Source organism: Armatimonadota bacterium (assembly GCA_013359125.1).
GTDB lineage: Bacteria > Armatimonadota > Fimbriimonadia > Fimbriimonadales > GBS-DC > JABWCR01.
Genome location: JABWCR010000005.1, coordinates 1 through 56,719 on the forward strand (window position 1 = coordinate 1; position 56,719 = coordinate 56,719).

Below are 56,719 nucleotides of genomic sequence, written 5' to 3' on the forward strand. Positions count from 1 at the left end.
GAGGAGGGGAACGAAGTCAAACAGGCATTCCTCACAAACGGCCTTTTCAAAAAATGTAGCACAATTTTAGGTACGGATCAGACCCTCAAAACCCGCTCGGGAGGGCGAGCGTCCCCGCGAGCCAGCTCCTAGAGCCAGTCCCCAAATGCATGGGGCAAACTAATTCGCAATTCTTAATTCGTAATTGATTTAACGGTTCATCCCCACATGCGTGGGGCGTAGTAGTCGCCCGCCCGCTTGGGCGAATCGTCCGACGGTTCATCCCCACATGCGTGGGGCGTAGCCGTAAGCTACCACGGTCGCGCAGTCACCTATCGGTTCATCCCCACATGCGTGGGGCGTAGGGCCTCTAACCACCCCAGATCATCGTATGACTCGGTTCATCCCCACATGCGTGGGGCGTAGCTTGACGGCCTGATCGAAGGCCTGATCGACGGCGGTTCATCCCCACATGCGTGGGGCGTAGCGAAACCACCGGCGGCCGTACAGTCGCCGGACCGGTTCATCCCCACATGCGTGGGGCGTAGGCAGACGAAGAGTTTGAGCGCAGATTGTCGGCCGGTTCATCCCCACATGCGTGGGGCAGGCGCCGCCGCCCATTCTTTCCATAGAAGCGGGCGAGGTTCATCCCCACGTGTGTGGGGCAGGCGCGAACCCGGAACTTAGAGGGTTTGACGCCAGGGGTTCATCCCCACGTGTGTGGGGCAGGCTAGCGGCGGCCGCCCTGGGAAACGTTCGTCCAGGGTTCATCCCCACGTGTGTGGGGCAGGCGCAGTATACGCGCGTCAATGTCCAGAAGAGGAAGGTTCATCCCCACGTGTGTGGGGCAGGCTCGAGCCCCGCCCGCATCGGCTTCATCCCGCGGGGTTCATCCCCACGTGTGTGGGGCAGGCGTAGTCTATATGGGCGACGATGGCGCATGGTGTGGTTCATCCCCACGTGTGTGGGGCAGGCGCGGGCTGGTGGCAGGAGACCCTTTGCGGGATCGGTTCATCCCCACGTGTGTGGGGCAGGCGCCCTTCCCAATTCCCACGCCTTGCAATTCTTAGGTTCATCCCCACGTGTGTGGGGCAGGCTTCGTTTCAAGAGCCATCTATCCATCTTTGCCCGGTTCATCCCCACGTGTGTGGGGCAGGCTGAGGCATATGCCGACAAGATGAACACGATACAGGTTCATCCCCACGTGTGTGGGGCAGGCTACGGCTGGGGGTTAGGCGGCCGCCGGACTGGGGGTTCATCCCCACGTGTGTGGGGCAGGCTAAATACGACGGGCGTTTAGCCTGTTGGGTTCTGGGTTCATCCCCACGTGTGTGGGGCAGGCTCTAAAAGTTACCAGGTTGCTACGCATTTTACCAGGTTTTTCATCCGTTTGTCAAGGAGCTTTGTGCAATCCGCCAGACGCTCTGTCGGCGTCTCGGTCTCGAACCCCGCAGTCTTTACAGCGTCCGAGGCGTCCATTATACCCCGTTGTCAAGCCCCGAGCCGATGTGCTCAAAATTGTGCTACAAATTCGAAAAATCCCGTTGGCGCATGGCGTAGAAAGCCTCCACACCCGCCGTTTGGTGCGGAGGGATCCAAGGGGCGGAAAGGGGGCGTTCCGAGGGGCGGAAAGGGGCCAGGCGGAAGCCTGGCGTTCCAAGGGGGCGTTCCGAGGGGCTTTGCCAGGCGGAAGCCTGGCGTTCCAAGGGGGCGTTCCGAGGGGGGCGTTCCACGCTACCGCTTGGCTTTGGTCTTAAAGCGCATGAGGGTGATGCCGTCGTAGTCGACGGGCTCTCGATCCGGATCGCCGCAGACGCGGATGGCGAAGCCTTGTTCGGTGTCGGCGGTGTAGACGAGGGCGGCGCTGCCCTCGCCGGCTTCTTCGGTTACGATGTCCCACAGGCCGTCGCGCACACGGGCCGAGAGCGCGCCGACAAAGACTCCGGCCGACACCTCGATCATCCATCGAGAGAGCTGGCCGCGCAGGGAGGGCTTGACGGCAGTCATAACGAGCACGACCATGCTACTCTTCTTGCTCGCCTAAGAGCTCGTCCAAGTCTGCCACGATCTTTTGGAGAAAGCGGCTTTCTTTAAAGGCGTCGCGCATGGCATGGCGCACGCGGCGCTCCAGTAGATGTTCGCCTTGGGCGGCCTGTTCGAACGCGACGGGCACGGAAAGATCGAGCTTATAGAGGTCTGCCATATCGTACGCCAGGCTCAGTTGGTTGCCGGTGTGGACAAAGCCGAGACCGGGGCTGTAGCCCAGGGCGAGGATGGCGGCGCAACAGACCCCATAGAGGCAGGCATTGGCGGCGGAGAGGGCGCGATTGACGGGGCTGGCATCGTGCCAGTCGGCTTGGTCGTAGTCTCGGCCTTCCCATTCGATGCCGTATTGGTCGGCCAGTTTGCGGTAGGCGGCTCGGACTCGGGCGCCTTCCATGCCGCGGATCTGGTCGATGGAATGCTCGGGGCTGATGGGTTGTTTGAACCGCTTTTCGTACATTTTGCGGGCGACGGCGGTTCGTTGTTCGGGATCTGTGGCGAGTTTGGCTTGTCGGACCAGGTTGGCGCTGCTGCGGGGGCCGCCAAAGCCGTAGGCGTATGTGCGGACGCCTTCTTCTCCGACCCATGCGACGAGGCAGTCTTCTTTGACCAGTTGGGACATGGCGGCGTGGGTGAGGTTGGCGCCCGGGCCGAGCATGAGGAGGGCGACCCCGGCGATGGGGGCTTGGGTTTTGCCGTCGTCGGTGAAGGCGGCGACGGAATGGAGGTCGCGCTCGATAACGGCGCGCTCGACGTAGAGCACGCTGAGCTTTTCTTTAAAGACCGGCAAGAGTTGTCTGCCTATCGCCATGTCGCTGGTCGCTCCTATCGGCATTATTGGCAGGGCGGCGCCCGATCTTGAGGTTAAGGGATTGGGGCGAGGCTGAGGAGGCCGAACCCGTAGGACTTTTGGGGCCCGACGCCGTTGGCGACGGCTTGGAGGAGGGCTTCTTTGTCGGTTACGGTCAGGATGCCGTCGAATTGGACGGCGTGGAGTTCCTTTGGGCTGCCGTCGGATTTATACTCCTTGACCTTGGTGTCGAACCAGACGCGGTCGGTGAGGCTGACTTGTTCGATTTTGAATCCGTGCTGGTCGCCTTTGCGGTTTAGCCAGTCTCGCTGTTCGGGTTCTTCGGATAGGGCGAAGCGGCGGTTTTTGTGTTGGGGGTGCTTTCTGGGCGTTTTCCAGGAGGGTTTGGCCAGGAGTCGGAAGCGGAGCTTGTCGCCGGGGTTGCAGGGGGGGAGCTGCAGGGGTACGGGGCCGGAGACTTTGACGAAGGGGGGTAGTTTGGACCAGTCGGGCGGGGTTTTGGACTGGACGCAGATGTAGCCATGGTCGCCGTCGATGTCGAAGCGATAGAGGACTCGGGCTTTGGTGGCGGTTTGTTTGTCGGGGAAGCCTTTGTAGACGAGTTTGTGGAGCTCGTAGAAGTTTTGCCATCCGTCGGCGGCGATTTCGGTCGTGATGGGCGCGCTGATGGCTGTGATGTAGAGTTCTTGGTTCATGTTTAGGTCCAGAGTTTGGGGAGGTTGGGGACGCGGAAGTCGGGCAGGCTCGCGTCCAGAGTTCGAAGACGCTGTTCGATGGAGGCGACAAACCGCTCGACTTTGTCTTTCTTTGCGGGAGTCCAACCATGCGCCAATATCGAGAGGTTGCGGATTTGGAGGTAGTCGTCGAAGAGGAAGCGATTGCCGTCGAAGAAGGATTGGGCTTCGGGCATTCCAAGGGCTTTAGATAGACAGAAGGCGTCGGACAGCCCCAGTTTTGAGGGCCTTGAGCCTTCTGCCGATTTAGCCAGGGCGAGGAAATTGTTTACGGCGTCCTGTGGGATTTTGCTCCAATCTATCGCGGAGGGCTTGAGGTTTCGCAGGGAGAGGAGCCATTCGCCGATGGCTTCGAGCGCGCGGTAGGCGCGGGCTCCGGCGTCGTCGTATCGGCCTGCTTTGAGCTTGCGGCGGGCGTTTTGGAGCAGGTCGGCCACGGCGCAGAGACTGGGTTTTTCGTCTTGGCTGACGCGGCGTATCTGTGCCGATAGCGTTGTCATTTCGTCGCACCATTGCGCGAGGCTTTGGTTTCGGACTTCTTGAGCGACGAGTTTGATTTCGGCCGCGGCGTCCTGTAACTTTGTCGCCGGTCTGTCGTTGTCGTAGTGGTCGAAGCGGTCCCAATCGCTTAGACTGCTGCTGACCCCGACCAGCGATCGGTAGAGGCGGTAGGGCGCAGAATGAGAGGGGGCGATTTGAGCGAAGGCGCCGGCGGCGCCCTCGAAGTCGCTTCGGTTGAACAGTTCGACCGCGGCATCGCAGGCGATCATTCCGAGGGAATCGTCGGCGCTGCCTAATTGAACGAGTCGTTCCTCACCCGGAACGGGTTTGCCTTCCTTAAAATCCACATCTACGTAGAGCAGCACGGCTTCGGTGCGACCGGCGAAGAGGGTGATTCCGGCGCTCATCCATTTTCGGCCTGCGGTGGGGTTGATGGCGATGCGTCCTTGGTCGCCGATCTGTTCTCGAAGCCAGACATAGGCTTCATGCGCTTTGGCCACGAAGTCGTTGAGTTTGGTCGGGTCGTCTTCGACCTGTCTGACGTCGTATTGCGACGGTTTGAGGCCGGTTTCTTGGACGATCTCGTCGATTTTGGGCCGCGATCCGCTGGTGCACAGGAATGCGACGCGCTCTGGCTGGAGTTGTTTGATGGAGTAGATCTCCGATCCGACGCTCATTCCTACTGAAAGCAAAAGTCCGTCAACTTTGTCCATCGCTGACCTCGGACATCATAAGCGGCCACGTTGGGGCCAGGCCGTAGTGAACGTATTTTGAATTCGAGTCGGTGTCTGGCTTGCGCAGTTCCCCGACGCTCGCCCGATCATGGCCAAGTGGAAAACTGGAACCCGTCGCCAGCATGGGGGCGAAGGCGAGCTGGCCTTGGTTGCCCAAGGCGGGGTTGTCGCGTCTTCTTATAGGCACGCCGGTCCATCGCCAATAGCCGTCGGCGGGCAGGTCGTCGGTTGGGTGGATGTGGCCCAGGGCGGCGACGCAGTGGCCGGCGTCGGGCCGGTCCAAAGGGTAGATGCCGTTGAGGTCGATGGCGCCGTAGCCGTAGCTGAGGCCGTAGCCCCAGCCTTCGAAGCAGAGGTAGTTGACGAGGGAGCGGAAGTCGTCTTCGCTCAGGTCGTCGGAGAGCATGGCGACGATGAGGATGCCGTCTTTCGGATGCCAGCCTTTTTCGGTGCGGAGGGCGGCCTCGCCGACTGTGCCGGTCTCTCGGCCGATCATGACGTGGGTTCGGTTGAGCTCGGGCACTTCTTCTTCCTTTACATCGGGCCAAGCGCCGTTCTTACAGAGTTCGAGCCAGGCGGCCCACGGCAGGGTTTTGGGCTTCTTGCCCTTATGGGGCAGTTCGGCCTGGTAGAGCGCGGGCACGGGCACGGCCTCCTTGGGGAATCCGTCGCTGACGACGAGAGGCGGGCGGTTCTCTTCGTAGGCTTGCAACCACTTTTCGATCGTCCAGCCTTTGGCGGCGCCGTTGGCAACGCCCCAGGTTAACCGTCCCCAGAGCGTGGCGTTGCGCCATGGGGTGAGATAGGGCGATGCGCAGATCAGATCGACCTGAACGCAACGCATTTAGGCGGTGGCTCCCAGTTTGGCGCTTTTTTCGCTCCATGTCAGGCCTTCGAACTTGACCTGGCCGTAGCCTCGGGTTACGGAGCCGCCCATGCCTTCGCTTTCGAGCAGGCTGAGAGCGTGCAAGAGCGCTTGCTTCATATGCCCTTCGTTGTCGCCTTCCAGCACGCGGACGGTAACTTGGAAGTTGAGCTTGGCTCCTGCGGGGATGCGGTCCATGCTTCGGGGGCCGGCCTGGCCGACCTTGCCCGTGCTGCGATCCATGGTGACCTCGGCTTTGACCTCGCTGTAGAAGATGCCCTCGCTCATGAGCGGTTTTAGGCTCTCAAGGCTTTCTGGAAGCATCGTGCAATCCCTAAAGATCAATCGCGAAGGCTCTTGGGCGTCCTGTGCGCGGCCGCAGCCAAAAAGCCAGCAAACGGCGCAGTTGTTGCATCCGCACGGACCGGTCGTCGCTCGCGGCTCGGTGAAGTTGCCAACTTGGAAGTTGCTGACTTCGAGCAAGCTGCGGAGTTTGCCTTTGAGGGACGAGCCGGGCACGTAAGGCTGGCGAGTTACAGGATGTCTGACGATGGGGTTGTCGAGGCCGCCTATCTCGAGGCTGGCGCCTCCGGCCCCGATTCTCAAGCCAGACAGCACGACCATCGTGCCGGTCAGTTCCATGTGTTTGACGAGCGCTTTCATTGTTCGCTACCTCCTTAAGTAAGCCATGACGCTTTGGAACAGTTGGTAAAAGCCTTCAAAGTTCTTGTCGTCTTTCAACACCGCCTCGCAGTGGGGATGAATGAAGCGTTTGGCCTCGTCCCACGTTCGGTCTCTCCCCGCTTGATATTGTGCAAATCGATGCAAGGAGCCAATGCCGGACGACAGAACCGCCTGCCGATCTTCGCCCATCTTGATCCTGAAGTTCATGGATGAAACCAGATCGAACGCGCGGCGCATATTGGTGCGGCTGACGCGAATGTTGTCGGCAATTTCCTTTGGCCACTTGACGAAGACGTCTTTTCTGAGATTGCCTTTCTCGTCAAAGTAGTCTGTCATGGCCTGGTAATTGACGGCGCTTTGCGGCTGTTGGCCGCCTTGGTGGGGCGGGCGACCGCCTCGGTCGTCTCTGCGTTGTTGGTTCATGGTTCCTCCTGTCGCGTCTTGGTGTTCCAGCCCGCCAGCGTGCCGACCAGCGAAGCGATGGGCCAATCGGTTTCCTCATTAGAGAGCGATTCGAAGAAATCCTGCAACGGCTTGGGCCATTGGCTCGTTTTCCACTCGTTGCGCCGCGAGCGCAAGTAGGCAAACTGGGGGATGGAGTGGTATCGCATATTCTTAAAGGGCTCTGGCGCGCCGGGCAGGAAGGGCTCGCCCAAGTGTCTTAGGAGCTGGAGCGCGCCGCGGTTGATCGATTTCTCAGCGATGGCATGCACCAAGGCATCGGTCAGTTCGGTGGCTTTGTGGAACTGGGGCCAGGGGTGCAGGCTGCCGGCAATGGATATCCGATTACGCTCTTCTTTGGCGATGTCTAACTGAACGTCGGCGCTCTCGACCGCCTTGAGGATGGGATAGTTGCGGCTATAGAAGCTGACGCCGGCCGATACGGTTCCTAAGCCAAGGGCTGCGAACTCGCGCTGGATCTGCCCTGCCGCGCGCAGAACGCCCCAAAAATGGCCGGTCAGCACCAAATCGTCTCCGCCGGAGTAGACCAGGTAGAGGCGGGGGTATTCCTTTTCCAGCATCTCCGGCACTCGCTGGCAGAAGAAGCCGGTTAGTTGTCGGCTGGTTTCTTCGTACTGCTGCTCGCCCTTGTCGAGGGCGTCCTTCATCCTATTGCCGATGCCGTCGCCGTCCAGTTTGAGCAATGCGAGGTAGGGCGCCCCTTGGCCCTCTTCGGCCAGTTTGAACAGTTCGGATACGGAATCGTCTCGGTCGAGCGGGGCGTAGAGCGGCAGACCCAAGTTGACCCTGCCGTTGGCTTTGCCGGTCAGGCCGATGTCGGGGTCGTGCTCTGTCGGCTGGATGCGCCAGGGGCCGACCTCCCAGCCGTATTGCCCTGTTTTGAAGCCCACGATTCTGGGCGGTCTTGGCAGCCTGCCGCCTTGTTCGCTTTCGAAGGCTGCTCTATCGTCTTGCGACTGTTTGGTGATTGGCTGAATGCCGACGGAGCCGAACCAATGGCCGCCGTTATCGCGCCCGGATCGCCACTTGGCGGCGTTCAGCGCTTTTAGAAGCTCTTGGAGGCTCGATCCGTCCGGAAGGCTTGCCCAGTGGAGGCCGAGCGCGCCGGAGGAGTTTTTGACGAGCCAATCGTAGAGTTCGGGCAAGTCGCGCTGTAGATTCTCGATTGCGTCCGCACTGGCCTCGGCCAACAGTTTACCGCCGCCCAGGTAGATCTCTCGCGCATTTGGGTCGGCCTCTTTGAGCTTGAGGAACGCGACCGCGGGCAACAGGCTGAGCAATGTGGATCGGTATCGCAACCGCTTGGCGGCGTTTTCTTGGGTAAAGCGGCGGTCGGCCACATCTTGCGAAACGTCGAAGACGTAGCTTTGCAGGCCGGATAGCGCGAGTCCAAACTTCATTCAAGAACCTTTGTAGACAAATTGATTATGGATGATGAGCGGCCGTGCCGCGCATTGTAACCTCATGACAGTTACTGCGATGAGAAGCATGAACGGTTGACGCTAGTATACCCCAAGGGTTATCCGGCAATATCAAGGGTTAAATGAAGGATTTCTCATCCGTTCATCCTGCGCGGGATATGCGTTCGACATGCGTCGGGACGCAGGATAAAGGGAGGGCGCCAGCAAGACAAAGGCTGATGAAAGGGGCGAGAACAGCCGACAATAGGCCTATGTCTAGGATAAAGTTGGGCGCGTTGGCGGAGGCGATCAGCGGCAAGAGCGGCAACACGATCTTTTATCGTCTGAACGATGAGTTGCACGTAAAGGATTATGCTATTCCTGCCGATCCCAGGACGCCGGGGCAGTTGGCGGCGCGCGATCGGTTGGGACGGGCGGCGGACGCTTGGCGGTCGCTGAGTTGGGAGGAGGCGCAGGCTTGGCGCGATTACGCCCAGTCGCTGGCCGTGCGGCAGACCGGCACGACCAAGGTGCAAACGCCCCGCGCGCAGACGCTTTTTTGTCGGTTGGCGATGAAGTTTTTGCAGGCCAATCCGGGCGCCGATCCGCCCCGGACTCCGCCGACCTCGCCTTTCTTGGGGGATGGTCTGGCCGTTACCGTAGTTGCGGACAACGGCATTCGGTTCGACGCCAGCGCGCCGAACACGCCGGGGGTTGTTACCGAGCTGCTGCTCCAACCGATGCGTTCGGCGGCGAGCATGCCTGTTCTTCGCTCATACCGAAGTCAGGCGTTTGTAGCGTTCCTGCCGGGTTCGATGTCGTACAGGGTGGATGCGGAACGGGGCTTGTATGCCTGCGGGTATCGGTTTGTGAGGGCTGCGACGGGTCAGGCGACGGAGATTGCGTTTGCGGGGTTGGTCGCGGTTGGGTGAGCCAACCTCTATTTAGCAATAAGCGATGAACGGCCGCTTTGGTCGGGTGTTACGATCCCAATATTCAATCGTTCGTTGGCTAGTTGCGTTCAGATAGGCGGCAACGGCGCGCAATCACCCCATTGATCGCGCGTTCGGGTCAAGAATGGCTTCGAGCTGTCTGAACAACCGGGGAAGATGGTTGACCACTACGTCCCATACGATATCATCATCGATGCCAAAGTAGTGGCGCACAACTTTGTCGCGGATTCCGGCTGCCTGCCGCCATGGAACCGCTAGGTGCAACTGACGGAACGCGGCAGGAACTCCCTTAGCGGCTTCGCCAATCACAGTTAGACAGCGAACGATGGCGTCGAAGGTTTTGGTATCTGCCGCTATGTCCTCCTTCGTCATCCCGTTTGCATACGCAATGGCGCGCCGACACGCCTCGGACATTTCTTCAATGTAGAGCAGAGGATCGCGCAACACGGATTGAATGCTCGTCTATGGTGCGGAGGAGGCGCGGTCGCAAGCCCTTTCGAGTTACAAGATCAACCCTAACGCCCAGCAGGCTCTCCAGGCGATCGTGAAGTCCAAACAATCGATCGAACGCGGCTGTGCCTTCAAATTCAACGACAACATCTACATCGTTCTCGGGCGTCCAGTCGGCGGTCGTAACCGACCCAAAGAGCGCCATAGACTTGACTCCATAGTCACTTGCCAGTTCCTTTGCCACGTTGGCCAGAGTTGTTACAATGTCCTCTCGCTTCATAGGGATAGTCTATCCCAGAATTTGCCCTAGTACACCACGAACCGCTTCAGCATCTCGTCCAGGACGGGTTTGACGCGGGGCTTTTCGCTCTCGGCGGTTACCAAGGTGAAGGTATAGGCTTTGCCCGGTTTGACCCAGATGTAGGAGTAGATGAGGCCGGCCTTGGCTCTGCCTTCCATAGTCAGCGCTTTGCCGGCAGGAAAGGTTTTGTGGGAGAAAGCAAACTGGATGCCCATGTCTGAAACCTGCCCCTTCGCGCTCTTTTCGTACTGTTCGGCTGTTACTTTTGGGTCTATCTCTTCCACCACCACGTTCACGTTAGTGAAGACGCCCGTATTGATCTTGTCGCTTTTGGGGTCGCCGGCTATGAACTTGACGCCCTCGGCCACCATTGCGGCCGCCTGCCCTGCCAGCGATCGCTTCAGCTCGTCCTGTTCTTGCGCGGCTTTTCTCATCATGGTTTCGACATCGGCGGATGTGAGGTCGATCTGAACCCAGTCGTCCGGGAGTTCGACCGCAAAGCCTTCCGACCGTCGGTCGTAGCGCGTCCACCCATCGCCCTTTTCTTCTTTGACGACTTTGGGCGGCTCTTTTTCAGGCGGCGGCTGGGTTGCAACGCTCTTTTCTTCTTTGCCGCAACCCGCGATCAGCGCGGCCGCCAAGGCCAGCCAGGCAATCCGTTTCACATTCGTAAGAATACCTAAGCGGGTAGACTTGAAGCGAAGATGATCAACGGACTGCACCACGTAACGGCCATCGCGGGCGATGCTCAGCGCAACATCGATTACTATACGGGCGCGCTGGGCCTACGGCTCGTTAAGGTTACGGTCAACTACGACGACCCGGGCGGCTACCACTTTTACTATGGCGACGAGCAGGCGAGCATCGGCACGCTGGTTACTCACTTTCCCATTGTGGGCGGTCGGCACGGTCAGCCGGGCGCGGGCCAGGCGATCGAGATGGCCTATGCCGTGCCCGACTTAAGCCGATATGCGCACTTGGGAGAGACGACCGAGCGATTTGGCCAGAAGGTTATCGCGTTTCAAGACCCGGACGGCATCGGTCTGGCATTTGTCGAGGCGCCCGGCGATTTGCGGTTGCACAGCGTTACCCTGTTGGAGCGCGAGATCAAGCCGACCGAATCGCTGCTGATCGGCGAGATGGGGGTGACGTTTGAGGCGGAAGAAGGCGGGCGCAGGCGATACCGAACGGGCGATTGTTATGTGGACTTGCTAATCGATCCGGGCGCTTGGCCGGGGCGCATGGGCGTCGGCGTTATCCATCACACTGCATTTAGGACGGAGAACGAAGCGACACAATTGGAGCATCGTTCGCGCCTACAGGCGCTGGGCGCAAACGTCTCGCCCGTGCGCGACAGGCAGTACTTCCGTTCGATCTACTTTTTTGAACCGGGCGGCGCTCTCTTTGAGATTGCGACAGAGGGCCCGGGCATCGGCATTGATGAGACGGTCGAGGAGTTGGGCAGCTCGCTGAAGCTGCCGCCGATGTACGAGGATCAGCGCGCCCAGATCGAGGCTAAACTGCCGAAAATCCGTGTGCCAAGGAAGGCATAATGGCCGAATTGAGCTACATTCACCGGTTCGTTCCGGGCGGCGATCCGCCCATATTGGCGCTGCACGGCACGGGCGGGGACGAGTTTTCGATGTCTCAAGTGTTGCGTTTGGTCGCGCCGGAATCGGCGGCGCTTTACCCTCGCGGCAAGGAGACCGAGCGCGGCGAGACGCGATACTTCAAGCGATTTGACGACGGGACTATCGACGGGGAAGATGCCCAGCGACGAGGGATCGAGTTGGCGGAGTTTGTTCGCGAGGCTGCCGCCGAATATGGCTTCGATCCTGAGAAACTGGTCGCCATCGGATACAGCAATGGGGCGAACGCGGCGGTCGCGATGGCGCTGGCGGGCACTGGCTTGCCGAAGCGGATGGCGCTGCTACGACCGATGATCCCATTCAAACCGGACCCCTTGCCTGATCTCGCAGCCTTTACTGCGCTTATCCTGGCGGGAGTGCAGGATGCGACGACTCCAATGGCTCGTGCGGAGGAACTGGCTTATCTTTTGATCGATTGTGGGGCAGACGTCCAGATGCTGACAGTGGGCTCAGGGCACGGGTTGATTACGGCCGACTTCCACGCCACCCGGAACTGGATATTGGGTTAGGAGCTGGCGCTGCTGTAATGGCGGAGCGAAAATCGCCAGAACATCCTGGAAAAGACAAAGAAGGCAATGGCCCAAACCGCGGCAAACGCAAGGAAGGCCGGGCTGGCTCGGCCCAGCAGCGCTTTGGCCGGAATAGTCGCCAAAAACGCCACAGGCAGGAAATAGGTGAAGATTCGGCGCAGCACAGCGTCGAAGATGTCGGTTGGAAAGCGCGCGGTCTGCGCGTAAACCTCCATCAGCGCCCACAGGTTCTCGACCCGCACGAACCAGATACCCAGCGTCATGAGCATGAAGTAGAACGAATAGAAGATCAGCATTCCGCACAGGATCATGAGGAAGTAGAGGCCGAACCGCTCCCAGTTGGGCAGGGTCTGCATCTTGGACAGCGCGTACGCGCCCAGGGCAAACGCGCCGATCAGGCTGCCCGTTTGGTCGAGGCTGACCCTTCGCGCGCTGAGCCAGAACTGCGAATCGGCAGGCTTGAACAGCGCGAAGTCGAGCGTGCCGGTGCGAACCATGCTGGGGATTTCGACCAGGCCGCCATGAAAGAGCGTGTAAACGACTGATTCTAAGAAGAGACAAGTGGCGGTGAGCAGAAAGGCCTCTTCGCGAGACCATCCTGCGACCTGCTTAGTGTGGTCGAACACGATTTGCAGGGTAACGACGAAGAATCCGATCCAGAGAAGGTTAGTGGCGATCTTGGCCCAGAAGTTAGCGCGGAACTCGGCTTCTCGGATGAAGCTGGCCCGCCAGAAGGCTTTGTAGAGCCGCCAATAGCGTTGCATCGGGCAGAGTCTACCTATTGGGCGGCGGTCAACTCGGGTTGGTCGGCGATCTCTATCTCCAAGCCGCCCTCGCGCAGCAGCGATTGGATCGCCTCCATTACTATCCAGCCAAATCGGTCGCGGGCTTCCTTTTCACTCATGCCTTGGGTCGCTTCGGCGTAGTCGAGCGGCTTGCCAAAGATGACCATGATTTTTGCCAAGCGGGGCTTTTTGCCGCGCGGCCACGCTTTCTCGGTGCCGATCACGCCGACGGGCATCACTTTGGCGCCGCTCATTTTGGCCAGCAGCGCCACGCCCATGTTGGGAGGTCTTAGCGCCGTGCCATTGTTGCGCCCGCCTTCGGGGAACATGAGGGTTGCTTCGCCTTTCTTTAGTTCGGCCAGCGCTGTCCGAATGGCGGCTAAATCGGCCGTGCCGCGCTGAACGGGGAAGCCGTGGACGCCTCGCAAGACCATTGCGACGAAGCGATTGCGGAACAGTTCGGCCTTTCCCATAAAACGCATGGGCCGATGCGAAGCGCACCCAACGACGGGCGGATCGAGGTAGCTAAAGTGGTTGGGCGCAACGATCAGCGGGCCCGACATGGGGATGTTTTCTAAGCCGCAAGCCTCCATTCGAAAGAGGAGGCGCAACCAGAAGCGCAAGAAATACCACGCAAAGCCATAGAACCAGTCGTCGGCTCGGAATTTTAGTCGCATCGCTTTCGCATGATGATCTCGTGCTTGCCGGGGACGATAAAGTCTTCTAAAAGGCCGATCTTTTTGTAACCGTGTCGCTCATAGAACTCGATGGCGGGATGATTGAAGTCCGAGACGAGCAGGAAGAGATTTCTTGACCGTTCGAATGCACGGCGTTCGCATTCTGCCATGAGCGCCGAGCCGATGCCCTGCCCGGGCGCCACGGCATAAAGCAGTTTGAGGTAGGGCTGCAGCACACCGTCGAAGGTCAGCACGGCACAACCGACTGCGCGTTCGCCTTCAAAGGCGCCCAAGCCGTCGCTCATCGTTTTTTCCAAGACGTCCGCTCCGATGCCCAAGGTAGTCCACGGATCGACGTTGGCCGCTTGCGCGGCCAGTTCTCTCGCCCGTTCTTCGTTCAGTTCGCCAAACGTCCAACCCATTGCTCTCTATTCTATCTTACGGTTGGGTATCTTTCTTTGCGATGACCATCTTGTTAGAATGGAAGATGCCCGAGCAAGCGGCCAAGCAAGAGTGGGATCGCGCCATGCCTGGGGTTAAGACGGCGCTTTCGATGCGGATCGCGCTCTGGCTGCTCATTTCGTCGGTCGGGCTGCTGATCTTTCGGTCGCTGTCGCCCGAGGAGTTTGCAAAGGGTCTACCGATGATCGTTATCATCGTGGCGGGCTATCCCTTTGTGCTGTTGCTGACGCTCTACATGCTGCGCGCGACTCCGGGCCGTTATGCGATGACCGATGCCGGGCTCATGTTTAGGGGATTAGGCCGTCGGCCAACGATCTATCGGTGGGAAGAAGTTTCGGGCTTTCAGTTCAACGACTATAAGCCGGATCCATCGTTGCGCGCGTTAGAGTTCGTCATTGCGGGCGGAGCGAGGGGCAAGCGCTGGGTTTTCGACCCGACGCAAGTGAGCGAGGAAGAGATTAAGAGGATAATGTCCGAGCGAGCCGGTCAGCCGGCCCGCTCGGCTACAGCGTCAGATTCCTAACTCGTCGAAAGAGCTGGGCACTCGGGCCTTTAGATGGTCGATGAGCGTTGCGCCTTCGAACTTAGGCTTTTCTTTTTCGAACGGCTTGATCTCGAGCTCTCTTTTCAACAAGCGATCAATGTGCTCTTCGAGCATCTTGTGGTCGAAGTGGAACTTTGGTCCCAAGATTCGGTAGCCTTCCAAGGCCTTGCCTAGGGCGCCATGGTCCAACATCAGACCTTCCTTCAAACTTTCGGGCCCAAAGATCTTGATGTTGTCCGGGATGGGCGATTCGATCCATTGCTTGGTGTCTGGATCGTACTTGAAGAACTTTTTGCCGTCCGGCGTTACTTCGTATCGGTAGCCGTGGAACTTCTTCATCGTGTCTGGGCTAAGCTCCCAGAGTTTCATGTGCTCTTTCCAATTGTCTGGCGTGTAGAACTGAAACTCAGAGCCGTCAAATAGCTTCCATTCCTTCGAACCAGGGTCAAATTGAAAGCCCTTGAACTTGTCCCCTAGTTTGAACTGGCTGTAAAGTTCAGGGTCTATCTGCCACAGTTTCATGTCGAACGGGATGTTATCGCCTCGCAGTTTGCGCGCGCGCTCCATGGCTTCGCGGGCCTTCTTCATGTGCTCGCGGGCTTCGGCCATGGCCTTTTCGGCCTCAGCGATCGCCTTCTCGTCGACTTTCTTCTGGCCAGCTTCGATCTGTGCGATCTGCTTCTCGATCTCGGCCTTCTGTTTTCTCAGCTCTTCCAGTCTTCGCTGCTCTGCGCTCTTGTCCTGGACCCAGGCGACTCCCCCGACGAGCGAGACAGCGGTCAGTAACAGCAACAAGCGTTTCATGCCTGATCCTCCTTCAACTGTTTCTGTTGGTGAAAAAGACGAACAAGACGTTGTGCCGGTTTCATTGTCCGGGACGGCCTACTTTTGCAGGCGCAAAGTCTGTATCCTCAAGTTCAGGATTGAGGACGGGCTTGAACTCCATATCCACGACCATCAGCGCCTTGTGGTTTTCATACTTGATCGAGACGCTCATCTTCATGCGCTGCATCAAGTTGTCGGGGCCGAGGACGATTTCAAGATCGACCGGGCGGTTGCTCTCATCGCGGGTCTTCCCGGTTAGGAGCGCGCCGCTCTCCTGTCTGGTCATCCGAAGCTCGGTGATCTTGCCCAGAAAGCGCTCGGTTTGGGTGCGACCGCCCAGTAGGAACACCATATCGGGCATCGGCTCGACGTTGAATTGGGGCAGGAACTCGAGCAGCACGGCTGAATTGGGGCTGGTCTTGACGCTCTTACGGCTGGTGTGCACCTGCTGACCGTCCCATCGCCCTTGGTTTTGCCACAGTTCGCCGTTCTCCCAGTAGACGTGTTCGACGATATTGGGCAGTTTGGCGCCTGGCTGGCTGAACTCGCTGCGCTTGATCCAGAGGCGGCCGGCGCGGTTGAAGCGATACTCCAACTGCATCGTCTTGAGCTCGGCGTCGTTCTTGGAATCTTGAATGTGCACGTAGAGTTTGGTCGTTGTCGTGCTGGTAAAGGTATTGGCCTTGGCATAGGCTTCTACGGTCTTTAGGAGCGCCTCTTTTGCATCGGCCTGGCCAGCCTGGCCCAATGCGATTGCTGCGCATGCAACGGCTGACACCACAGCGAAAAGCCTGATCATCCTCTCACCTCTCCGAGTTCTTGCGTCTTTCTACAAACCCTGATTCCCATTCGACGTCGCCGATGTGGTTCATGTGGTTTAGATACCGCGCGGCAACGAACAAGAAATCGCTCAAGCGATTCATATATTGGACGATTACGGGACGGACCGGGTTGCTATCGATTGTTGCGATTATCCTCCGCTCGGCGCGTCGGCATACGGTACGAGCGACATGGGCTTGTGCCGCCTGCGAACTTCCGCCCGGCAGAACAAAGCGCGTCAATGGCGCAAGTTCGCCTTCCATCTCGTCGATCTGCGATTCGAGCCTGGAGACAGCGGTCTCGGTAAGCGTTTCAACGTCCTTTCGAAGGTTATCGGTCGAGGCCAGTTCGGCTCCGATCTCAAAGAGCTCGCGCTGAACTTGATAGAGCCATTCGTCAAGGCGCCCAGCGCCCAAAGAAACCAAGAGCCCAATGTGGGCGTTCAGTTCGTCAACGTCGCCGTATCGCTCGACTCGCGGGTCGGCTTTGGAGGTTCTTTCGCCGCCCAACAGCCCGGTTTGGCCCTGATCGCCGCCCCGGGTGTAGATTTTCATAACTCGCAGTCTACCTGAGCGCGAGAAGGGAGTCGGGCAACAAGTCGAGCGTCAGGACGGTTGCCTTGGGATCGGCCAAAGCCACGGCTCGCTCGATCGCATTCTCCAGTTCGCGAACATTGCCCGGCCAATCGTGCGCCTTCAGCGCGCGCATTGCCTCTGTTTCGATAGACTCTAGGCAGCGGCCATTCTCGGCGCAATGCTTCGCCAAAAAATGCAGAGCCAGCGGCTCGACGTCCTCGATTCGGTCTCGAAGCGGCGGCAGTTCGATCTGCACGACCTGCAGGCGATAGTAGAGGTCGTTGCGAAAGGTCCCTTGTTTGACGGCCTCTTCCATATCGCGATTGGTGGCCGCTACAAATCGCACGTCCACCTCGATCGGCTTGTTTCCGCCGAGGCGTTCGATCTGCCGTTCCTGCAAGGCGCGAAGAAGCTTCACCTGCACCAGCGGCGGTATGTCTCCTATCTCGTCCAGGAAAAGCGTTCCGCCGTCTGCCTGTTCAAACTTCCCGATGCGGTCTGAATCGGCACCTGTATAGGCGCCCTTGAGGGCGCCAAAGAGTTCGACCTCTAAAAGAGTCTCTGGGATCGCGGCGCACGAGACGGCGACGAACGGCTTGTCGGCGCGGGCGCTCTTTTCGTGGAGCATTTTGGCAATCATTTCTTTGCCTGTGCCGCTCTCTCCGGTTATAAGCACGGTGGCGCGAGCGTCCGCCGCGCGCTCCACTATGGCCAGGGTCTTTTTGATCGCTTCGCTCTGGCCGACGAACTGAACGCTGCTCTTGGCCTTGTGTCGGCCGTTCTTAGCATTTTTCGGCTTGGGTTCCTGAAAACTGACCTTGACCAATCGTTTCAACACATCCAGGTCGAACGGTTTGGTCAAGTAGTCCAGCGCTCCATTGCGCATAGCGTCGACAGCCGAAGGGATTGCGCCGTAAGCGGTAATGATGACTGCGGGGAGGTTGGGATGCGCTTCTCGAGCCTTCTTCAGCAGGTCCAGCCCGTTCATATCGGGCATCACTACATCTGAAATCATGAGGTCGACCGGCTCTTCGGCTAACTTCTTGAGGGCCAAATGTCCGTTGGGCGCGGTCAACACGTTATAGCCCTCCTTAGAGAGGGCGGCGGTCAGTACTTTCCTAATGTTCTCTTCGTCGTCTACGACCAGTACGGTTTTCGTTTCTTGCATCCTTCGCTCATCCTCCGCTCATCCTTCCAGTCGGTTCTACCTAAAGTCAATTGTCGGAATAACTTGGGATTGTCTCAATGTCTATGACGCGCGTTGCGCCAGTGGCAAGAAGACAGTGATTTCGGCGCCATAGCCCTCGTTGCTTTCGAGCGCGATCGTTCCGCCGTGCGCTTCCACAATCTTTTTGACGACGCTCAAGCCCAGGCCTGTTCCCTGCACCTTTGTCGTAAAAAAGGGCGTAAAGATCTGTTCCTTGATCGCTTCGGGTATGCCGCAGCCCGAATCTTGGACCGAAAACCACCCAAATCCATCCTTCGCTCCTGTCGAAACGGTGATTGTTCCGCCGTTCGACATTGCCTGCGTCGCGTTTTGAATCAGGTTCTGAAGGATCTGCTCCACTCTTGCAGGATCGGCGTCGACCTCCGCCTTCTCCGCTAATCGAAGGCGGGCCTCTACGCCGTGCTCTGTCAAAAACGGCTCAAATATCCTTACCGTTCGCGATGCCAGGCGTCCTAAGTCTACCCGCCTCCGGCTCAAAGCCAGGGGCTTGGCAAACTCCAAGAATTCGTCCGCGATCGCGTTGAGACGATTGACCTCCTCTGTAATAATTTGTAGGAAATCGGCCGCTTCGTCCGACAGCGGCTCCTGCGCCAACAATTGGGCGGCGCCGCGCACCGCGGTCATCGGATTGCGCAACTCGTGAGCGATAGTGGCCGTCATCTGTCCGATCTCGGCCATGCGCGACATCAGCCCCATCTGCTCTTCCATCTTGGCTTGTTCTGATACATCCTCGAATACAACGACGGCGCCCAATGTAGCGCCGCTCTGATCGATCAGAGGGTTGATGGCAAAGTCGACGAGCGTCAGGCGGCCGCTCTGTTCGCAGCGCTGCTTGTACAAGCGGCTTGGTTCGCCCTTGTCCAACGATCGGCCGATCGCATCGGCTACGGCGGGCCCGTCGTGATTGTCCAAGCAGAGCGCTGCTCGGAAATTCATGCCCTTGGCCTGCTTGGCGGATCGACGGGCTATCTGTTCGGCCGCCCGATTCCATTCGATCACTCTTCCTTCGCGATCCAGAGTTGCAACGCCGGCCCCGATCGACCTGAGAACGTTGTCTAAAAACGCGGCCATCTGCTGGTTCTCTTTGAACCGCTGTTCCATCGCGCCAAAGAGCCGAGCGTTTTCCACTGCGGCGCCGGCCTGATTGACAAACGCGGACAAGAGGCTCAGCTGCTCCTCGCCAACCGGCTTTGCAGAGCCTGGGTGATCGGCCGCCACGACACCGATACAGCGACCTCGGACTGTAATCGGAAGGGCGACATAGTGATCGGCGCCGATCTGCCGACCAAATCCTTTCATAGGCTGCGGCATCAGGCGCGCGTTTCGCGCTATGATCGCCTTGTTCTCCTTGGCGACCAGACCGATGACGCTTTGGCCCCTTTTGAATCCTGCTGGCGGGAAGATCGATTCGTGATAGCCCCTTGCAACGACGGGCATCAGCGTTTGGCCCTTGTCCGATGACAAAAAGACGGCGCAGCGCTCGAAACCGGCGACGCTCAGTATTTGATCGGCAACGGCGTTCAGCACCGTCCCAACGTCCAGCGTGGAGTTTACGATGCGGCTCATCTCGATCAGCGTCGTCAGCTCTTTTAGGCGCAGATTCAAATCGTGGTGCAGTCGGGCATTGGAGAGCGCCAAGCCGACCTGGCTGGCAAAGACGGTGAAGAGTCGCAAATCCTCAGCGCTGTAGGGCGGTGAAGGGTGCAGCCGACGTATCGTCAGCACGCCAAAGCTGCGTCCATCGCCATCCTTTAGCGGCACGCAGATAGACCCGCTTATGTCGGGCCTTGCTTTGACCCCTTTTAATCTGGGGTCCAGCGCCGGATCAGTAATCATCATGGGTTCTCCCGAAGTCGCCACCTGTCCTGCTATGCCTTCTCCCAAGTTGACGCTGGTTTCCTCGACAATGTGCGCAGGCAAACCGTGCGTAGCGGCAATTCTGAGCCTTTCGCCCTCCATCAACATAAGGCTGCAGGCTTGTGAGTCCATCACTTGCGCGGCTCGCTCGGTGATGAGGCTGAGGAACGATTCTAGCCCGCTGCGCTCGATTGCAAGCGAGGTTTCGTAAAGCGTCGCCACCTCGACCAGGCGCTTTTCCGTCTCGATTCGCGCGCGCTCCAGCAGGGCCGTCATCGCCTCGTGCTTCAGAAGGAGCATTATGCATGTCTTCCAGGCGACCGAGACGGGATCGCCATACTGGGACGCAATGGCTATGACCGTATAGTTAGCGCACGGCCATCCATAGAGCGTTAGGCCGCCTGGAACGCCGATCTCGACCGGTTGGCCCTCGAGCGCCGCTTTGACCGCCGTCTCCTTTGGAAGCGGGGACTCGCTCCAATCGCCCTCCGACCCCATGATCATGGAGCCGCCCGCCGTGTAGATGCCCGTCCAAACGGCTCCCCATTCGTCCGCGACAGAGATCAATTGGCACAGGGCCTCGGTTCCCGGCCTGGAAGCTGCTCTCTCCAGAGCATCGCTGAGGGAGAAAGTGGAAGCCGCCGCCGCTTGCTTGGTCATGCTTTCCATTATTGGCAAGGCCGTGCCAACGATTCTACACTAACTAGTTGCCGCAGGTATAATCGAAAGCGAGGAGCCTATTGGAATGAACGCTCTCGCAACGGGTCTTTTGTCGTTTCTCGCCCTTAGTTCCCTCTTTGCCCAGCCCTTCCGATACACATTGAAGGAGGGGCAGGTTCGCTCTTACAAGGTTATGGTGTCGCTAGACGGCAATTTGCCGATGCCGGGCGGATTGGGCGGAGACGGCAACATGAAGGTCAGCTCCGAGATGTTCTTCAAGGTCAAGAAGACGCTCGAAAGCGGAGACTCCGAAACCGAGGCGGGCCTAACGCAAATCGATATTGAACTGAACGGCCAGCCGTTGACGCTCGCGCTCGACATGGTTAAGCAGTACATCCCCGACAACGAGGCGGTGGTCTCCAATCGAGGCGAGGTCAAGAAAGTCAAGGGCGGCGGACAGCTTCCGGTGCAGTTGCCCGGCTTTGACCCTCGGAACATGGTCTCGCTCTTTATGCCGACCATTCTGCCCGAAGGAGACTTGGAACCCGGGGCGGCCTGGGAGTTCAAGCACAAGTTTGGCGAGGGCGCGACCGAGTTCATAACGCCGATGAAGGCCAAGTTCGAGGCCTGGGAGACGATCGACGGCGTCCGACTGATGCGCATTGGGCACGAGTTCGAAGCCAAGACGTCTACGACGACGCTAAAGGGCACCATGACGGTCTGGCTGGACCCTGCTAAGGGACTGCTCCAGAAGTCTGACCTGAAAGGGACGTATGAGACAAAGGCCGATGCGGACGCGCAGCCGATGAAGGCTCGAACGTCTATCCTAGTAGAATTGTTGCCAGAACCGAAAAAACCATAGATTCCTAATCCAAAGGGGGCTTTACAATGAAAAGAGGCTATGCCGCAGCAATCGTCGGGCTGATCGCCGTATTGGGCACAAGTTTCGCCCAAGATACAAAGTACACCCTGCGCCGCGCCTTCAAGACCAATGAAATCCAGAAGGTCAAGATGAGCGTTGAAATGAGTGGCGAGATGAACATGGGCAATGCCGAACAAGGCATGCCGATCGAGTTCGATATCCAGTCCGTTCTGCGCAATAAGATCGCTGGCATTGATCCTGCCGGCGTGGCCACGATGATTACCAACGTCGAATCGTTCTCCATGTCTATGAACGGAATGGACATGGGGCCGGAGATGATGGGCCAGGACGATCCGACCAAGACCGTCATAACAACCTATCTGGACAACCGAATGAAGCCGCATCGAACCGAGTTGACGAACACGGGCGGCGGCATGTCTCCGATGATGGGGTCTCAGATGAACCCCGCTTCGATGATGCCGATGCTGCCCGAAGACCCGGTGGCAGTCGGCGAAAGTTGGGAAGGCGAGATGCCCAATCCGTTCGCAGCCCAGTTCCCTGGAGCGCCCGGTACGAGCCGCCCGGTCAAGACGACCAACACCCTTGTGGGCATCGGCGAACACGGCGGCAAACCCGTCTACCTCGTCAAGCAGGTTGTCAACAGCGAGATCAAGTTGGACGAGAACGCTCTGAAGTCAATGGCGCCCGAAGGCGCGCCCGACACGCCCTTTATGGGGAACATGGCGATGAAGATGAAGGGCGATATTCTGCATTATTTGGACAAGGCGACCGGTCGGATTGTGAAGAGCGAAGGCAAGACCGAAATCCACATGGACATTACTGGCGCGCCCAACGAAGAGGGCTCGACCCAGGCCGTTACCGCAATGTCGATGGCGATGACCGCCTCGCTCAAGATGACCGAAACCGAGTTCGCACTGCCGGCATCTGCGATCAAGGCTCCTACAAAACCTGCCGTCAAAGCGCCGACCAAGCCCGCTCCCAAAAAGCCAGCCGCCAAGCCCGCGCCCAAGAAGCCGGCAACGACGACCAAGAAAAAGTAAGAACTATCGATCCTTGCGTCGAGACAGCATCACGATCAGCACGGTCGCCAAGATGTTGAGCAAGATCACAAGGATCCATGACGCCGCGGCTGCCCGGCCTATCTGATTGAACGAAAAGCCGTACCGATAGGCCAGCATGGAGAGCGTTACGGTCGTATCGCCCGGGCCGCCGCCCGTCATGATGAGGGGCAGATCGAACATCTTCAGGGTGTCGATTGCGCGGAACAGCAGCACGAACATCAACGGAAAGCGCAGATAAGGCAGCACGATCTCTCGAAATCTCTGCCAGGCGCCCGCATTGTCCAATCGCGCCGCCTCTTCGATCTCGGGCGGTATTGAGGCCAAACCGGCGGTCGCCATCAAGACGACGAACGGCGTCCACTGCCAAATTTCTGCTGTCAGGATCGCATTCATTGCTAAGTCTGGATCGATGAACCAGGCCTTTTGCGTTACATGGCCGATCGGACCATGGGCATCGAAAAAGTACTTGAAGAAGAAACCGACTACCAGCGGCGACAGCATCATGGGTAAGAAGACGCAAAGCCGGATGATGCCAAACCCCGGTTTTTTTTGCCACAAGAAGAGCGCGATCGCCGTTCCTAACGCCAGTTCGACGATCAGGGCTTTTCCGGCGATTTCAAGGGTTACCCAAAGAGCGGAATAGAAACGAGGATCGGACAGTAGATCCTTGTATTGCTTGAAGCCGATCCATTGCCATTCCTGGCCCGTACGGTAGTCGGTCAGCGAGACGGCCAGCGAGAAGAACATTGGGAAGACAGAGAGCGCAAAGAGCCATAGCAGCGCGGGCAGGTAGAAAGAAAGCGCTAAACGTCGATCCCGCACCATGGTATGATTCTTTCTGCACGGGCGCCTCGGCTCCTGTCAATGCACACCGATGCCCACAGCGTTAGTAGCCGGCGGAGCAGGCTTCTTAGGCTCGCACCTGGTCGATAAACTGATCGACGAGGGCTGGCGCGTTCTAGCCATCGACAATCTGATCACGGGCGACTGGTCGAACTTGGACCATCAGCCAGATGTCGTGCGAATCGAGGCCGATGTTTCCCGGCCGCTCACTATCGACGAGGCGATCGACGGCGTCTTTCATCTCGCTTCTCCCGCCAGCCCGGTCGATTTTGCACGGATACCGTTCGAGATACTTCATGCCGGTTCTATCGCGACCGAGAGGCTGTTGGAGTTGGCGATTGCTAAGAACGCTCGCTTTTTATTCGCCTCCACCTCAGAAGTTTATGGCGACCCTCTGGTCCATCCTCAGAGCGAGACGTACTGGGGCAACGTCAACCCGATCGGCGTGCGCGCGGTGTACGACGAAGCAAAACGTTTTGGCGAGGCGACGACTATGGCCTTTGCGCGGTATAGGAGCGCCGATGTGCGAATCGTCCGTATCTTTAACACTTACGGCGAGCGGATGCGACTGGGCGACGGCCGCGTGGTGCCCAATTTCGTCGGCCAAGCGCTGAGAGGCGAGCCGCTCACGGTCTATGGCGACGGCTTGCAGACTCGAAGCTTCTGTTATGCGAAAGACCTCATCGATGGCATTTATCGACTGTTTCAAAGCGGCTGCGCCGAGCCGGTCAACATCGGTAATCCGACCGAGCACACCATCTTGGAGTTTGCCAAGGCCGTGCAGCGACTAACCGGCAGCCAATCGCCCATCGTGCATCGGGAGTTTGTAACGCCGGACGATCCCAAACAGCGGCGACCGGACATCGCGAAGGCTAAGTCGATTTTAGGGTGGGAGCCTGCAACCTCGTTAGACGATGGCCTAAAGCGCACGATAGAGGACTTTCAGAAGCGGATCAGCCGCGCGCAACCTTGAGCGCGGCTTGCACAATTCGCTCGACGCTCGGCGCAAAGGCGTCCTCCAGAGGCTCGCTCATGGGCACGGGCGTATCCAGTTCCGTAATCAGTTCTGGCTTAACGTCCAGATAATCAAATCCCGTGCGTCCGTTCTCAAAAGCGTGCTCCATTGTCTGCCGAGCAATCTCCATGGCTACGCCGCACATGGGGAAGCCCTCGCTGACGACGACCAGACGACCGGTCTTTCGGACAGAGTTCGCTATGCAGGCCGCATCGAGAGGTTTGAGAGAGCGCGGGTCGATCACCTCACAATCGATGCCTTGCTCGGCCAACTGCCGTGCAGCCGCCAGCGCAAAGTAGAGCTGCCGACTATAGGCGACCAGGGTAACGTCCTTGCCTTCCCGCTTGACATCGGCAACGCCGATGGGCAAGACATAGTCCTCGCTCGGCACCGGCCCCATCGCTCCGGAATAGAGAAGTTTATGCTCCAAGAAGACTACCGGGTTCTCTGAGCGGATGGCGGCTTTTAGAAGCCCCTTAGCATCGAACGGCGTGGCCGGCATCACGACGTAAAGACCGGGTATGTGCATCATCCATGCCTCCATCGTCCCGCTGTGGTGGGCGGCGATACAGCGCCCTACCCCGCCCTGCGACCGATAGACGACCGGCACGCTGGTCTTGCCGCCAAACATGAAACGATTGTACGCGGCGTTGTGCACAATCTGGTCGGAGGCAAGGGTAACGAAATCGACGTACTGAAACTCGACGACCGGTCTCATGCCTCTCATGGCCGCGCCGGCGCCTATGCCCGCGATAGCCAGTTCCGAGATCGGCGTGTCCATCGCTCGGCGGGCGCCAAACTCTTGAAAGAGTCCCTTTGTAGCCGCATAGGCGCCTCCGTACAGGCCAATGTCTTCGCCCATGACAAACACGCTCTCGTCCCGCGCCATCTCCTCTCGAAGCGCCTCGTTCAGCGCCTCGGTGTACAGTTTGATCGGATGAGGCGAATCGATCTGCTCTTTCTTGATCTTGGGCATCGGCGTCGGCGACAGGCGGGCAATGGCCTCTTCGATGGGCCGCACGCTCGCCTTTAGACGCGCCTCGTTCTGGATGAGCTTGGCCTGCTCTTCTTCCGGCGTCGGTGCGTAGACATAGCGTTCGATCTCGGCTACCGATGGAAACGGGCTGGCCTCGGCAAAGTCGAACGCGGCTTCGATCGCAGCTTGCGCCTGTGCTTCGACCGAGTTCATCTCCTCTTCGGAGGCCGTGTTGGCAAGCGCGCCTCTCAATCGCGCGATGCAATCCTTGCCCTTCCACTCGGCGACCTCTTCTTTGGTGCGATAGAACTGCTGGTCGCTCATGGAGTGGCCGAAGTATCGGTAGCAGAGGGCCTCTAACAGGATCGGTCCCGATCCGCTCCGTATCTCGTCGAGCGCCTGTTTGGTCGCCTCGCGCACCGCGAGCACGTCCATGCCGTCGATCCTGCGTCCGGGAATGCCATACGCCGCCGCGCGCTCGGCCACAGTTGGTACGGGGCTGCCGATAGGCGCTTCGGGAACCGAACGATCGAAGTAAGGCAAGCCCATCGCATAGAGGTTGTTTTCGCACAAAAAGAGCACGGGAAGGCGATGGATGGCGGCAAAATTGACCGATTCGTGAAAGGCGCCGTTGGCCACTGCGCCATCGCCAAAGAAGCAAAGCACGACAGCGCCAGAGCCGCGAAAGTCCTCGGCCAAAGCTGCGCCCACCGCGATGGGAATGTTGCCCCCCACAATACCCGTAGCCCCCAGGTTGCCTCGCTCCACGTCGGCGATGTGCATCGACCCGCCGCGCCCCTTGCAGTAGCCGGTCTCGCGGCCCAAAAGCTCGGCGGCCATGCGATTCCAGTGCTCCTGCCGCTCCTCATCGTTGGCCGACCACAGATTGCCGATCGCGCCGCAGTGTCCGTGTCCGCGGTGCGTGCTGGTGATGTAGTCTTTCTTGGTCAGCGCGCCGATCGCCCCCGTGGCGACCGCTTCTTGGCCGACATAGATGTGCGCGGCGCCCTTGATCTTGCCCCCGCGCACCAGTTCGTAGACCTTCTCGTCAAAGGCGCGGATTTCCCGCATGGTGCGGAGATCGTTGAGGAGCGAGGTCTTATCGAGCGCGATCTGTGTCTTCATTTCCATCCAAAAGGATACCCCTGCTATTCAGTTTGGGTCTTTTGGAGCGACGGGTTAGGTTTGTCCGGCATGTGGGCGTCGGGGCTTGTTTCTTACTCAGAATTGTGCTACATTTTTGCGAAAGGCCGCTCAGTAGCTAGCGCTCGGTCTGACAACATCCTCCACAGGACACGGTTCAGACGGTCGCGAAGGTTCTGCCGATCGAAGCGCCCTGTGGAGGGTTAAAAGTACCGCCGGCGTTCCCGTCTTTCGGCTCGCGGGGACGCTCGCCCTCCCGGTCGGTATGGAAGTCGGGCCAGGCAGGAGCCTGGCGTTCCGAAATGAACGGGAATCTTCGGAAATGTAGCACAAAACCGGATACGATTCTAACCCTGAACGCGGCGATCTGTTCAGGGGGCGCAAATCAGCGACATCTCGTTCGGGCCGCGCGGCGGCCGCTGTTGAAAGCGTGTTTTCCGCTTCCCGCCTCCGCGTAAACGGGTAGGAGACGGCCAGCGAGTTGGCTAAGGTCAAAGCGCCGGCTTACCGGCGCTTTCCGAGGCTGCCTCCAAGGCTATAATAATGTCAGTGAGCGCAATCGCCCAAGACATTGATCTGCCCGAATCGGTTACGGAGCTTGTGGAGAAGGTCCGCGCTTATCTGCCGTCCGAGCCGACCACCAAGATTATCGACGCCTATCACTACGCCGAGGAGATGCACAAGGGTCAAAAGCGAAGCTCTGGCGAGGCGTATATCACCCATCCTCTGGCCGTCGCGCACATTTTGGCCGATATCAACATGGACTTGGAGACCGTCATTGCGGGTCTGTTGCACGATGTGATCGAGGACACCCCGGCGACCTACGATCAGGTCAAGAAGCGATTTGGGAAGACCGTCGCCGACCGCGTGCAGGGCGTTAGCAAATTAGAGTGGCCGACGGAGCTTTTGGAGCGCGAGAACGAGGTGGCGCGGAAGCGGCAAGAGGTTACTAAGATCGCCGAGAACTTGCGAAAGATGCTTCTGGCCATTTCGGACGATCTGCGCGTGCTAGTGATTAAACTGGCGGACCGACTGCACAACATGCAAACTCTGGAGAGTCTGCGGCCCGACAAGCAGGCCCGCATCGCCACTGAGACGCTTCAGATTTACGCTCCCCTTGCGCACCGTTTGGGCATCTGGCAGATCAAGTGGCAATTGGACAATTTGGCGTTCAAATATCTGTTTCCAAACGAATACAAGGACCTCTCCGAAAAGGTCTCCCGCAGCCGCCAAGAGCGCGACCGCGAGGTCGATCGTCTGGTCGTTGCGCTAAAAGAGCGACTGGCCGAGCAAGGCATCAAGGCAGAGGTGCGCGGGCGGTCGAAACACCTGTGGAGCATCTTTCAGAAGATGCGGCGGGAGAACATCGAGTTCGAGCAGATTCACGACTTGATGGCCGTGCGCGTGATCGTGAACACAGAGGGCGAATGCTATCAGGCGCTGGGCATCGTTCACGATCTGTGGGTGCCCATTCAGGAGCTTTTTTACGATTACATCGGCAAGCCGAAGCCGAACGGCTACCGCTCGTTGCACACCAAGGTGATCGTGCCGACGGGGCAGACGATGGAGGTGCAAATACGAACGCAAGAGATGCACAGGGTTGCTGAGCACGGGCTGGCCGCGCACTGGCAATATAAAGAGGGCAAGGAGGACGCCGCTGCGGCCGCCAAGATGACCAAGCTGCGCGCTCAGCTTTCGGATTGGACGGACCCCAGGCACAGTTCGGAGTTCATGAACAGCCTCTTGGGCGATCTCTATCCCGATCAGGTTACGGTTTGGACGCCCAGAGGCGACGTGATCGAGCTGCCGGTGGGATCGACGCCGATCGACTACGCCTATCGCATTCACACCGACTTGGGAGCGCACTGCTTTGGCGCCAAGGCGAACGGGCGGATGGTGCCATTGAACTATCAACTGCGCAATGGCGACGTGATGGAGATTCTGACCCGCCCCAGCGCCGCGCCGAGCATGGATTGGTTAAAATGGGTGAAGACCTCGAGCGCTCGGTCCAAGATTCGCGCCTACTTCCGCCGGATTCGGCGAGAGGGCTCGGTGGACCGTGGGCGAGAGTTGGTGGAACGCGAGGCCGAACGTTCTGGCTTTGCGCGAAATCTCCTGCAGGAGCACATCGAAACGATCGCGACGGCTATGCACTTTAACACGGTTGAGGATCTGCTGGCCAGCGTGGGCGAGGGTTTAGCCAGCGCGACCAACGCCATCACCAAACTCAAGGCGCTGTTGCCGGCCAAGCACGAAGAGGCGGCAATCCCGACCGAAGTGAGCCGGCCCCGAACCGTGGTTTCGGAAGGCACGCACGACGTGCTCACGCGGCGGGCGCGCTGTTGCCTGCCCTTGCCGGGCGACGACATTTTGGGCTACATCACCCGAGGTCGCGGGATGGTGATGCACCGGTCGATGTGCCCTAACATCCGCGCCTATCAAGATCGAGAGCCGGAGCGCGTGATCGCGTTGGATTGGAACACGGGCGGCAAATCGATGTTTCCCGTTGGCATCCGCATCGACACGACGGATCGGATTGGGCTTTTGGGAGACGTTACAACGATCCTGGCCGAGATGCAGTGCAACATCCGAGCGGCCAAAATTCGCGCGCATCAGAATAACACGGCGACCATCGAGATCGAGATCGATGCGCGGGATTCGGATCATTTGGCACAGGCGTTTCAAAAGTTGCGCACCTTGGGCGATGTGCTCAACGTCTACCGACAAGAGCCGAAGCCGAAGAAGGCTTAGTAGCCGTCTGGGTGGGTCTGATGCCAGACCCAAGCATGGCGGACGATCTCCTCTAAGTCCGGATAGTCGGGTTGCCAACCCAACTCGCCGAGCGCTCTTTCTGAAGATGCCACCAAGGTTGCCGGGTCGCCAGGACGGCGGGGCGCCGGTTCCCAAGCAATGCGTCGATCCGTTACCTTCTCTGCGGCCTGGATGACCTGCAGAACGCTGTAGCCCTTACCGTTGCCCAGATTGTAGGCAGAGGTTTGAGCGCCGCTTCTCAGTCGTTGCAGGGCCTGATAGTGGGCCTGCGCCAGATCCCAGATGTGCACATAGTCGCGCACGCAGGAGCCGTCCGGCGTCGGCCAATCGGCGCCGAAGACTTTCATGCCCGCCCGCTTGCCCAGCGCGACTTGCAAAACGATAGGGATTAGATGCTCTTCGGGATCGTGGTCCTCGCCCAATTCGCCTTCGGGGTCGGCGCCCGCCGCATTAAAGTAGCGCAGACTGACGGAGCGCAGGCCGTATGCCTGGTCGTACCAGCCTAACATCCGCTCCATGACGAGTTTGGTCTCGCCGTATGGGTTGGTGGGCGATTTGGGGCAAGATTCATCTATTGGAATGCTCTCCGGTTCGCCGTAGACGGCGGCGGAAGAGGAGAAGATCATCATCTTGACGCCGCGGCGCTGCATGGCTTCTAACAGGCGGCAGCATCCGACGACGTTGTTATCGTAGTAAAGATCAGGCAAGCGCATCGATTCGCCGACCGATGCATAGGCCGCAAAGTGCATGACGCACTCGATCGAGCGGTTTGAAAAGAGGCGATTAAGGTCGTCCGGATTGCGCAAGTCGCCTTGGACCAGTTCGGCGCCGCTCACGGCTTCAAGATGGCCTTTGGAGAGGTTGTCGAACACGACGACCGGTTCGCCCTTCTTTCTTAGATACTTCACCATGTGCGAGCCGATATAGCCCGCGCCGCCGACGACAGCGATCATATCTCCTCCTTGCGCCTGGCTTCTATTTTGGCCGCCTCGGAGTTGCGACCGCAGGCTCTTAAGGCGTTGGCCAGCGCAGTCCATGCTCTCGGTCCGGCGTTTGGCAGAGCGGCGGCTTTTTGCAGCAGCGTTACTGCTTGCTCTGGCTGACCGAGAGACAGCAGTCGCACTCCCAGGAGCGTTTGGGCTTGCCAGTCGCTGGCCGCTTGTTTGAGGCCTTCGACGGCGGACCAGTGGCCAGGCATATCGCTGCCAAGGTCTCCTCTTTGCGCCAATTTGTGCTGCTCGGCAGACCCTGCGGCCCATTGGGGCTGCAACGAGTAGAGCCATGCTAGTTGATGCCTTAGACGAGCGTTATGATGGGCAAGGACGGTGCAGAGTCGGGCCGCGTCTTCCAGCATTCCTGCATCGACGTAGCCGCCGACGGCCGATTCCATTGCGCTGGGATGGTCGAACAGCGGTTTGACGATCGATTCATCGTCGGAGTCCATGCCCAGAAACGTCTCGGCTCGGTGCATCGGGTCGAACGGCGCGAGCGCCCACGCTGCCGCCATCGCCTCTTCTCTGCCCTCTTGCGACCGCAATTGGCGCTGGGCTGCGGCGTAGACGATGTAAGCTCGCGCGGCGCCGCCGTTGTGGAGGAGCGCCTCGTGGGCGCGTTTTGCAACCATTGGCCAATCGCCCCTCTTGGCAGCAATCGCGGCCAAGTGAAGGTTGGCCCAAGATCGCGTTGCAAGGTGCAGTTCGGCCTCGGAGAGCGCTGCAGGCGAGGGCGGCGCGTAGTCTGCTTGGATCTCTGTCAAACGCTCGCCCGCTATCGGCGGATCGGGCGGCCGAAGGTCCATGAACGCCAGGCGGCTGCCTTCCATGTCGTACAGTTCGATCTCGCTGATCTCTTTGTCGGCTTCGATCGGTTGCTCGGGATGAAGGGAGAGTCGCTCCTGTCGGTCGTCCAGGATGAGCAAGGCGCTGGGCAGAAACCGCATGGGATGCAGGATTGTGCGCCCATCCAGTACTTGCGCCACAAGATAGGCATCGGCAATGCGGCGGCTGTCCGGCTTCAGCCCATCGACCAAGCAGATTGAAAACCCCGCTTCGTCGCAGCGATGCGGGTCGATGCGCCTGACCGTTGGGTTGACGAAGCGGCTGCCGTTCATTCCGGGCGCAGGCATCGAGACGACAACATTGTCCGGCGTCTGAAGTTCGAACCCGTACTCCAAGGGATAGGGATTGGGATTGTATGCGCAGAGACTCGCTTGCACGGAGAGCGATTGGGGTTCCAACGCCAGTTTCAAACGCCATAGCAGTCCAAGCTCGCTGTCGAAATCGCCGATCAGCAGGCCGTCCGGCATTGATTGGCATTGAGGCGGGCGTTTGGACATCCTGGGAAGCAGGCGGCATTTTAGGTTGGCGCCGTTGATAGACAACTGGACGCCCGAAGCGAGATCGATTCCTACCTGGAGAGAGTCGTTTTGAAGGGCGGCGCGCAGGCTCATGGGATTCTCTCCAGAGGATACCTGAGTATAATGGAGCGGATGGGCGGATGGGCGCGAGTAGCTACGGCGGCGGTCGGCATTCCGCTCATGTTGGGGGCGCTGTACTGGCAAGGCGGGCAGTTGTGGGGGATTCTGGTTTGCCTGGTCGCGATGTTGGCTGCGTTTGAACTCTATCGAGCCTATAAGCCTGTCGTTAGTCAAAGGCCGTTGCTGGCGGCAGGGCTGACGGCCGGGGCTTTCTATTCGATTATGGGCTTTGTTCTTGGCTGGAGCGAGGACCGGAGCCTGACCATCGGCCAAAGCCCGACGGCCGGTTTGGTGATTCTGGCACTGCTCATTTGGTCGGCCCGTTCGGGCTGGCTCCCGACCAAAGATAACCCAGCGGCCGATGCCTTCGGAACTCTGATTGCGGCCGGCATGGGCGGACTTTACTTAAGCCTGTTCGAGTATTTGCTCCAGTTGCGGGAATCGGGTGCGAACGCTGCAGTGGCCGTGTTAGCGACGATTTGGGCAGGAGACACTGCGGCGTATTACGTCGGAAGGGCCATTGGAAAGAGACCCTTGGCGCCCTCTGTCAGCCCGGGGAAGACGATAGAGGGCGCTCTTGCGAACTTCGTTGCCTGCAGCGTCGTCGGCTTGATCGGGACGCACCTGGCGGGATATACGCTCCTGCAGGGGCTCTATATCGGCGCCGGCGCGGGCATACTGGGTCAGGCGGGCGATCTGTTCAAGTCGTCGCTCAAACGATCGTTGGGTCTAAAGGATTTTGGCGCTTTGTTGCCCGGTCATGGCGGCGCGATCGATCGTTTCGACAGTCTGCTGTTTGTCGGTCCTTGGGCTTGCCTTGCTCTTGGGTAGAATCTCGGTAACAAGGAGTCTCTCCCTATGAAATCCCTTTTTGACTATAAATCCGCTTTCGAAACGCCGCCCCAGCTGACGGTTACCCTTACGATGCCGACCCATACGGGCGCGCACGACACGGGAAAGGACAAGCAGATTTGGCGGAATCTGATGCGCGAAGCCGAGCTGAACATGGCGCGCCAGGGCTTGCCGTCCGAGACGGTGGAGACCGTGCTTTCACCCGCTCGTCAGATTTTGGAAGATATCGAGTTTTGGGCTGGGCCGGAGCATGGAACGGTTGGCATATTCAAGGAAGATTCTCATTCGATCGTGCGCGCTCCCTACTCCCTGCCAGAGGCTTCGGTCGTTTCTTTAAGGCCGTATCTGATCGGACCGGCGCTGGCCGAGGCGGACAACGGTTCTTACTTTCTTTTGGCGGTCAGCCGCAATTTGGCGCGTCTTTTCAAGTGCGATCGCTACGACATAATCCCCATGACTGCGCCCGAGATGCCTGAGAACATGGAAGACGCGCTGGGCGGCGAGGAGTTAGAGAAGCAGTTTCAGGCGCGAGGCCATCCGAACCAGGGCACCTTTGGGCACGGGCACGACACCGATTCCGATGTGGAGAAGGACCGAACCTTGCGCTACTTTCGGGCCATCGACAAAGGCATTCGCCCAGTGTTAAACAGTTTGCCCCTTGTGTTAGCTGCGGTCGATTACTTCCATCCGATCTACTACAAGGCCAACAGTTATGCTCACTTGATGATGCGCGGCGTGGTGGGCAATCCGGACGAACTTCGGCCCGATCAGCTTCGAGACGAGGCTTGGAAGGTCGTCGGCGATTATTTTGCCGAGACAGCTCGGATGGATTTGGGGCATTTGCAGCAAAAGTTGGGCACAGGCTTGGCAACGACCGATCTGATGCAGATTCTTCCGGCGGTCGCCACTGGCCGGGTCGAGGCGCTGTTTGTGCCCCCTGGAGCGCGGGTCTGGGGCAAGACGGCCGACATGGAGTTTGAACTGTCGGACGACGGCGAGGATCTCTGGAACTGGGCCGCGCTGGGCACATTGGCCTACGGCGGCCGCATTCATGCCGGAGAGCCGGGCGCTCTACTCAGAGGCTAATCGGGCTCTAAAGTCGGCGACCGACATGGGGCCTAGATCGCCTTCCTCGTGCGAGCGCGCGCTGACGGTCGAGGCTTCGATGTCTTTGTCTCCGCAGATCAGCATGTAGGGAATCTTCAGTTGCTGGTTGGATCGAATCTTCTTGCCGAGAGTTTCTCGACGGTCGTCCACCTCGATGCGATAGTCGCCCAGCTGCTCGGCGATCTGCTCCGCATACTCCACATGCCGGTCGGCGATGGGCAGCACAACGATCTGAACGGGCGCCATCCAGAATGGGAACGCCCCAGCATAGTGCTCGGTCAGCAGGCCGATCATTCGTTCGAGCGATCCAAACGGCGCGCGATGAATCATGATGGGCCTATGAGGCTTCCCGTCTTCGCCGGTGTACTCTAATTCAAACCTCTCCGGCAGGTTGTAATCGACCTGTACGGTTCCCATTTGCCATTCCCGTCCCAGCGCATCTTTGATGATGAGATCGAGCTTTGGGCCATAGAAAGCGGCATCGCCCTCAGAGAGCTCGTAATCCAGTTGGAGGTCTTTACAGGCTGCTTCGATGGCGGCCTGCGCCAGTTCCCAGTTCTCATCCGAGCCGACGTACTTGTCGCTGGACCGATCGCGCAGTCCCACTCGGACGCGATACTCCTCCAGTCCAAGTTTCTTGAGGACGACCAGCATGAGGTCGACGACGCCTTTGAACTCATCTTGGAGCTGATCGGGAGAAACGAACAGGTGGCTGTCGTCTTGGGTAAAGCCGCGCACTCTGAGCATTCCGGCCAGTTCTCCGCTCTGCTCGTAGCGATAGACGGTGCCAAATTCGGCCAGGCGTATGGGCAGATCGCGATAGCTTCGCGGCTCGTGCTGATAGATTTCGATATGAAACGGGCAGTTCATCGGCTTGAGGATAAAGGTTTCTTTCTCTTCATCTTCCATGAAGGGGAACATCTTTTCGCGAAAGGTGTAGACGTGCCCCGATTTTTCGAACAGTCGGGACGAGCCGATGTGCGGGGTCACGACGCCTTGGTAGCCGCGCTGTTTCTGTTCGTTTAACAGGAAGTCGTGCAAAACTTGACGCAGCGCCGCGCCTTTTGGCAGCCACAGTGGGAGCCCCTGACCCACTCGTTGAGAGAAGAAAAAGAGCCCCAGTTCGCGCCCCAATCGCCGATGGTCGCGCTTCTTGGCCTCTTCCAATCGATAGAGGTACTGCTCTAACTCTTCGGCGCTCTCCCAAGCGGTGCCGTACAGACGGGTGAGCATCTTGTTTCGTTCGTCGCCGCGCCAATAGGCGCCGGCCACGTTGAGCAGTTTGAAGTGTTTAAGTTCCCCGGTCGAGCGGACATGGGGGCCGCGACAAAGATCGGCAAAATCGCCTTGTTGATAGAAACTAATCGCCTCGTTTTCGGGTATGTCGTCTAGGAGTTCGATTTTGTACGGCGCTTGCCCCATTTTCTCGATGAGCGCTTTGGCTTCGTCGCGAGAGAGTTCGAATCGCTCGATCGGCAAGTCCTGCTTGGCGAATTCGGCCATTTTGGCCTCGATTTGCGCCAGGTCTTCCTCCCCGATCGGTTTTGGCAGGTCGAAGTCGTAGTAGAAGCCGTTTTCGATGGGCGGTCCGATCCCCAACTTGGCTCCGGGACGCAGCGCCAGGACGGCCTGCGCCATCAGATGCGCGCAGGAGTGGCGCAGTTTGTAAAGCGGGGTTTCGGGGTAATCGGTCTTCATGTCGGTTCGATTTTTTGGTTCAGGATATTACCTTATAGCCGGGTATGCTCAGATTCATGAAAGAAAGCAAAAATCCCTCGGAGAGCCGGGTGGCGCTGACACAGATGATGCAGCCCGAACATGCCAACCCCCTCGGCAACGTGCACGGGGGATATGTCCTAAAAATGATCGACGAGGCAGCGGGGATTGCAGCCGCCCGCCATGCGAGAAAGCCCTGCGTTACGGCCGAGATCGACTCGGTCAGTTTTCGCGCGCCGGTGCATGTGGGCAACTTGGTCGAGGTTGAGGCCAAGGTAACGCGAAGCTGGACGACATCGATGGAGATTAGAGCCATTGTAACGGCAGAAGACCTGCTGACGGGAGTGCGCACAACGACCTCTGTCGCCTACTTGGTCTATGTCGGCATTGATTGGGACGGCAAGCCCACGCCCGTTCCAGAGCTGATCCCCGAATCGGACGATGAGCGCCAGATGTGGGAGATGGCCGGTCTGCGCCGCGACGAGCGATTGGCCCGTCGCGAGCGCGAGAACGGACGCTAAAGCTCGATGACCGTGATCGAGTAGCTGGGCACGGTAACGATGAGCGGCCAACCATTGAAGGGGATGCGCATCTCACGAATGTTGGCGTTATTCGCATCCTCTTCTCGACCATATCGATATGCCTTGAGCTGCGAGGTGATGATCGGTCGTTTATAGCCGTCGATGTTGATCTTGCCGGTGAGCGCCTGATCCCGCGATTTGTTGATGATCATGAGTTTGAGCCTGCCCGTGTCGGCAGACTTGACGGCGTGAACCACAAAGAGGCTGTAGTTGCTATCGGCGCGCACTAGGGTGTCGCCCGGCTTGGCAAACCGGTTGATCATCTTGAACCCAAAGTAGGCAGGGTAGGGCGTGTTGAGAGGCGCTCCGACGTTGTGCTCGCGGCCTTGCGACAGCAATCCAAAGTCGCCATAGCTTCGCCATCCATATAGCGTTACGCTGTTGTTGTGAAACGGCCATGCGCCGTTATGAACGTTCCACCACATGAAGGAATCAACGCCGATCAGACAGGCGTTCGCCCAAGAGTCGGCGGCATACAAAGCATTGACCAAACTCAACGACTGCTTGCCGACGCTGGCCCATGCGCAGTTATTCTCGGCGATGAAAAGGGGCACCGAGTCGCCTACCGGGCCCAGGTAGTCGCGCAAGAGGCTCCGGGCGCGGGAGTAGACGTCGTTCCAAAGGGACGTGGACTGCAACAGATGAGAATCGGCTTCGCGTCCGGGCGAGTTGGGATAGAACTTGATGTCGTAGAAGTCGGGCGTGATGCCCATCTCTCTCAGTCGCGTTAGCAGCACCGGGGTCCATCCGTTCCAGCTTAGGCCAGTCCTTGGATTTTGAACGGTAAAGCGCTGAGGAAAGTCGTTCTCTTTGATCGAACCGATGACGCCGATTTTGATGCGAGGATCGATGGCCTTTGCCAGTGCGATCGTGTCTCGAACAAACTGGGCATAGAGGGTCGCGTCCTGTCTAAACGAATGCGTGTCGTAAGACCATGTGCCGTACGACTCGTTGCCGACCGCCCAGTACATGACGTTGCCGTTCAGCTCGACGTTGGCGTGGCGGACCCAGTCTGCCGCTTCCTCGGGAGTGCCGCTGCCATAGTTGAAGCAGATGAGTTTCTGCGCTCCGAGTTGGTCGCAAACGTTGATAAAGGCTTGCGTATCGGTCCAGTAGACCTCGCCGTTTCGCTTGTTTCTGTTGTTCCTAAAGTCGTATTGGTCCGCGGTTGCTCCGCCTGGATAGCGCACAATCTTGAAGCCTGTTTGCTTGAGCCTGTTGACCGTATCGGGATAGGTTAGGAACGAATCCCAGGTCGCGCCGTTGACGCCAAAGAGGAGGTTGGTCAACTGTCGGCGATTCACATTGTAGTTGACGAGAGCGTTTACCTGCCCGGTGAATGCGGGCTTGACCACCTTAATATCGTCGATGTAGAGCGGCGGCTGGGTGATGCCGTCAGGTTCGATAAAGTAGAGCTGATTGAATCTTGCGACGTTCGCGAGCCCCAGGTGCGTCAACGGAATCACAACCCGTCGCCACTCCGTCGCGCTGATGGTTACGTAATCGGTCAGATTGACCATGGTTCGAAGCGTAAAGAAGTCGGCGCCCCGAATCTTGACGTGGTGCGTAGTCGCTCCGCCACCGTGGACCCAGAACTCGAGATGGGAGAATCCGTAGGTCGCATGGCCGCCATCGTTGTGGTGGAGTTTGGCCTGTCGGTTGGGCTCCAGGTGAATCATGTAGGAGGACCGATGAGACCGCCTGTACTCGATGGCTTGCTGGTCGACGTAGGTGTTGGATTGATCGTACCAACCGCCGCAGGGATAGTCTATGTAGATGTCGATGTCTTCGTTATCGTCCGCCCAAGCGGTGAGCATCGCCAAAAGCGCGCAGAGCGCAAAAATTGTTTTCATAATCTCCGTCCTTCCGCGCCGGTAGCGCGGTCTACAAACTCGTCCAGTCGAATCCGCGCGTCCCGAAGCGGCGTTCGGTAGGCCGCCCGTTGCAAGCTTTGCGCAAGGCCGAGATCGGCTTCGTTCAGCGCCCGAACGGCCAAAACCTCCCAGACGGCGGCATCGAACTTCTTACAGCCGGATATTCGCCGCCAAACTTTCTTGGTCGTTCGCGCTTCTTTGACCAGATTGGCAGTTTGCTCTTTCATGGATCTCTTCTTGCAATTCGATTGCAGCCCGGCGGCTCGTCCCACGAAACGCCGTCGAGCCCCCTCGGCCCGACGACTTTGCCCAGCCAGGCCGGTTTGACGAACGTCCTCACTCCGCCCTGGGCGCAACGGGTCGTCTCCTGCCATTCCCACCGGCCATCGACGCATTTCCACGCGTCGATGTACCATGCGCGAAAGTGCCAGGTGCTCATCTCCTCGTAGTCGATCTTGGAGCCGACCCGAAAATCGAAACCGATTTTGAGCAGCTCTCCTCGAATGCCGCTATTGACCGTCAGCGTCTTCTTCTTCCAAACGCCGTTGATCGGCGGCGGACCGTAGTCTCTCGATCGAACCTCTTTGGCCTCGCCGTTGCGACAGTTGCGGTCGGGCGGCGGGCCCCAGGCGCCGATCTTCTTGGCCTTCCTCGGCTGGTCAGTCGCCTGCCCTCCGACCCAACGGAGAGTTACCCCGACCTGGTCTTGCTCCAAAGGCGCCTCGAACGCGGGCTCGGCAGACGCATATCCCTCGGTCGTCGTAGAAACGAGCAGAACGGCCTCTCGGCCGCTTTCCGCCGTCCCGACCGCATACGACAGGGGGACATCCCCTGAAACCGCAGAGACGCGCAAATAGCCCGGTTCCTGAACTATCTGCACGCACGGGTCGTCGGTTCGCCATGTCAAGGGTTCGTCCGAAACGACGGCGAACTCGGCGGCTTGGCCGGGCTCTAAGATCAGCGCCGTCCAGGTCGTTTCGGGCTCTTGCGCTTTGGACGCTCGATGCGACAGGACGAGGCCTATCGCGGCTCCCAGCCCGACGACCAGGAGGGGCCGCGCCAGAAACTTCAATCTCTTGTTCATCTTTTTCTCCGTGCTACCTATCCGGGTAGCATCGTCTCTTAGCCGAGAAGGCGCCTATGGTCAAATTATACCGCGATTCGACCTTAAATGAACCTGGTAATCGCGTCGGTCGGGTATGTTAGTTAGCAGTTAGAACAGCGAAATCCAAGGAGGGGTTCCCCATGTTGCTTGCCGACCGATTGGCAGAATACTCTCGTTCTTTGGCCTACGATGCCCTGCCCGAAGAGGCGGTGCACGAAGCCAAGAGGCGATTCATCGATTCCATAGCGTGCGCATACGGCGCTTGGCGCAGCGAAACGGCTCAACTGGTTCGAAAAACGGCCTCAACCGTTCGTTCCAGTAATGGCGCGACGGTGATCGGCACCGATCATAAAGCATCGCCAGACTGGACGGCGTTTGCCAACGGCCTGATGATTCGGTATCTGGACTACAACGACACCTATCTATCCAAGGAGCCGGCGCATCCGAGCGACAACTGGGCCGCGATTTTGGCGATTGCCGAATCTGAAGGCTGCTCTGGTCGAGACGCCATTCTTGCGGCAGTTCTTTCTTATGAGATTCAGTGCCGGCTGTGCGATGCGGCGAGCCTGCGGTCTCGCGGCTGGGATCATGTGAACTACGGGCTGTTCTCTGCCGCTGCAGCCGCTGGACGCTTGATGAATCTCGATGCAAAATCGATTCGCCACGCGATGAGCATTGCGGGAGTGTCGGGGTTGGCCATGCGCCAAACGAGAGTGGGCGAACTTTCTGATTGGAAAGGCTGCGCGTTTGCCAACTCGTCGCGCCATGCCTGTATGGCCGCCATGCTGGTAAAGGAAGGCATGACCGGACCGAGCGAGATTTTTGAGGGCAAGATGGGCTTCATGAAGCAAGTGTCCGGGCCGTTCGAATTGGGCGCGCTGGGGGGCGAAGAGGGCCGCGGCTTTATGATCAACGACACCTATATCAAGTACTTCCCTGTCGAATATCACGCTCAGAGCGCGGTCTGGGCTGCATTGGAATTGCGCGATCAGGCGGGCGGGCCGGAGAATATCGCCAGCGTCAAGATTCGGACGTTCGAGGCGTCCTACTCGATCATCGGCAGCGAGCCGGAGAAGTGGCGGCCTCAAAGCCGAGAGACCGCGGACCATAGCCTGCCCTACATCACGGCGGCGGCGCTGTGGGACGGCAAGGTCGATCTGGCATCGTTCGATGAGGAAAAGTACACCCACGAGGCTCTGCTGGAATTCACCAGCCGCATCGTTGTGGAGCACGATACCAGCCTCGATCCGCGATACCCCGAAGGCATTCCGAACCACATCACGGTGATCACACGGGACGGCCGGTCGCATGAGAAGGAAGTAACCTTCCCGCGCGGACATAACAAGAACCCCATGACCGACCAAGAGGTGGAAGAGAAGTTCCGTCGTCTGGCCGATGGGCTGGTCTCGACCTCGCAACAAGACCGCATACTGGCGATCGGATGGGGATTGGACAACGTTGCCAATATGCGAGAAGCGATGGCGGAATTGAAGGCATAGTCTCGTGGCGTATGCGTTAGCCGCCTTTACTGCGGCTTTGATTGTTTGGCGGCTCCGTCTGCTTTCGGCGGGCGGGGCCGCTTCTGCTTTTGTCGTCGGGTTTGTTGCCGTTTATGCAGGCGGATGGGGCGCTGCGGCTCCCTTGCTGGCCTTCTTTGTCGGATCAGCCGCATTAGGTCGATTGAGAGGCCGAGAGCGAGAAACGAGGGGGACCGGACAAGTTTGGGCGAACGGTTTGGCGGCGACGCTGTGTGCGATGGGCTCTCTTCTTGGCGTTGGAGAGTGGGTTTGGGCCGGTTATGCAGCGGCCTGGGCGCAAGCAGCGGCGGACACCTGGGCGACCGAGGTCGGCATTGGTTGGGGCGGACGGCCACGAAGCATTTTGACGGGCAGAGCGCTCGAGGCTGGCGAATCGGGCGGCATCACGCTGCTTGGGACGGTCGCAGCTTTTGCGGGGGCTCTATTCGTAAGCGTCATTGGTTCTGTCGCCCTGGGGTTGCCGTGGATCGTGCCCGCAATCGCCGGATTTGCCGGGAGCTTGTTAGATAGCCTTCTAGGCGCGACGCTGCAAGTTAGGTTCCGGTGCGCTGTGTGCGGCAGGATTGTCGAGACGCCGCGACACTGTTCAAAAGCCTCTCAAAGAATCTCGGGCGCGGCTTTGCTCACGAACTCTGGGGTCAACGTGGCCAGCAACTTGGCCGCAACCCTGGCGGCTTGTCTGATCGCTTTCAGAAACTGACAAATTCCCCGCCACGAATCGCCTCCGCGCCTGTCTAAACGGGCAGATTATGAGGAGGCGCACCATGAAGCATCAACCTTGCGAGTCGATGATCGAGCTCTTGAGCCTTTACATCGACCAAATGACGAACCCCAACGAGACGGCTGAGGCAGAGGCCCACCTTGAGCAGTGCGAGGGCTGTCGAGAGACAGTCGCCGCCTGGCGCGGGTTTTCTGCAGCCATAGCGCAGACCGAAGAGGCATTGCCGCCGTCCGATCTGAGAGACCGCGTTTTGGCCGCTACGACCCGCAAACCTGTCCGTGCCTGGTTTTTGAGGCCGGCTTGGCTCGCGGCGCCCGCGCTGGCAGCGACGCTAGCGCTCTACGCCATCCTGACCAACCCGGGGCCAGTTCCAATCGATAAGGGTCCGGTCGTCTCGTCGGTAATGGAAGAGCGAACATTGCCCCTGGCCGAGACGCCGGTCGTGGTCGCTGATGCTCCGAACAGCGGCTTTACCGAAGACGCTGCTCCAAGGGCGTTCAATCGGACCGCCAATGCCAAACCGATTCCCAACACACCGATTGCGCGACGCAATGCGCCCATCGTCAGCGTGCCAACGGAAGAACCCATCGAGGTCTCTGAAGGGCCGCGGGAGCCAACGCTGGACGATCGGGTAATGGTCTCTTTCTTGGATGAAGCAGTCTATGAAGAACCCGAGGCGCCGCCCGTCAAATTGGCCAATCTGCTGCCGGAGCCGGAAACAACCCTGAAGGACGATCTGGCCGGACTGATGAAGGCGCAACTGGCAAAAGATCAAGACCGATTAGTCGACCTGAGACAGCGGAATGTGGCCAAACGAAGGATCGGCATTCCCATCGCGACCATTCGCTTCTAACACCGGAGATTGATGGAACGATAAAACCATGAGGCGCGTCCTCTGGATCGGGTTGCTCGGGCTGGCCGCTTCGAGCGTAGTTTCGCAGGCGCAAAACGCGTCGGCGATTTCGCTCTATGGCGACCAGGGAAAATCGACCGCCGTCGCATCGAACGAAGTCGGGGTTGCCTCCTCAGATCTACTCCCCGGCAACGGCACTCGAGCCGGCTACACGCTTCGATACGCACCGATCATCCCAGGTTCAGAAAGCGTCTACATCGACGGCCGTCGGCTAAAGCGCGACGCGGACTACTTCCTGGATCGCGATTCCGGCACGATCGCCTTCGCCGAACCGGTGCGGCGATCTTCCTCTGTAACGATCCACTATCGATACAGCAAGAACGGCCAAGCGACCAATGGCGCTAAGAACCTCTCGCTGATTGCGCTCTCGTTTGGCAACAGCGGAGGGATCAGCGCATTGATGGCCACCACTCCGACCGAGCAAGCGGCGGATGGATCGGTCTGGCAATCGCAAGCGTTTGGACTTGCCCAGAAACTGGGCATCGGTCAGGGCGCGCAGTGGGACGGCCTGTTCTTTATGGGTTCTCGCCGCCAGCTTCAGGCCTATGCCGCGCCGCACGAGGCGGACGCCAAGTCGCCGGTACAAACGGGCGGCAGCCAAGAGCGGTTCGTATCGCAGAAGTTTGCTTATGACCGAGGCGGTCTCAAACTCAGCGTCAACTATCAGGACATTGGGGCGGGCTTCTCGGCAGCGAAGATGTTGGGCGGACAGTCGGGACTTGACGCCGCTCAGGTCGGCCAGTGGGATAAAGAGAAGGGCATACGAAGATTTGGCCTCGGATTTGGCATGGACCTTGGACACGGCGCGTCGCTCAAGCAAGATTTCAGCCGAATCACCGACTCGAAGGGGTCGATCGAGACCCGCTCGCTCCAGTTCGACTCCAAGAGCCTTGGCTTCTATTGGAACGACCGGCGCGCAGACGCCAGCTTCGCCCGGTTTAACGATTTGGCCGAACAGCAGCGCGGCGATTGGGCCAGAGAGAAAGGCATCTCTCGGACGGGCATGGGCGGCCGGATTGGACTCGGCGCCGGAGAGCTGAAGTTCGATCAATCCGCGATCGAAGAGGGCGGCGCATCGATCTCCCGACAGAACCTAAGCCTTGGTTTGGGACAGCTCAAGTTCTCGGCCTTTAATCAAGAGATCGGCAAGGAATTCAAACGGTTCGACCATCTGGCCGAAGGCGAGAAGGGCCAATGGGCGCGAGAGAAGGGCCTTAAGCGAGAAGGCTGGAATCTTGGCTGGGGCGCAGAGGGCGGCAAGGCAAACTTCCTCTCGATCAACCAAAGCCGAATTGGCCAAGGCGAGGCCGGTTTCGAGCGTCAGAACTTTAGGATAGGCGGCAATGGCTGGACTGCTTCGCACATGCATCGCGAGGCCGACTCCGAGTTCAAGCGATTGAACGACTTGGCGCCTGGAGAATTGAACGAGCTGGCTCTCGAAGTCAAGAGCTTCTACGACCCCAAAGCCAACGCGATCAACGACCAAGAGCGACAGCAAGCGGCCAAAGAATTGGGGCTTAGCCGAGATATGCAACGGTTTGGCGCCTCCCTTGGGAAGAACGGCCGTGTAGAATGGTCGAGATCGGCGATCAAAGACGCGATGGGCGGCGACCTGCAGCAAGACCGCCTGAGCTATGCCTCGCCCAACTTTGCTTTCAACTACCTGACGCGATCCATCGATCAGGAGTTCAAGCGCATGGGCGATTTGGCTCCTATCGAGCGGGCGCTGTTCCACAACGAGCGCGGAATAGGCCGAACGCAATGGGACGGCACGATCCAGTTAGGCAACGCAAGCCTCTATGCCGCTCAGACCGATGCAGACGCGGCAAAGGGCGGGTTCCATCGCGAGAGCTACAAGATCGCGCTGCCCAAGTTCGAGGCGGCGTTCAATCGTCGAAGCGTCGATGCCGAGTTCGCTCGCAGCGGAGACCTGGCAGAACAAGAAGGGGAAAGGAAACTGCTGGGCGCTCTCCGCGGCTCCAATCAGCAAGATTTGACCATCAAGACCGCGCTCATCGCCGGCATCGGCGCAGAGCTGTTCCACTATGGCGCTTCGAACGCGGAGCAAAAGACCCGCACGAACCGTTTGCGCGGCGGTTTGACATGGAATCCCGACAAGTTGACGCAACTGAGCTTTAACGGCGATCGGTTTGACGAGAACGACCCTGAGAGGCCCCTGCTGTTCGACCATTACGCCAAGAGCGCGATGGAGAGGAACTTGGGCTTTGGTCAGTTGACCGCTTTCACTGAATCGCGCGAGACGGGCGGCGCGATTGGCCGACCGGTCGAAAAGAAGACCGACTACTACAAGTTCGTCAGCCAAAACTGGCGTAGTCTTAATCTAACAGTCGAAAGCCGGGACACGAAAGCGGAAGGCGACGTGAGCGAGGATTATGACTACCTCAACGCTCAGTACCAAATCAACAAGAGCGCTAAGGTTACAATGGCTGAGGCGCGAGCCATGCGCGAGGGCGCCCCTGACGAAATCGTGCGCGAGAGCAAGATCGAATGGACCTTGAAGCCTGGCAGCACGGTTAGTTTCTCCGAAACTCGTCGATTGGTCGAAGGTCAGAAAGGACACCGTGCGCTGTCTGCAAGCCTTACTCAGACAGCGTTTGCAGGTCTTGCGTTTAGCGGAACTTACATCGAGCAGCGAGTCGATAATCAGAGCGTGAAGTCCCAGTCCGACTTTGGTCTGAAGACGGTCAAACCGATCGACTTTCTATTCTTGAACAATGCGGAGTTCAGCTTCACGTTCAATTCTCTGGCCGACAAGGGCGCTTGGCACAAGGAGCAAAAGGGCTTCCAGTTCAAGGCCAATTGGGGAACGAGCCTGTTAGAAGCCAACTATGCGGGCGTCTTCGTTCCCGGAAAGGGTCGGGCGGCCGATCGCACCTTCAAGTTCGCCTCGAACGGCGATCCGAAACTGCCGTATCACTTGTCGGCATCCTATAAGATTCGAACCATGCCGGACGGCGCGCAGCATCAGATTCGCAATTACCATCTGGACTACAAGTTGAACGACCGGTTGACCCTGGTTCACGATTTTGTGAGCTACCCTGAACAGGCGAGGGGCGATGTCGTGCTCGGCTCCATCGTTCAGGCGACCGGATTTTCGAACTGGACGCTTCAATCAACCATCAGCAGTCGGTTGGGCTTAAAGGGCGAGTATCGGACGGAATGGCACGACCAACAGCGTAAGAAGACGCGCAAGGGCGGCCTCTCTTTGGTCGGCAAGGCGTTCGACCAAGCCAACTTTGAGTTTGGATATCGATTGGAATCGGAATCGATCGGCGCCGACAAGCGCACGGCGCACACCTTCCGCGTCGCCTTCGACCATAAGCTGAGCGCGGACAAGTTCATCGTTTTGGGATTGGAGAGCGCCTTTTACGAGCATCGCAAGGACGGTTCGGCGCGGCAAAACCTGCGCGGCTCGTTAGAGTTCAAGACGCTCTTTTAGCGCCGAAGCAGGTTCTTGAGAACGAAGTAGAGATTGGCAGGGCGTTCGGCCAGGCGGCGGACGAAGTAGGGATACCATTGGTCGCCATACGGCACATAGATCAGCGTGCGATAGCCTTCCGATACTAGTTTAGTCTGCGTCTCTCGGCTGATGCCGTACAGCATTTGGAACTCGATGCTCCTCTTGTCGCGCTTCAACGCCTCTAATTGAGCTTTGGCCGAGGCGATCAGCTTGGGGTCGTGGGTGGCGAGCGCGGGCAAATTGCCTTGTTCGATCAGGCGGTGCATCAAGGCAACGTAGTTCTCGTCTACCTCTGACTTTCGCCGATAGGCGACTGTCGCCGGCTCGAGATAGGCGCCTTTGACCAAGCGAATGCGCGCGCCGAGCCCGAGCAGCCGGTCCAGATCTTCGGAAGTTCGGTAGAGATAAGTTTGAAGCACCGTGCCGACCTGTCTGCTCTGCGCATAGGCGGACTCAAAGAGGTCTAACGTCCGGTCGGTGTAGTCGCTGCTTTCCATATCGATCCAGACAAAGATGTTTCTCTCGGTCGCAGCCTCGATTAAACCTAAGAGTTGATCTTGGCAGAGAGCTTGATCGACATCGAGGCCGAGCTGGGTCAGCTTGATGCTGATGGTTGAGTCGATGCCTGCGCGACCGATCTCGTCGACTAAGTGGATGTAGTCTTCCAGCGCCCGACGGGCTTCTGCCGCATCGCGCACGTTCTCGCCCAGATGATCAAGAGAGACCTCAAAGCCGTTGGCCTCAAGATCCTGCGCGACAGCGATGGCTTCGGAAACGTCCTCGCCCGCAATGAAGCGGCGAATAAGGCTTTGCGTCAGGCGGCTGCGCGAAAACCAGTTGCGAATTCGGGGGCGGTCTGCCAATCGGAGGATGATCGTTCGACTGAGCATTCCGCTTTGAGCGCTTGCCTACTTGCCTTTCTCGGTCTTGACCGGCACCTTCTCCCACCATCGATCTATGACTTCCTTCTTGGGGTCGGCCTCGATCTCAACTTGCTTGCTGCCCGTTCCTAGTTGAGCCTTTTTGGGGTCGGGCTCCGGCAGTCCGGTGGTTGATTTGGCTTCTGGGTTCTTTTCGCCGTGGGGATGCTCGCCAGGACCGTGGTTGTGGCCTTCGTGGCCCGGTTCGGGCTTTGCGACGTTTTCTTGTTTAATGGCGGCCTGTGTCTTGGTTTTAACCTCGTCGACCGAATAGGGCTTGACCGGCTGATTGACGACCGGCTCCTCGCCTGCCGACTCCATCGGGTCTTTGGGATCGAGATTGCGGCCCGAAAGGTTGGCGGCAAAGATCACAAGGATCAAGATAAGCGCAATAAGAGCGACCGAAATTCCGCGCTGTGGCATGAGTGCATACCTCCGTTTAGAGTATACCGCCGTTTAGACGCTTTGGGTTCCCGCCTAAGTTCAAACCCTACTCGGTCTGGGTCTTCAGCGCGCGGAAGCCGACCAGTTCTTGCTTCTTCTCGTCCCACAGGTGCAGGAAAAGAGATTTGAAGCTCTTCCAGATGCTTATCGGCTCAATGTTCTGCAGCTCCGGCACCTCGTCGAACACCTGTTGAAGGGTGTAGTTGGGGATTCTCGGTCTAAGGTGATGGATGTGATGCAAGCCGATGTTGCCCGTAAACCACTGAAGCCACCCAGGCAACTTGTAGTACGAGCTTCCTTCGAGAGCGGCTTTGATCGGGTCCCATTCGTCGTGGCGCTGCCAATAGACATCTTCGTATTGATGCTGGATGTAGAAGAGCCAGACGCCGAGCGTGCCGGAAATCATCATGATGGGGACCTGGATCATCAGATAGGTTTTGAGGCCGATCGTGTAATGCATCGTCACCCATAGGGCGACGAGAGCAACGTTTGTGATGTAGACGCTGCGCCGCTCGCGAGGCTGGGCGTTTTTGGAAGCAAATCGCTGCAAAATCATGAACATCACCAGGGGACCGATGATGAACATGACAAAGGGATTGCGGTAGACGCGAAAAGCGACCTTGGTGTACCAAGGGGCGCTCTTGTATTCGTCGATGGTCAGCGTCCAGATGTCGCCGTGGCCGCGCTCGTCCAGATTGCCGACCGATGCATGGTGCTCGGCGTGGCTGAGTCGCCACTCTTCATAAGGCGTGTAGGTGATGATGCCTGTCAGATATCCCAGGAACGTATTCCACTTCTTTGACGGCAGAAACGAGCCGTGGCCGCAGTCGTGAAAGAAGATGAAAATCCGAACCAGCAGGCCGGACGCCAGCACGAGGGGCGGCAACAACAGCCAATAAGAGTAGCCTTGATTGATCATCCATATCATGAGCGCCCAGAGACCAAAGAAAGGGAGCATGGTATCGAGCAACTGGCCTACGGCTTTCTTTACATCGGGCTTCTCATACTTCGATAACGAACGGTACCAATCGGCGCGCACAACGCTTGCCTTATCGAAACTCACTGGCGCTTCCATGTGCCTCCTACAACTCTAAGTCAAGTCAATTTTTTGGCGAGTCGCCAAGTGGCTTATTATGACACGGAGTAAGGGCTTTCCGCAACATAGCCAGGAGTTCGCCCAGCGACGGCGAATTTGGCGCAAATCCCAAACTCACGGAGAAACGAATGTACGTTGGCATATTGACGGCTCCTTTCGGCGATGCGCCTTTGGAGCATGTCTTCAAGTTCGCATCGCAAAACGGCTTTGGCGGGATCGAACTGGCCTGCGGCTATGGGCACCCTCACTTTGATCTGCGCCAGCCAAACACCGACCTGCTGAAGTCGATGATTGACAGCTACGGCGTGCCGCTTTCGGCCATCGCTTGTTACTGCAACAATACCGATGCCGATCCGACGCGCCGAGCCGAGAACAATGCGGCGATCAAGATCGCTATAGATGCAGCGGCAACGCTCGGGGTTGAGATCGTGTGCACCTTGGCCGGGTTGCCGCCTGCAGGCAAAAGCCGGACGCAGACGATCGAAGAGGATTGCCTCCAGGTGTTTCCGCCGTTGCTCGACTATGCCGGCGGCAAAGGCGTCAAGATCGCGCTGGAGAATTGGTTTGCCACCAATATCATGGCGCTCGACCATTGGCAGAGGCTCTTCGAGGTTGTGCCTCACGAGAACTTTGGCCTCAACTACGACCCTTCGCACCTGCTCTGGCAAGGCATCGACTACGTTACCGCCGTCAGCCTTTTCGCCCCGCGCATCTTTCACACGCACGCCAAGGACACCGAGATCGTGGACGAGCGGCTGAGGTTTGTGGGCAATCACGGCTCGGGATGGTGGCGATATGTGATCCCCGGCTTTGGTCGCGTACAGTGGGGAGAGTACATAGCAGCCCTTCGCAAGATCGGTTACAACGGCACGCTCTCTATCGAGCATGAGGACGGCGCGGTCGGGCGCGAAGAGGGATTCCTGATCGGTCGCAACTACCTTAAGCAGTTCATCGCGTGAACTGGGAGCGGCTTCAGGCAGACACGGTCGCCTGCGATCGATGCGCTCGGCTTCGCGATCACTGCAGGCGCGTCGCCGAGGTCAAGCGGGCGTCCTATCGCGATCAGGAGTATTGGGCAAGACCGGTGCCGAACTTTGGCGACCCAGCCTCGCCTATCTTAATGGTGGGGCTGGCGCCCGGAGCGCACGGCTCGAACCGGACGGGCCGAATGTTCACAGGAGACGGCTCGGGGGATTTTCTCTATCGAGCGCTCCATGCCGTGGGGTTGTGCAATCGGCCTTGGGCAGTCGGCCTGGACGATGGCCTGAAACTGAACGGGATCGCGATCACCGCCGTCGCCCGCTGCGCCCCTCCCGGCAACAAGCCGAACGCCGAAGAATTGGCCAACTGCCGCCCCTATTTCGAGCGCACGGCAGACCTGATGCCGAATCTAAAACTGTTTTTTGCCCTTGGCAAGATCGCCTTTGATGAAACGGTACGGCTTGCTCGATTGAGAGGTTGGTTGGACGCAAAAGCGACGTTTGCGCACGACAGCGCGATCGAGTTGACCGACGGTCGATGGCTGCTCGGTTGCTATCATCCGAGCCAACAGAACACGTTTACCGGCAGGCTCACCCCTGAGATGATGGTACGGGTGCTGCTGAGAGCCATTCGCTTGGCAGGATGAAGCGGCCCCTTGGCGAACGCAACTGGCATGAAGATTCTCGCTGTCGCTTTGGCCCTGTTTGGGCATATTGCTTTCTCGCAGAACGCCGACATGCTCAGTCGGTTGGAGTTTCGCAGCATCGGACCGGCCAACATGGGCGGCCGCACGACAGACGTTGAGGGCGTCCCCGGCGATCCGGCAGTGATGTACGTCGGCACCGGCTCGGGCGGCGCCTGGAAGACGCTGAACGGCGGCAAGACTTGGCGCGCGCTGTTGGATCGCAAGGGCACGCTTTCGGTCGGCGACATGGCGCTGAACCCCAACAATCCCGAAGAGATTTGGCTGGGTTCGGGCGAGGCCAACGTGCGCAACAGCGTTTCGTTCGGCAACGGGGTCTACAAATCGACCGACGGCGGCGAGACTTGGACCCACCTTGGGCTAAAAGAGACGCGCCACATTGCGCGAATGCTCGTTCATCCGCGGGATTCCGATACGGTCTACGTTGCGGCGGTCGGCCACATCTATGGCCCGCATCCCGAGCGAGGCGTATTTGTTACCAAAGACGGCGGAAAGAGCTGGAACAAGACGCTCTACATTGACGATCAGCACGGTGCCAGCGATATCGACATCGATCCGCGCAACCCCAACATCGTCTACGCCGGAATGTGGAAGTTTGAGCGCAAGATGTGGACGCACACCAGCGGCAGCGAGAACGGCGGCCTGTTCAAATCGATCGACGGCGGGATGACCTGGAAGAAGGTTACCAACGGCCTGCCTAAGCTAGTGGGGCGGATTGCCGTAAAGGTTGCCCCCAGCAGCCCGAACATCGTCTATGTTGCCGCAGAGACGAACGAGGGCGTGCTGTTTCGGTCGGACGATCACGGCCAATCGTTTAGACGGGTCAGCGAGCAGCAAGAGATCATCTCGAGAGGCTTCTACTACACGGACATTCGAGTCGATCCGGTCAACCCGAATCGAGTCTATGCGCTGGCCGCTTCGATGTTTGTGTCGATCGATGGCGGGACGACTTTTCGGCGCATTTCTGGCTCGACGCACTCGGATTATCATGCGCTTTGGATCGACCCGAAAGACCCACGGCGCATCTGGCAGGGCCAGGACGGCGGCTTTGCCGTTTCGTACGACATGGGCGAGAACTGGGACCCGATCAACAACATCCCGCTCGGTCAGTTTTATCAGGTTTTCGCCGACAATGCCCTGCCCTTCTACAACGTCTCGGGCGGATTGCAGGACAATGGAAGCTGGAGAGGCCCTTCGCGCACCAAGGAAGGCGGCATCGTCAACGATCATTGGAAGATGGTCAGCTTCGGCGACGGCTACTTTACGCTCGCCCACCCAAAAGACCCGGAATGGATGATCTCCGAATCGCAGGGCGGCAACGTCGTTCGCACTCACATGGGCCGCGGTATACAGGAGAACATCAGCCCCCAGCCCAGGCGCAACGACGGCGGCCCGGTCAATCAGCTCAAGTATCGCTTTAACTGGAACACGCCCGTCGTGCCATCTCCGCACGACGACAACACGGTCTATGTGGGCGGCAACGTGGTCTTCCGCTCCAAGGACTTCGGCTCGACGTGGGAGATTATCAGCCCCGACCTGACTACCAACGATCCGGCAAAGCAGGGCGAGGCAGGCGGTCCTATTTGGCGCGAGAACACGACGGCCGAGTACCACTGCACGATCATCTCGCTGGCCGAATCGCCCATCAAGCGCGGCGTTATCTGGTCGGGATCGGACGATGGAAAGCTTTTTGTTACCATGGACGACGGTCGGAATTGGACGGAGTTGACGGTTCCCGGCGTGCCGGCGCATTCCCCCGTCTCGCACGTAGAGCCATCGCGCGCCGATGCCAACGTCTGCTACGTCGCCTTCGACCGCCACATGTTCGACGACTATCGGCCCTATATCTTTAAGACGACCGACGGCGGACGAACCTGGCGGAGCATCAGCGGCGATCTGCCCGAGATGGCCGAAGTCTGGGTCGTCAAAGAAGACCCGCGGAACACGAATCTGCTCTACGCGGGCACCGAAATCGGACTGTACGCCTCTTGGGAGACCGGCAAATGGTTCTTCCTGGGGCTGGGCAATCTTCCGGACGTATCGGTGCACGACATTGCGATCCATCCGCGAGAGAACGACCTGATTGTTGGCACGCACGGTCGCAGTATCTGGGTCTTTGACGAGGCGACGCCCATCCAAGACCTGTCCAAGGCGGTCGCTGCGGGCGATTCCTATCTGTTCGAGGTCAAGCGAGCGATGCGGCACACCTCTCGCTTTGCTCGATTCGGAGGCGGGGATCGAGCGTATGTTGCGAACGTGCCGCCCTATGGAGCCCCGATCAGCTACTACCTGAAATCGAAGCCCGCGGGCCGGATGCAATTGGAGATACTGAACGACAAGGGCGAGGTTGTGCGGGAGATCAACAACGCTCCCACCGAGGCGGGCGTCAACAGAGTCTATTGGGACCTTCGCGTTACGCCGCCGCGCACTCGGCGCACGCCTCCGCCCCAACCTACAGGCGGTCGGGGGCGAGGCTTCTCGCCCGGCATTAACGCTCTGCCCGGCAAGTATACGGCGAGACTAACCATCGGCGATAAAAAGCTGGAAACACCCATCGAAGTTACCCTAGAGCCCGCATTGGAACCGGTCCGGCAGAACATCGTTCGCGGCCATGCCTTAGCCGTGGAAGGCACCGAAATGAACGCCGCGCTGAGAGAGGCGATCAATGCGCTGACCTCCGTCGAGGAGCAGCTGAGACATGTGCAGGGCGTGGTTCGGGCGAGGCTCGAAGGCGCAGCCCGTACAGAGTCAGAAAAGGCCGTGGAAGACGCCCTGAAACATGCGGGCGACCTCAAAGCGATTGCCGATGCGCCTGCCTCTAGCCCCCAATGGGCGAGCGGACCAAGGATGCGAAGCCGCCTACAGTCCGCATCGGGAGCGATGGACGGACCAACGGGCCCAACCAAAGCCCAGATCGAGTTCTTTGAGGAGATGAAGGCCGAATATCGCGACTTTATGACCAAGGCGAACAGTTTCCTGACCCGCGAGATCGAAGGCGTCAACCAAGTACTGAAAAAACACAACGCGCCGATAATCCTTAGCGGCGGGGCGATCAATCCGTAGCCGGGCCGCGCTTTACTGGTAGATTTGGCGGATAACTAATCCCGCCAGAAGCGCCTAAGATTTACCTGGACGCAGTTTGCCAGGAGGGCGCGGTCTATGTTCGTTATCATTGGTACGGTCGTGATGTTTGGCGCCATTCTTGGCGGCTACATCATGCACGGCGGTCAGATCGGCGCGCTGATTCAGATCTCGGAAATCATCATTCTGAACGGCGCGGCGCTCGGCGCCATGCTCATTGGCAGCGGCATGTCGGGCCTTATGACCGTCTTCAAAGCGGTGCTCGGCACGCTTAAACCCAGTCCCTACACCAAGCCTGCCTTTCTCGATTCGCTCAAGATGCTCTATGCGCTCTTCACTTTGGCGCGAAAGGAGGGGCTGTTGGCGCTGGAACAGCATGTCGAACGACCGGAAGAAAGCGCCATCTTTAGCCAGAACCCGACCTTCTTGGCCAACCACCATGCCACTCACTTCTTTTGCGATACGATGAAGGTCGTTTTGACCGGCTCCGTGGGCGCGTACGAGCTGAGCGACCTGACCGAGACCGACTTGGAATCTCACCACCACGAGGCGATGAAACCGGTCGATATTCTCTCCAAGGTCGGCGATGCGATGCCTGCGTTCGGAATCGTTGCGGCGGTTCTGGGCGTCGTTATCACCATGGGCGCCATCGATGGATCGCCGGCCGAGATCGGGCACAAGGTCGCCGCCGCGCTAGTCGGCACGCTGTTGGGAATCTTGATGGCCTACGGCGTGTTTCAGCCGCTGGCGCAAGCGGTCGAGGCGATCGTAAAGGCCGAGGAGCAGTATCTGCAGTGCATTCGCCATGCCCTCATTTCATTCGCTCGGGGCGATGCGCCTATGACGTGCGTCGAGTTTGCCCGGCGCTCGATCGAACCGACTTACCGGCCCACCTTCGAAGAGTTGGAAGAGGCGGCGAAGGGCGCCGTCTCGGCCGCGGCCAACCAGGCGCAGGCGGCATAAGGCATGGCTGACGAAATCCGCGTAATAAAGAAGAAAAAAGGCGGGCACGGACACCACGGCGGCGCATGGAAGGTGGCCTATGCCGACTTTGTAACGGCTATGATGGCCTTCTTCTTGGTCATGTGGCTGATCGGGCTGGATTCGGAAACGCGGCGAGCCATAGCGGGCTACTTTCGAGACCCAAGCGGCATCTTGGAAGTCCAGCCCCAGGGCAAAAGCCCCATTGAATTGGAGGGCTTTAAGCCGCCGACCACGGCAAAGGACAACGAGTCGCGCGAAAGCCCGCAAGGCAAGAAGCCAAAGACCAAGGAAGAGCAGCAAAAGAGCTTCGCTCAGATCAAGCAATCGCTGGAAAAGGCCTTTGCAGCCATGCGCGATCTGGCCGCTCTGAAAGATCATCTGACGGTCAAGATCGTGGACGAAGGCTTGCGGATCGAACTAGTCGAAGGCGCGGAGCCGCTCTTTTTCGAGCTAGGAAGCGCGCGCATGAAGCCTGCCGCGGTCAAGGCGTTCGGATTGATCGGCGCAGAGGTTTCGAAGCTGGACAATCCGATCGTGGTCGAAGGCCATACCGACAGCCGTCCCTATGCTCACGGACGAAGCTACACCAACTGGGAATTGTCGTCGGACCGTGCGAATGCCGCCCGCCGGGCTTTAGAAGACTCCGGCGTGCCGACCGACCAAGTATCGAGCGTTCGAGGCTATGCAGATGCACGCTTGAGAGTACCGAGCGATCCATACCACTTCTCAAACCGGCGCGTCAGTCTGCTGCTGCCCTATCTGTCGGACAAGAAGATATTGAGCGTTGAAGGCGGCGCGGTCGAAAGCGCGAACGAACCGCACGACAAGCGGTAGAATCGGAGCGCGATGCGTTTCGTAGACCTCTTTTGCGGCATTGGGGGCTTTCATCTGGCGGCGGTCGAGGCGTGTCGCTCCCTTGGGATTTCCAGCGAATGCGCGTTCGCCTGCGACATAGACCCAGACTGCAGGCGCGTTTACCGAGTGAACTTTGGCTTTGAACCCGTAGGCGACGTTACAACCATCGCTTCCTCGGAGATTCCTGATCACGATCTGTTGCTGGCCGGTTTTCCCTGCCAACCCTTTAGCATCGCGGGCGCGATGAAGGGATTCGAGGACACTCGCGGCACGCTCTTCTTTGAGATCGCGCGAATCTTGGACGCCAAACGACCGGCTGCCTTTGTGCTGGAGAACGTTAAAGCCCTGGCAGGCCACCGTAAAGGCGAGACTTTGCGAACGATCCTGGAAACGCTTCGAGGTTTGGGTTATCGGGCCGAATGGCGGGTAGTGAACGCGCTAGACTTTGGCCTCCCGCAAAAGCGAGAGCGAGTCTTCATTGTCGGGTTCAAGGACTCTCGCGCGAACTTTGAGTGGCCAACGGGCGGCGCACGAATGAGGCCCTTGTCAGCCCTATTGGAGCGTTCGGTGGCGGACAAGTTCTTCGCGTCGGAGGATATTCGACGCAAAAGAGCCATCGCGCATCGTCCGGGAGCAGAGCCGACCATCTGGCACGAGAACAAGAGCGGCCATGTGAGCAAGCACCCGTTCTCTTGCGCTTTGCGCGCGGGGGCGTCGCACAACTATCTTTTGGTGGACGGCGTGCGGCGGCTGACAGAGCGGGAGATGCTGAGATTGCAGGGCTTTCCGGAGGACTTTCAAATTGTCTGCACTTATAGCCAGACGCGGCGCCAAGCGGGGAATGCGGTGCCCGTACCGGTCGCTTCGGCGGTGATTCGGTCGGCGCTTAAGACGATTTTTTAGGGTCGAATCGTACTCAAAATTGTGCTACATTTTCTCAAAAGGCCGTTCGTTGGGGGAACGCCCTTCGGAACGCCACCCTTCCGGGTGGCCCTTCTTTGCGTCTTTTGCGAGAACCGATCCTTTCCACGTAAGTTGCGCAAAGCGGGCCCGGCGATAGCGGCGTTCCGATCATCGGCTCGCGGGGACGCTCGCCCGCCCGTTAATTTGGTCTGACGAAAGGGATTTTTTCAAAATGTAGCACAATTTTGAGTACGAATCGAACCCTGTGCAATCCTAAAAGGGGCCAGGCGGAAGCCTGGCGTTCCGAACGCCGTTACGGGAGGCCGACTACGCTTCAATCCGCCTCAGCCAGAGTTTGCCGTCCTCTACGATCGCGTCCGCCTCGCCCAAGCGCAGAAGCTCCAAGACCGCCATGAAAAACAGCACCACGTCCAGTCGTGTGAATGGCGGCTCTAAGACCGACTCGAACTCGACCGGCTCTTCCGATCGGTTCAGCACGGCCAGCAGTTCGATCATTCGCATCTTGATCGAGTAGCGCGGTCGTTCGGGGATGGCGAGCGGCTCCCTCGACGCGCGCTCCAAAAGTCGCCTTAAAGATTTGGCCAGTTCGTCGGCGGGCAACGCGCCGAAAGGCGGCGGCAGTTCGTAATCGTCATAGGCCGGATCGGCTCGGCGGAAGAAGACCAGCGACCGCGCGGCCTCCAGCGTCTTCAAGAGCCGACCCAACTCGCGATATTCGTCGGGCAGCGGTTCCGGCGGCTCTGGCTCTTCTTCCGGCTCGGGGGGAGGCGCCAACAGTCGTTCGGCTTTTCGTTCGACCAAATAGGCCAGCGCGGCCGCCGTATCCGCGCCTTCGTCCAAGTCTTGAACTTGGCGGAAGTAATCGATCAGCTCGGCGGCAAGGGGCGCAAGGGGCACGTCGATCAGGTCTAATTTGCGCCGTTGCACTAAGTACAGTAGCCAGCCTAGCGAGCCTTCTCCCTGCTCCAGATGAACGGGCATGTGGGGAGGCGCTTGCTCGGCCGTGCCCAGGTGGAACTTGCGCATTGAGCGGATTGTACCTAAATCGACTGTCGCAGCCGATCCACGTTGACCCCGGAGACCACGGCTTTCCAAAGGCAGACATCGCGCGAGCCTTGCTCGTCCACAGCGCCGAACACTGGATAG

Annotated in this window: 52 protein-coding genes, 1 pseudogene and 1 CRISPR repeat array (1 of these 54 cut by a window edge); of the genes and pseudogenes, 21 read left to right on the plus strand and 32 right to left on the minus strand. The window is 58.8% G+C overall.

Features of this window, described 5'->3' with window-relative positions:
• The first annotated feature begins 193 nt into the window (after positions 1-193).
• Positions 194-1,321: direct repeats of the CRISPR family, unit length 28 nt; unit sequence GGTTCATCCCCACGTGTGTGGGGCAGGC.
• A 392-nt stretch (positions 1,322-1,713) separates the two neighbouring features.
• The 8 genes from cas2e to HUU60_03785 are packed head-to-tail and all read right to left on the minus strand — an operon-like array spanning position 1,714 to position 8,213.
• Positions 1,714-2,001, minus strand: a complete 288-nt coding sequence (cas2e, locus tag HUU60_03750; GenBank protein NUL81823.1) for a type I-E CRISPR-associated endoribonuclease Cas2 — start codon at positions 1,999-2,001, stop codon at positions 1,714-1,716.
• Position 2,002: 1 nt separating this feature from the next.
• On the minus strand, positions 2,003-2,833 hold the full coding sequence (gene cas1e / locus HUU60_03755; GenBank protein NUL81824.1) for a type I-E CRISPR-associated endonuclease Cas1: 831 nt from the start codon (positions 2,831-2,833) through the stop codon (positions 2,003-2,005).
• 53 nt (positions 2,834-2,886) lie between these two features.
• Positions 2,887-3,528, minus strand: coding sequence for a type I-E CRISPR-associated protein Cas6/Cse3/CasE (cas6e, locus tag HUU60_03760; GenBank protein NUL81825.1), 642 nt, complete (start codon positions 3,526-3,528; stop codon positions 2,887-2,889).
• 2 nt (positions 3,529-3,530) lie between these two features.
• On the minus strand, positions 3,531-4,781 hold the full coding sequence (locus HUU60_03765) for a TIGR02710 family CRISPR-associated protein (GenBank protein NUL81826.1): 1,251 nt from the start codon (positions 4,779-4,781) through the stop codon (positions 3,531-3,533).
• Positions 4,768-5,646 (minus strand): hypothetical protein, encoded by an 879-nt coding sequence (locus HUU60_03770; protein ID NUL81827.1) that lies wholly within the window; start codon positions 5,644-5,646, stop codon positions 4,768-4,770. The genes HUU60_03765 and HUU60_03770 overlap by 14 nt, the downstream gene beginning before the upstream one ends.
• Positions 5,647-6,330 carry a type III-A CRISPR-associated RAMP protein Csm3 gene (gene csm3, locus HUU60_03775; GenBank protein NUL81828.1) on the minus strand — a complete coding sequence of 228 codons (684 nt, stop codon included), beginning with the start codon at positions 6,328-6,330 and terminating at the stop codon, positions 5,647-5,649.
• Between the two features lie 6 nt (positions 6,331-6,336).
• Positions 6,337-6,774, minus strand: coding sequence for a type III-A CRISPR-associated protein Csm2 (gene csm2, locus HUU60_03780; GenBank protein NUL81829.1), 438 nt, complete (start codon positions 6,772-6,774; stop codon positions 6,337-6,339).
• Entirely contained in the window at positions 6,771-8,213 is a 1,443-nt protein-coding gene (locus HUU60_03785) for a hypothetical protein (protein ID NUL81830.1), read from the minus strand. Before HUU60_03785 ends, csm2 begins: the two co-directional genes overlap by 4 nt.
• A gap of 272 nt (positions 8,214-8,485) precedes the next feature.
• On the opposite strand from HUU60_03785, the gene HUU60_03790 reads away from it, so the two are divergent.
• Positions 8,486-9,145 (plus strand): hypothetical protein, encoded by a 660-nt coding sequence (locus HUU60_03790; protein ID NUL81831.1) that lies wholly within the window; start codon positions 8,486-8,488, stop codon positions 9,143-9,145.
• Between the two features lie 114 nt (positions 9,146-9,259).
• Here the strand turns inward: HUU60_03790 and HUU60_03795 are convergent, their stop codons facing one another.
• From HUU60_03795 to HUU60_03805, 3 genes are read right to left on the minus strand one after another with little or no spacing between them, the layout of a single operon-like run.
• Positions 9,260-9,613 (minus strand): DUF86 domain-containing protein, encoded by a 354-nt coding sequence (locus tag HUU60_03795; protein NUL81832.1) that lies wholly within the window; start codon positions 9,611-9,613, stop codon positions 9,260-9,262.
• The gene (locus HUU60_03800) at positions 9,585-9,896 is read right to left on the minus strand and encodes a nucleotidyltransferase family protein (GenBank protein NUL81833.1); all 312 of its coding nucleotides are present in this window, start codon (positions 9,894-9,896) and stop codon (positions 9,585-9,587) included. Before HUU60_03800 ends, HUU60_03795 begins: the two co-directional genes overlap by 29 nt.
• 26 nt (positions 9,897-9,922) lie before the next feature.
• Positions 9,923-10,582, minus strand: a complete 660-nt coding sequence (locus HUU60_03805; GenBank protein NUL81834.1) for a hypothetical protein — start codon at positions 10,580-10,582, stop codon at positions 9,923-9,925.
• A 39-nt stretch (positions 10,583-10,621) separates the two neighbouring features.
• On the opposite strand from HUU60_03805, the gene HUU60_03810 reads away from it, so the two are divergent.
• Both HUU60_03810 and HUU60_03815 read left to right on the plus strand, forming a co-directional pair.
• Entirely contained in the window at positions 10,622-11,470 is an 849-nt protein-coding gene (locus HUU60_03810; protein NUL81835.1) for a VOC family protein, read from the plus strand.
• Positions 11,470-12,075 (plus strand): alpha/beta hydrolase, encoded by a 606-nt coding sequence (locus tag HUU60_03815; protein ID NUL81836.1) that lies wholly within the window; start codon positions 11,470-11,472, stop codon positions 12,073-12,075. Before HUU60_03810 ends, HUU60_03815 begins: the two co-directional genes overlap by 1 nt.
• Here HUU60_03815 and HUU60_03820 read toward each other — a convergent pair.
• From HUU60_03820 to HUU60_03830, 3 genes are read right to left on the minus strand one after another with little or no spacing between them, the layout of a single operon-like run.
• The gene (locus HUU60_03820; GenBank protein ID NUL81837.1) at positions 12,072-12,860 is read right to left on the minus strand and encodes an ABC-2 family transporter protein; all 789 of its coding nucleotides are present in this window, start codon (positions 12,858-12,860) and stop codon (positions 12,072-12,074) included. The two genes, HUU60_03815 and HUU60_03820, sit on opposite strands and share 4 nt — an antisense overlap.
• A gap of 14 nt (positions 12,861-12,874) precedes the next feature.
• Positions 12,875-13,558, minus strand: coding sequence for a 1-acyl-sn-glycerol-3-phosphate acyltransferase (locus tag HUU60_03825; GenBank protein NUL81838.1), 684 nt, complete (start codon positions 13,556-13,558; stop codon positions 12,875-12,877).
• Positions 13,549-13,980, minus strand: coding sequence for a GNAT family N-acetyltransferase (locus HUU60_03830; protein ID NUL81839.1), 432 nt, complete (start codon positions 13,978-13,980; stop codon positions 13,549-13,551). Before HUU60_03830 ends, HUU60_03825 begins: the two co-directional genes overlap by 10 nt.
• 41 nt (positions 13,981-14,021) lie before the next feature.
• On the opposite strand from HUU60_03830, the gene HUU60_03835 reads away from it, so the two are divergent.
• The gene (locus tag HUU60_03835) at positions 14,022-14,543 is read left to right on the plus strand and encodes a hypothetical protein (protein ID NUL81840.1); all 522 of its coding nucleotides are present in this window, start codon (positions 14,022-14,024) and stop codon (positions 14,541-14,543) included.
• Here the strand turns inward: HUU60_03835 and HUU60_03840 are convergent.
• The 5 genes from HUU60_03840 to HUU60_03860 form a co-directional block, all read right to left on the minus strand.
• Entirely contained in the window at positions 14,532-15,368 is an 837-nt protein-coding gene (locus HUU60_03840) for a hypothetical protein (GenBank protein NUL81841.1), read from the minus strand. The genes HUU60_03835 and HUU60_03840 overlap by 12 nt on opposite strands.
• Positions 15,369-15,429: 61 nt before the next feature.
• Positions 15,430-16,188, minus strand: a complete 759-nt coding sequence (locus HUU60_03845; GenBank protein ID NUL81842.1) for a hypothetical protein — start codon at positions 16,186-16,188, stop codon at positions 15,430-15,432.
• A gap of 4 nt (positions 16,189-16,192) precedes the next feature.
• Entirely contained in the window at positions 16,193-16,762 is a 570-nt protein-coding gene (locus HUU60_03850; protein NUL81843.1) for a cob(I)yrinic acid a,c-diamide adenosyltransferase, read from the minus strand.
• A gap of 10 nt (positions 16,763-16,772) precedes the next feature.
• A complete protein-coding gene (locus HUU60_03855) occupies positions 16,773-17,951 on the minus strand; it encodes a sigma-54-dependent Fis family transcriptional regulator (protein NUL81844.1) in 1,179 nt (392 codons plus the stop codon).
• Positions 17,952-18,032: 81 nt separating this feature from the next.
• Positions 18,033-20,528, minus strand: a complete 2,496-nt coding sequence (locus HUU60_03860; protein NUL81845.1) for a GAF domain-containing protein — start codon at positions 20,526-20,528, stop codon at positions 18,033-18,035.
• A gap of 85 nt (positions 20,529-20,613) precedes the next feature.
• Here HUU60_03860 and HUU60_03865 point away from each other — a divergent pair, with 85 nt between their 5' ends.
• On the plus strand, positions 20,614-21,390 hold the full coding sequence (locus tag HUU60_03865) for a hypothetical protein (protein ID NUL81846.1): 777 nt from the start codon (positions 20,614-20,616) through the stop codon (positions 21,388-21,390).
• Between the two features lie 938 nt (positions 21,391-22,328).
• Positions 22,329-22,451 (plus strand): annotated as a pseudogene (locus HUU60_03870) (OmpA family protein).
• A 3-nt stretch (positions 22,452-22,454) separates the two neighbouring features.
• On the opposite strand, the gene HUU60_03875 reads toward HUU60_03870, so the two are convergent.
• On the minus strand, positions 22,455-23,297 hold the full coding sequence (locus tag HUU60_03875) for a sugar ABC transporter permease (protein ID NUL81847.1): 843 nt from the start codon (positions 23,295-23,297) through the stop codon (positions 22,455-22,457).
• A gap of 49 nt (positions 23,298-23,346) precedes the next feature.
• Here HUU60_03875 and HUU60_03880 point away from each other — a divergent pair, with 49 nt between their 5' ends.
• Positions 23,347-24,288 carry an SDR family oxidoreductase gene (locus HUU60_03880; protein ID NUL81848.1) on the plus strand — a complete coding sequence of 314 codons (942 nt, stop codon included), beginning with the start codon at positions 23,347-23,349 and terminating at the stop codon, positions 24,286-24,288.
• Here HUU60_03880 and HUU60_03885 read toward each other — a convergent pair.
• The gene (locus tag HUU60_03885) at positions 24,269-26,431 is read right to left on the minus strand and encodes a dehydrogenase (GenBank protein ID NUL81849.1); all 2,163 of its coding nucleotides are present in this window, start codon (positions 26,429-26,431) and stop codon (positions 24,269-24,271) included. The genes HUU60_03880 and HUU60_03885 overlap by 20 nt on opposite strands.
• Positions 26,432-26,998: 567 nt before the next feature.
• Here HUU60_03885 and HUU60_03890 point away from each other — a divergent pair.
• Entirely contained in the window at positions 26,999-29,200 is a 2,202-nt protein-coding gene (locus tag HUU60_03890) for a bifunctional (p)ppGpp synthetase/guanosine-3',5'-bis(diphosphate) 3'-pyrophosphohydrolase (GenBank protein NUL81850.1), read from the plus strand.
• On the opposite strand, the gene galE is transcribed toward HUU60_03890, so the two are convergent.
• Both galE and HUU60_03900 read right to left on the minus strand, forming a co-directional pair.
• Complete coding sequence (galE, locus tag HUU60_03895) at positions 29,197-30,174, minus strand: UDP-glucose 4-epimerase GalE (GenBank protein NUL81851.1); 978 nt, start codon at positions 30,172-30,174, stop codon at positions 29,197-29,199. The two genes, HUU60_03890 and galE, sit on opposite strands and share 4 nt — an antisense overlap.
• Positions 30,171-31,670: a hypothetical protein gene (locus HUU60_03900; protein ID NUL81852.1), complete on the minus strand. Its 1,500-nt coding sequence runs from the start codon at positions 31,668-31,670 to the stop codon at positions 30,171-30,173. The genes galE and HUU60_03900 overlap by 4 nt, the downstream gene beginning before the upstream one ends.
• Positions 31,671-31,700: 30 nt before the next feature.
• Here HUU60_03900 and HUU60_03905 point away from each other — a divergent pair, with 30 nt between their 5' ends.
• Together HUU60_03905 and HUU60_03910 are read left to right on the plus strand one after the other, a co-directional pair.
• Positions 31,701-32,528, plus strand: coding sequence for a phosphatidate cytidylyltransferase (locus HUU60_03905; GenBank protein ID NUL81853.1), 828 nt, complete (start codon positions 31,701-31,703; stop codon positions 32,526-32,528).
• Between the two features lie 27 nt (positions 32,529-32,555).
• On the plus strand, positions 32,556-33,635 hold the full coding sequence (locus HUU60_03910) for a hypothetical protein (GenBank protein NUL81854.1): 1,080 nt from the start codon (positions 32,556-32,558) through the stop codon (positions 33,633-33,635).
• Here HUU60_03910 and HUU60_03915 read toward each other — a convergent pair.
• Positions 33,621-35,354, minus strand: coding sequence for a threonine--tRNA ligase (locus HUU60_03915; GenBank protein ID NUL81855.1), 1,734 nt, complete (start codon positions 35,352-35,354; stop codon positions 33,621-33,623). The genes HUU60_03910 and HUU60_03915 overlap by 15 nt on opposite strands.
• Positions 35,355-35,410: 56 nt before the next feature.
• Here HUU60_03915 and HUU60_03920 point away from each other — a divergent pair, with 56 nt between their 5' ends.
• A complete protein-coding gene (locus tag HUU60_03920) occupies positions 35,411-35,893 on the plus strand; it encodes an acyl-CoA thioesterase (protein NUL81856.1) in 483 nt (160 codons plus the stop codon).
• Here the strand turns inward: HUU60_03920 and HUU60_03925 are convergent.
• From HUU60_03925 to HUU60_03935, 3 genes are read right to left on the minus strand one after another with little or no spacing between them, the layout of a single operon-like run.
• Positions 35,890-37,806, minus strand: a complete 1,917-nt coding sequence (locus HUU60_03925) for a hypothetical protein (GenBank protein NUL81857.1) — start codon at positions 37,804-37,806, stop codon at positions 35,890-35,892. The two genes, HUU60_03920 and HUU60_03925, sit on opposite strands and share 4 nt — an antisense overlap.
• Positions 37,803-38,054 carry a hypothetical protein gene (locus HUU60_03930; protein NUL81858.1) on the minus strand — a complete coding sequence of 84 codons (252 nt, stop codon included), beginning with the start codon at positions 38,052-38,054 and terminating at the stop codon, positions 37,803-37,805. The genes HUU60_03925 and HUU60_03930 overlap by 4 nt, the downstream gene beginning before the upstream one ends.
• Positions 38,051-38,911, minus strand: a complete 861-nt coding sequence (locus HUU60_03935; protein ID NUL81859.1) for a hypothetical protein — start codon at positions 38,909-38,911, stop codon at positions 38,051-38,053. Before HUU60_03935 ends, HUU60_03930 begins: the two co-directional genes overlap by 4 nt.
• Before the next feature lie 161 nt (positions 38,912-39,072).
• Here HUU60_03935 and HUU60_03940 point away from each other — a divergent pair, with 161 nt between their 5' ends.
• From HUU60_03940 to HUU60_03955, 4 genes are all read left to right on the plus strand, one after another.
• On the plus strand, positions 39,073-40,431 hold the full coding sequence (locus HUU60_03940) for an MmgE/PrpD family protein (protein NUL81860.1): 1,359 nt from the start codon (positions 39,073-39,075) through the stop codon (positions 40,429-40,431).
• Between the two features lie 4 nt (positions 40,432-40,435).
• Positions 40,436-41,170 carry a DUF92 domain-containing protein gene (locus tag HUU60_03945; protein ID NUL81861.1) on the plus strand — a complete coding sequence of 245 codons (735 nt, stop codon included), beginning with the start codon at positions 40,436-40,438 and terminating at the stop codon, positions 41,168-41,170.
• 64 nt (positions 41,171-41,234) lie between these two features.
• Positions 41,235-42,044: a zf-HC2 domain-containing protein gene (locus HUU60_03950; protein ID NUL81862.1), complete on the plus strand. Its 810-nt coding sequence runs from the start codon at positions 41,235-41,237 to the stop codon at positions 42,042-42,044.
• A 28-nt stretch (positions 42,045-42,072) separates the two neighbouring features.
• Positions 42,073-45,564 carry a hypothetical protein gene (locus HUU60_03955; GenBank protein NUL81863.1) on the plus strand — a complete coding sequence of 1,164 codons (3,492 nt, stop codon included), beginning with the start codon at positions 42,073-42,075 and terminating at the stop codon, positions 45,562-45,564.
• Here HUU60_03955 and HUU60_03960 read toward each other — a convergent pair.
• From HUU60_03960 to HUU60_03970, 3 genes are all read right to left on the minus strand, one after another.
• Entirely contained in the window at positions 45,561-46,475 is a 915-nt protein-coding gene (locus tag HUU60_03960; protein NUL81864.1) for a proline dehydrogenase family protein, read from the minus strand. The genes HUU60_03955 and HUU60_03960 overlap by 4 nt on opposite strands.
• A gap of 18 nt (positions 46,476-46,493) precedes the next feature.
• Entirely contained in the window at positions 46,494-46,928 is a 435-nt protein-coding gene (locus tag HUU60_03965; GenBank protein NUL81865.1) for a hypothetical protein, read from the minus strand.
• A gap of 67 nt (positions 46,929-46,995) precedes the next feature.
• Entirely contained in the window at positions 46,996-47,877 is an 882-nt protein-coding gene (locus HUU60_03970) for a fatty acid desaturase (GenBank protein NUL81866.1), read from the minus strand.
• Positions 47,878-48,173: 296 nt separating this feature from the next.
• Between HUU60_03970 and HUU60_03975 the strand changes: the two genes are divergently transcribed.
• The 6 genes from HUU60_03975 (at position 48,174) to dcm (ending at position 55,552) form a co-directional block, all read left to right on the plus strand.
• A complete protein-coding gene (locus HUU60_03975; protein ID NUL81867.1) occupies positions 48,174-49,004 on the plus strand; it encodes a sugar phosphate isomerase/epimerase in 831 nt (276 codons plus the stop codon).
• Complete coding sequence (locus HUU60_03980; GenBank protein ID NUL81868.1) at positions 49,001-49,672, plus strand: uracil-DNA glycosylase; 672 nt, start codon at positions 49,001-49,003, stop codon at positions 49,670-49,672. The genes HUU60_03975 and HUU60_03980 overlap by 4 nt, the downstream gene beginning before the upstream one ends.
• A 27-nt stretch (positions 49,673-49,699) precedes the next feature.
• The gene (locus HUU60_03985) at positions 49,700-52,792 is read left to right on the plus strand and encodes a hypothetical protein (GenBank protein NUL81869.1); all 3,093 of its coding nucleotides are present in this window, start codon (positions 49,700-49,702) and stop codon (positions 52,790-52,792) included.
• Between the two features lie 96 nt (positions 52,793-52,888).
• Positions 52,889-53,773, plus strand: coding sequence for a flagellar motor stator protein MotA (gene motA / locus HUU60_03990; GenBank protein ID NUL81870.1), 885 nt, complete (start codon positions 52,889-52,891; stop codon positions 53,771-53,773).
• 3 nt (positions 53,774-53,776) lie between these two features.
• Positions 53,777-54,628 (plus strand): OmpA family protein, encoded by an 852-nt coding sequence (locus HUU60_03995; GenBank protein ID NUL81871.1) that lies wholly within the window; start codon positions 53,777-53,779, stop codon positions 54,626-54,628.
• 12 nt (positions 54,629-54,640) lie between these two features.
• A complete protein-coding gene (gene dcm / locus HUU60_04000) occupies positions 54,641-55,552 on the plus strand; it encodes a DNA (cytosine-5-)-methyltransferase (GenBank protein ID NUL81872.1) in 912 nt (303 codons plus the stop codon).
• 327 nt (positions 55,553-55,879) lie between these two features.
• On the opposite strand, the gene HUU60_04005 is transcribed toward dcm, so the two are convergent.
• Positions 55,880-56,599 (minus strand): hypothetical protein, encoded by a 720-nt coding sequence (locus HUU60_04005; GenBank protein NUL81873.1) that lies wholly within the window; start codon positions 56,597-56,599, stop codon positions 55,880-55,882.
• A 14-nt stretch (positions 56,600-56,613) separates the two neighbouring features.
• A protein-coding gene (locus HUU60_04010) for a hypothetical protein (protein NUL81874.1) crosses the window boundary here: on the minus strand, positions 56,614-56,719 show its end. The gene runs 368 nt beyond the window's last position; the window shows 106 of its 474 coding nt (coding positions 369-474); its start codon lies off the right edge, out of view — the gene reads right to left on this strand; the stop codon is at positions 56,614-56,616.

What these genes read in the sequence shown, in the direction of transcription:
- cas2e (NUL81823.1), bottom strand. Translation starts at nt 2,001, where the DNA reads ATGGTCGTGCTCGTTATGACTGCCGTCAAGCCCTCCCTGCGCGGCCAG.
- cas1e (NUL81824.1), bottom strand. Translation starts at nt 2,833, where the DNA reads ATGGCGATAGGCAGACAACTCTTGCCGGTCTTTAAAGAAAAGCTCAGC.
- cas6e (NUL81825.1), bottom strand. Translation starts at nt 3,528, where the DNA reads ATGAACCAAGAACTCTACATCACAGCCATCAGCGCGCCCATCACGACC.
- HUU60_03765 (NUL81826.1), bottom strand. Translation starts at nt 4,781, where the DNA reads ATGGACAAAGTTGACGGACTTTTGCTTTCAGTAGGAATGAGCGTCGGA.
- HUU60_03770 (NUL81827.1), bottom strand. Translation starts at nt 5,646, where the DNA reads ATGCGTTGCGTTCAGGTCGATCTGATCTGCGCATCGCCCTATCTCACC.
- csm3 (NUL81828.1), bottom strand. Translation starts at nt 6,330, where the DNA reads ATGAAAGCGCTCGTCAAACACATGGAACTGACCGGCACGATGGTCGTG.
- csm2 (NUL81829.1), bottom strand. Translation starts at nt 6,774, where the DNA reads ATGAACCAACAACGCAGAGACGACCGAGGCGGTCGCCCGCCCCACCAA.
- HUU60_03785 (NUL81830.1), bottom strand. Translation starts at nt 8,213, where the DNA reads ATGAAGTTTGGACTCGCGCTATCCGGCCTGCAAAGCTACGTCTTCGAC.
- HUU60_03790 (NUL81831.1), top strand. Translation starts at nt 8,486, where the DNA reads ATGTCTAGGATAAAGTTGGGCGCGTTGGCGGAGGCGATCAGCGGCAAG.
- HUU60_03800 (NUL81833.1), bottom strand. Translation starts at nt 9,896, where the DNA reads ATGAAGCGAGAGGACATTGTAACAACTCTGGCCAACGTGGCAAAGGAA.
- HUU60_03810 (NUL81835.1), top strand. Translation starts at nt 10,622, where the DNA reads ATGATCAACGGACTGCACCACGTAACGGCCATCGCGGGCGATGCTCAG.
- HUU60_03815 (NUL81836.1), top strand. Translation starts at nt 11,470, where the DNA reads ATGGCCGAATTGAGCTACATTCACCGGTTCGTTCCGGGCGGCGATCCG.
- HUU60_03820 (NUL81837.1), bottom strand. Translation starts at nt 12,860, where the DNA reads ATGCAACGCTATTGGCGGCTCTACAAAGCCTTCTGGCGGGCCAGCTTC.
- HUU60_03825 (NUL81838.1), bottom strand. Translation starts at nt 13,558, where the DNA reads ATGCGACTAAAATTCCGAGCCGACGACTGGTTCTATGGCTTTGCGTGG.
- HUU60_03830 (NUL81839.1), bottom strand. Translation starts at nt 13,980, where the DNA reads ATGGGTTGGACGTTTGGCGAACTGAACGAAGAACGGGCGAGAGAACTG.
- HUU60_03835 (NUL81840.1), top strand. Translation starts at nt 14,022, where the DNA reads ATGACCATCTTGTTAGAATGGAAGATGCCCGAGCAAGCGGCCAAGCAA.
- HUU60_03840 (NUL81841.1), bottom strand. Translation starts at nt 15,368, where the DNA reads ATGAAACGCTTGTTGCTGTTACTGACCGCTGTCTCGCTCGTCGGGGGA.
- HUU60_03845 (NUL81842.1), bottom strand. Translation starts at nt 16,188, where the DNA reads ATGATCAGGCTTTTCGCTGTGGTGTCAGCCGTTGCATGCGCAGCAATC.
- HUU60_03850 (NUL81843.1), bottom strand. Translation starts at nt 16,762, where the DNA reads ATGAAAATCTACACCCGGGGCGGCGATCAGGGCCAAACCGGGCTGTTG.
- HUU60_03855 (NUL81844.1), bottom strand. Translation starts at nt 17,951, where the DNA reads ATGCAAGAAACGAAAACCGTACTGGTCGTAGACGACGAAGAGAACATT.
- HUU60_03860 (NUL81845.1), bottom strand. Translation starts at nt 20,528, where the DNA reads ATGACCAAGCAAGCGGCGGCGGCTTCCACTTTCTCCCTCAGCGATGCT.
- HUU60_03865 (NUL81846.1), top strand. Translation starts at nt 20,614, where the DNA reads ATGAACGCTCTCGCAACGGGTCTTTTGTCGTTTCTCGCCCTTAGTTCC.
- HUU60_03875 (NUL81847.1), bottom strand. Translation starts at nt 23,297, where the DNA reads ATGGTGCGGGATCGACGTTTAGCGCTTTCTTTCTACCTGCCCGCGCTG.
- HUU60_03880 (NUL81848.1), top strand. Translation starts at nt 23,347, where the DNA reads ATGCCCACAGCGTTAGTAGCCGGCGGAGCAGGCTTCTTAGGCTCGCAC.
- HUU60_03885 (NUL81849.1), bottom strand. Translation starts at nt 26,431, where the DNA reads ATGAAGACACAGATCGCGCTCGATAAGACCTCGCTCCTCAACGATCTC.
- galE (NUL81851.1), bottom strand. Translation starts at nt 30,174, where the DNA reads ATGATCGCTGTCGTCGGCGGCGCGGGCTATATCGGCTCGCACATGGTG.
- HUU60_03900 (NUL81852.1), bottom strand. Translation starts at nt 31,670, where the DNA reads ATGAGCCTGCGCGCCGCCCTTCAAAACGACTCTCTCCAGGTAGGAATC.
- HUU60_03905 (NUL81853.1), top strand. Translation starts at nt 31,701, where the DNA reads ATGGAGCGGATGGGCGGATGGGCGCGAGTAGCTACGGCGGCGGTCGGC.
- HUU60_03910 (NUL81854.1), top strand. Translation starts at nt 32,556, where the DNA reads ATGAAATCCCTTTTTGACTATAAATCCGCTTTCGAAACGCCGCCCCAG.
- HUU60_03915 (NUL81855.1), bottom strand. Translation starts at nt 35,354, where the DNA reads ATGAAGACCGATTACCCCGAAACCCCGCTTTACAAACTGCGCCACTCC.
- HUU60_03920 (NUL81856.1), top strand. Translation starts at nt 35,411, where the DNA reads ATGAAAGAAAGCAAAAATCCCTCGGAGAGCCGGGTGGCGCTGACACAG.
- HUU60_03925 (NUL81857.1), bottom strand. Translation starts at nt 37,806, where the DNA reads ATGAAAACAATTTTTGCGCTCTGCGCGCTTTTGGCGATGCTCACCGCT.
- HUU60_03930 (NUL81858.1), bottom strand. Translation starts at nt 38,054, where the DNA reads ATGAAAGAGCAAACTGCCAATCTGGTCAAAGAAGCGCGAACGACCAAG.
- HUU60_03935 (NUL81859.1), bottom strand. Translation starts at nt 38,911, where the DNA reads ATGAACAAGAGATTGAAGTTTCTGGCGCGGCCCCTCCTGGTCGTCGGG.
- HUU60_03940 (NUL81860.1), top strand. Translation starts at nt 39,073, where the DNA reads ATGTTGCTTGCCGACCGATTGGCAGAATACTCTCGTTCTTTGGCCTAC.
- HUU60_03950 (NUL81862.1), top strand. Translation starts at nt 41,235, where the DNA reads ATGAAGCATCAACCTTGCGAGTCGATGATCGAGCTCTTGAGCCTTTAC.
- HUU60_03955 (NUL81863.1), top strand. Translation starts at nt 42,073, where the DNA reads ATGAGGCGCGTCCTCTGGATCGGGTTGCTCGGGCTGGCCGCTTCGAGC.
- HUU60_03960 (NUL81864.1), bottom strand. Translation starts at nt 46,475, where the DNA reads ATGCTCAGTCGAACGATCATCCTCCGATTGGCAGACCGCCCCCGAATT.
- HUU60_03965 (NUL81865.1), bottom strand. Translation starts at nt 46,928, where the DNA reads ATGCCACAGCGCGGAATTTCGGTCGCTCTTATTGCGCTTATCTTGATC.
- HUU60_03970 (NUL81866.1), bottom strand. Translation starts at nt 47,877, where the DNA reads ATGATATGGATGATCAATCAAGGCTACTCTTATTGGCTGTTGTTGCCG.
- HUU60_03975 (NUL81867.1), top strand. Translation starts at nt 48,174, where the DNA reads ATGTACGTTGGCATATTGACGGCTCCTTTCGGCGATGCGCCTTTGGAG.
- HUU60_03985 (NUL81869.1), top strand. Translation starts at nt 49,700, where the DNA reads ATGAAGATTCTCGCTGTCGCTTTGGCCCTGTTTGGGCATATTGCTTTC.
- motA (NUL81870.1), top strand. Translation starts at nt 52,889, where the DNA reads ATGTTCGTTATCATTGGTACGGTCGTGATGTTTGGCGCCATTCTTGGC.
- HUU60_03995 (NUL81871.1), top strand. Translation starts at nt 53,777, where the DNA reads ATGGCTGACGAAATCCGCGTAATAAAGAAGAAAAAAGGCGGGCACGGA.
- dcm (NUL81872.1), top strand. Translation starts at nt 54,641, where the DNA reads ATGCGTTTCGTAGACCTCTTTTGCGGCATTGGGGGCTTTCATCTGGCG.
- HUU60_04005 (NUL81873.1), bottom strand. Translation starts at nt 56,599, where the DNA reads ATGCGCAAGTTCCACCTGGGCACGGCCGAGCAAGCGCCTCCCCACATG.